This is a genomic window from Billgrantia campisalis (assembly GCF_022341425.1).
GTDB classification, from domain to species: domain Bacteria; phylum Pseudomonadota; class Gammaproteobacteria; order Pseudomonadales; family Halomonadaceae; genus Halomonas; species Halomonas campisalis.
In genome coordinates this window covers 168,335-224,888 of record NZ_JABFUC010000008.1, presented here as the reverse complement: position 1 = coordinate 224,888, position 56,554 = coordinate 168,335, and the positions used below count along the sequence as shown (strand labels likewise).

Genomic DNA, 56,554 nt, shown 5'->3' with positions numbered 1-56,554 from the left:
ACATGGGCCTTGCCGGTCTTGGCGGCGGCGGATTCGATGACGTCGGGGTAGATGGTGCCCTGGGCCAGGAAGTCGACGCCCTCGATCTTGCTCGCTTCCTCGTCGAAGACGTCGATGAAGGTGTTGCCGATGATCTTGCGCTTGGCCTCGGGGTCGGCCTCGCCCTCGAGCTTGCCGAGAAAGCGTTCCTCGGCGTCGACGCGGATCACCTTGACGCCCATGTGCCGCGCGAAGGTCTCCATCACCTGGTCGCCCTCGTTCTTGCGCAGCAGGCCGTTGTCGACGAACACGCAGGTCAGCTGGTCGCCGATGGCCTTGTGCAGCAGGGCCGCCACCACCGAGGAGTCGACGCCGCCGGAGAGGCCCAGCAGCACGTGGCGGTCGCCCACCTGGTCGCGCACCCGGGCGATCTGATCCTCGATGATCTGGGCCGGGGTCCAGAGGCGCTCGGCGCCGCAGATGTCGAGCACGAAGTGCTCGAGGATGCGCTGGCCCTGCAGGGTGTGGGTCACCTCGGGGTGGAACTGCACCCCGTAGAAGCGCTTCTCCTCCCAGGCCATGGCGGCGATGGGGCAGCTCGGCGTGGAGGCGGTCACGGTGAACTCCGCCGGCACCCGGGCGACCTTGTCGCCGTGGCTCATCCACACGTCCAGCAGGCCGCGGCCCGTCTCGTGGTCGACGTGGTCCTTGATGTCCTTGAACAGCGCGGTCTCCTCGTCGACACGCACCTGGGCGTAGCCGAACTCGCGCTTGTTGGAGCCCTCCACGGCGCCGCCGAGCTGCTCGGCCATGGTCTGCATGCCGTAGCAGATGCCCAGCACCGGCAGGCCCAGCTCGAAGACGCACTGCGGCGCCCGGGGCGAGCCGAGCTCGGTGACCGACTCCGGGCCGCCGGCGAGGATGATGCCGTTGGGCTGGTACTCGCGGATCTCGGCCTCGGTGATATCGAAGGCGCGGATCTCGGAGTAGACCCCGATCTCGCGCACGCGACGGGCGATCAGCTGGGTGTACTGGGAGCCAAAATCGAGGATCAGGATCTTGTGGGCGTGAATGTCGGTCATCTGGGCGTCTCTTACTGGCAGCGTTTGGCGGCGGGCCATGGGCAAGGCGTATGAAAGAACGCGCGGCGGAGCCTGGCCCCGCCGCGGTCGATACTCAGCGAGCGGTTATCCCGCCCGATAGTTCGGCGCTTCCTTGGTGATCTGCACGTCGTGCACGTGGGATTCGGCGAAGCCGGCCCCGGTGATCTGCACGAACTGCGGCTTGGTCCGCATCTCCTGGATGTCGGTGCAGCCGGTGTAGCCCATGGAGGCGCGCAGCCCGCCCATCAGCTGGTGGACGATGGCGCTCATCACGCCCTTGTAGGGCACGCGGCCCTCGATGCCTTCCGGCACCAGCTTCTCGGCGCCGGCGTCCTTGTCCTGGAAGTAGCGGTCGGAGGAGCCCTGGCTCTGGGCCATGGCGCCCATGGAGCCCATGCCGCGGTAGGCCTTGTAGGTGCGGCCCTGGTAGAGCTCGATCTCGCCGGGGGCCTCCTCGGTGCCGGCCAGCAGGCCGCCCACCATCACCGTGCTGGCACCGGCGGCCACGGCCTTGGCCAGGTCGCCGGAGAAGCGCACGCCGCCGTCGGCGATCAGCGGGATATCGTAGGCCTTGAGCGCCTCGGCGACGTTGGAGACTGCGCTGATCTGCGGCACGCCAACGCCGGCGACGACGCGGGTGGTGCAGATCGAGCCCGGGCCGATGCCCACCTTCACCGCGTCGGCGCCGGCTTCGGCCAGCGCGCGGGCCGCCTCGGCGGTGGCGATGTTGCCGCCGATCACCTGCACCTGGGGGAAGTGCTCCTTGACCCAGGCGACCCGGTCGATCACGCCGCGGGAGTGGCCGTGGGCGGTGTCGACGATGATCGCATCCACGCCGGCCTCGGCCAGCGCCGCCACCCGGTCCGGCGTCTCGGGGCCGGTGCCCACCGCAGCGCCGACCAGCAGACGGCCGTCGCCGTCCTTGGCGGCGTGGGGGAAGGTGCGCGCCTTCTCGATGTCCTGGAAGGTGACCAGGCCGCGCAGGTGGAAGCTATCGTTCACCACCAGCATCTTCTCGATGCGGTGCTCCTGCATCTTGGCCTTGATCTGCTCCAGCGGGGTGCCTTCCGGCACGGTCACCAACCGCTCGCGGGAGGTCATGATGTCGGAGACGCTGTCGCCGTGGTTGGGCTGGAAGCGCATGTCGCGCTCGGTGACGATGCCCACCAGGGTCTCACCCTCCACCACCGGGAAGCCGGAGAAGCCGTGCTCCTGGGCCATCGCCAGCAGATCTTCCAGCTTGGCCTTGGGCCCCACGGTGACCGGGTCCTTGACGATCACGCTCTCGTGCTTCTTGACCTTGCGCACTTCCGCCGCCTGCTGGGCGATGGTCATGTTCTTGTGGATGATGCCGATGCCGCCTTCCTGGGCCATGGCGATGGCCAGGCGGGCTTCGGTCACGGTATCCATGGCGGAGGAGACGAGCGGGATATTGAGGTAGAGGTCGCGGGTCAGGCGGGTTCTGAGGCTGACGTCCTTGGGCAGGACCTCGGAGTAGCCGGGCACGAGTAATACGTCATCGAACGTAAGAGCTTCTTGGGCCATACGTAGCATAGTCGGCAACACCCAGTGAACTGGTGGGAGGGAGGGGCGCGAAGTTAATCCCCCATTATAACGGCCAAGGGTGGGTGGCGTCACGGGGGTGGGCGCGCCTGGCCGACATGGTAGCCTGGCGGTCTCGCCCAGCCGCGGAAGCCCAGCCATGCCCCCTTCGACCGACCCCACCCTCTCCGTCAGCGACCTGAACCGGCTGGCCCGCCAGGCGCTGGAGCGCGATATCGGCGAGGTGTGGGTGGAAGGCGAGCTCTCCGGGGTGTCGCGGCCGGCCTCGGGGCACGTCTACTTCACCCTCAAGGACGCCTCGGCCCAACTGCGCTGCGCGCTGTTTCGCACCCGGGCCCGCTTCGTGGCCGCGCCGATGCGCGACGGCGACCGGGTCAAGGTACGCGGGCGGGTGTCGCTGTTCGAGCCCCGCGGCGACTACCAGCTGATCGTCGAGGCGTTGCAGGCGGCAGGCGAAGGCGAGCTGCTGGCCGCCCTGGAGCGGCTCAAGCGGCGCCTGGCCGCAGAGGGCGTGTTCGCCAACGCCCGCCCCCTGCCCTACCCGCCGCGCCACCTGCTGGTGCTGAGCTCCGCCACCGGGGCGGCGATCCGCGACGTGCTGGCGGTGCTGGCGGCGCGCTGGCCGCTGGTCGATGTCACCCTGATTCCGGTGCCGGTGCAGGGGCGCGAGGCAGCGCCGGGGCTGATCGCCGCGCTGGGCCTGCTCAACCGCCAGTCGGCGCTGGACCCGCGCCGCGACGCGGTGCTGATCACCCGCGGCGGCGGCAGCCTGGAGGACCTCTGGGCCTTCAACGACGAGCACCTGGCCCGGGCGATCTTCCACTCTCGACTGCCGGTGATGTCGGCGGTGGGCCACGAGGTCGACACCACCCTGGCAGACTTGGCCGCCGACCGGCGCGCCCCCACCCCCTCCGCCGCGGCGGAGCAGCTGGTGCCCGACCGGCGCGACCTGACCCAGCGCCTGGCGGCGCTGGAGGGGCGGCTGCAGCGCGCCGTCCAGGGGCGGCTCGACCGCGAGGCCCAGCGCCTGGACCACCTGCGCGCCCGGCTGCGCCACCCCGGCGAGGTGCTGAGCCGCCAGCGCCACACCCTCGCCGAGCTCGACGCCCGGCTGGTCCGTGCCCTGGGCCAGCGGCTGGCCGCCGAGCGACAGCGCCTGGCCCAGCTGCAGCGGCGGCTGGCGGCGCGCCCGCCCCAGCGCGAAGTGGAGCAGGCCGGCATGCGGCTGGACGCGGCCCGGGCGCGGCTCGACCAGGCCATACAGCACGCCCTGGCCCGGCAGCGCGACCGGCTGGCCGGCCTCGCCCGGGAGCTGCAGGCGGTGAGCCCGCTGGCGGTGCTGGGGCGCGGCTATGCGATCCTGCAGGACGACCAGGGCCAGGTGGTGCGCCGCGCCCAGGACACCCACCCCGGCCAGGCCCTTAGCGCCCGCCTCGGCGAGGGGCGCCTGAGGGTGGAGGTGAAGCGCCGCCTCAAGAAATAGGCTCTTTGCACTTTAGCGTGAACATGTTTGGCAGGTTTTATCGTGGGAGGCCGGCTCTGCCGGGCGAAGGCGCCGCAGGCGCCCCATGGGTAGCGCTGCGCGCTACTTCGTCGAAGCGTCGAACCGGAGCTGAAGTCGAGGCGTCGAACCGTCCCTCCCACAGGGCAAGTTCACGCCAGTCTGCGAAGACCCAAGAAATTGGAGCTCCTAGCGCATTCAAGCCTGCCCGCCGCCGGGCTTGAAGGCGCCGGGTTCGATCTCGTGGCGGTTGAGCAGCTTGTAGAAGTCGGTGCGGTTGCGCCCGGCGATGCGCGCCGCCTGGGTCACGTTGCCCTCGGTGATCTTGAGCACCTTGATCAGGTAGCTGCGCTCGAAGCCGGCGCGGGCGTCGCTGAAGGTGGGCAGGGCGCTCTCCTCGGCGGCCAGGGCCTGGGCCACCAGCGCCTCGGGGATCATCGGCGAGCTGGTCAGCGCCACGCACTGCTCCACCACGTTGACCAGCTGGCGCACGTTGCCGGGCCAGGCGCTGGCGGCCAGCAGGTTGAGCGCCTCGGGGGAGAAGCCCTTGACGAAGGGCTTGTGGCGCGCCGCGGCCTGGGCCACCAGGTGGCGGGCCAGCAGCGGCACGTCCTCGGCACGCTCCTTGAGCGGCGGCAGCCTGAGATTGACCACGTTGAGCCGGTAGTAGAGGTCCTCGCGGAATTCGCCCTGGTGCATGGCCTGGCTGAGGTCCCGGTGGGTGGCCGAGAGGATACGCACGTTGATCGGCACCGAGGCGGTGGAGCCCAGCGGGCGGATCTGGCGCTCCTGCAGCGCGCGCAGCAGCTTGACCTGCAGCGGCAGCGGCATGTCGCCGATCTCGTCGAGAAACAGGGTGCCGCCCTCGGCGGCCCGGAACAGCCCCTGGTGCTCGCTCACCGCCCCGGTGAAGGCGCCTCGGGCGTGGCCGAACAGCTCGCTCTCCAGCAGCTGTTCGGGCAGCGCCCCGCAGTTGATCGCCACGAAGGGCTTGTCGGCCCGCGGGCTCGCCCGGTGGATGGCGCGAGCCAGCAGCTCCTTGCCGGAACCGGAGGCGCCGGTAACCAGCACGCTGACGTCGGAGGCCGCCACCATGCGCGCCTGCTCCAGCACCCGCTCCATTTCCGGGCTGCGGGTAATGATCTCGGCGCGCCAGGCGTCGTCGCCCTCGCCACCGGCCGGGGCCTGGGCCAGCGCCTCGTCGATGGCGGCGAACAGCTCGTCGCGATCCACCGGCTTGGTCAGAAACCCGAACACCCCCTGCTGGGTGGCGCTCACCGCCTCGGGAATCGAGCCGTGGGCGGTGAGGATGATCACCGGCAGCCCCGGCAACTGGCGCTGAATGGCCTGGAACAGCGCCAGGCCGTCCATCTCGTCCATGCGCAGGTCGGAAAGCACCAGGTCGGGGCGCTGGGCGCTCAGGCTGCGCAGCGCCTCCGCGCCGCTCTCGGCAGTGGTCACGCGAAAGCCGCGGCTCTCCAGGCGCATGCCCAGCAGGCGCAGCAGGCTGACGTCGTCGTCCACCAGCAGGATATGCGCGCCGGTCTGAGGCTCGGCGGGCGCCGGGTTGCCGGCACGGCGGGTGCCGGGAGCCGCGGGTCGTGGCGTAGCGTGCAGGCGTGCCGCATCCATCACGTCGTCTCTCCCCTGTCGCTCAGGGCGACTGCTGTCTCAGGTTGATACTGCGCTCGATGGCGGTCAGCGCCTCGAGCTTCTCGGCCAGCTCGGCGTTCTCGGCCTCCAGCTCGGCCAGCTCGTTGGCCGAACGCGCCAGCCGCCCGGCCATGGCGCGCCGCCCTTCCAGCTCGTTGAGCCAGTAGCGCAGCAGCGGCTGCAGCTCGGCCGGCGCGGCGTCCAGGTCGGCCTTGTAGAGCTCCGAGGCCTGATCCCACTGGCGCTCGCTGCCCCAGCCAAGCGCCACGGCGCGGGCCAGGCGGCGCTCGGCTTCGCTGCCTTCCAGGCGCTGCAGCATGGCGCTGCGCCAGTCGCGGTCGCCGCGCTGGGAGGCCAGACCGAAGGCCACCCAGTCGGGCAGCAGGCAGGCGTCGTCGGTAAAGTCGGGCAGCTCGGCCGCACAGACCGGCGACTTGGCCGGCGATGGCGTCTCGGCCTGTGAAAACGTCTGCTCCGGCAGCCACTGACAGCCCGCCAGCCACAGCGCCGTCAGGCAGGCGCAGAGAGGGCGAAAGCTCATGTCATGAATTCCTCGCGTCGATGCGTGCGCGGGCGGCCACCGGGGTGTCGGCTACGGCGCCGAGCGGCTCCGGCCGACGCGGCAGGGTGAGCCGGAAGCACACTGCCAGCGCCGGGTCGTCCACCAGCGCCAGCTCGCCCTGCTGCAGCCGGGCGCAGTCGGCGGCCACCGAGAGGCCGATACCGGAGCCCTTGAGCGGCCCCTTGCGCCGGGTGCGCCCCTGGTAGAACGGCTCGAAGAGCCGCTCGCGGTCCGCCTCGGCGATGGGTTCGCCGCTGTTGGCCACGTCCAGCCACAGCCGATCCTGGCCGGTCTGGACACGGATCTCCAGCGTGCCGCCATCTTCGCCGTAGGCGATGGCGTTGGACACCAGATTGTCGAGAATGCGCCCCACGGCGGTGCGATCGGCGACCCACGCCACGGGACCGTCGAAGGCGGTGACCCGCATGCCCTTGTGCTCCAGCGCCAGCCGGTGCTTGGCCAGGGTGCTCTTGACCAGGGTCGCCAGGTCCAGCCGCTCGAGATTCACCCGACGGTTGTGCTGAAGAAGATTATAGTCGAGCAGCTGCTCGATGAGCCGTTGCAGCTCACCGCCGCTGGCATCGATCAGCGTCAGGATCTCGCGCTGGCGGGGGGTCATCTCACCGGCCACGCCGTCGGCAAGCAGCGCCGAGCCTTCACGCACGCTGGCGAGCGGGGTCTTGAGCTCGTGGGACATATGGCGCAGGAACTGCTGTTTCTGGGCTTCCAGCTCGCCGAGCCGCGACGACAGCCAGTCGAGCCGCTCGCTGAGCCTGACCAGCTCCTTGGGGCCCTGGATAGCGTGGGTCTCGGGGCCCTCGACGCCGCTGCCGATCCCCAGGATGCGACGCTCCAGCTGGCGCACCGGGCGGATGATCAGCCAGCTGAACAGCAGCATCAGCGCAAGACTCGCCGAGACCAGCGCGCCGGTCTGCCACCACAGCCGCGTCTGCACGGCCTCGGCGCGCTCGCGAATCGTCTCGATACGCGCGTCGATCTGACGATTGGTGGCCTGGCGCATGGCCTCGGTGTGCTGGGCGAAGGGGCCGAACAGCGACAGCCACACCTGCAGCGCCTCGCCCTCCAGCTCGCCGAGCCGGCCCAGCAGCACCAGCTGCTCGCCAAGCGCGAGGACGTCGGGGTCGTTGGGCAGCAGCCGGCGGTGCTCGGCCAGCAGGGCGGTGAAGTCGGCGTGGCGCTCGGCGTAGATGTCGAGCAGGCTCTCCTGCTCGACCACCGCATACTGGCGGGCGCTGCGCTCCATCTCCAGCGCCAGGGCGCTGAGGGTGCGGGCCCGGCGGGTCTCCTCCACCGCCTGACGCGCGCTGACATCGGCCAGGCGCGACAGCTCCGTGAGCGCCTGAGCGGCCTGGAACATCAGCACGCCCAGCGGCAGCATCACCACCAGAAAGGCCAGCAGCACCAGCTGCAGCAGGGAGCGAGGGCGCCAGCGACGCGAAACCCGTGAGGTCATGACCAGCGTACTATTCAGGAGTCGAGAGGGGACCGCCATGGTGCATGCCTTGCAGGATACCAGAGTTCACCGCCGCGCTCGGCGTTTTACCGATCGCCAGCGCCGCCCAAAAGAAAAAAAAGGGCCGGCATAGCCGGCCCAAGTACGCAGGGAACTGAAGGGTTCGAAAGCATGGGCATCGTTCGCCTGGTCGAGCCATGTCCCACACTTTCGATGGGCCCGAGGGCCCCGAAGCACTGCACCGTCCGGTTGGCCACCAGGAGCGGGCCGATGCAGGCGGGCGGCGGACCGCCCGGCTTCGTTGCTGCTGCGACATCGCCGTGGCCAGGGCCGGCAGCGCTGCCGCGAAATTCGATCCCCCGCAGGGGATGAGGCGTCCTTGCCGGGCATCCGTGCCCTTTTGGTACCCTTCCTTGCCAAGCCGGCGGTACCCGTCTCATCGCAACCTTAGGTTACACATCGCGGAGCAGACACTGATCACCGTTGGGCCCGAGTGCACAGGGCATGGGGGTGATACCCGAGCTTGCCGGTGATCAAAAGCGGTTCGAGCCGTTTGAACCGCTTTCGTTGCTCACCCAACCTGTTGCCAGTTACGTGCCAAAAATCGATTGATTCTTTATAAATCAACAATTTGAAAAATTCCGCCAGGCCGTAGAAGCGGCCAACTCGGCAAACAGCCGGCCAGCGGCGGGTATTTTGTTGCCATTTGGCGACGCTAAACAGAGAGTCTCTTATAAGGCATTGAAAATCAGCAGGATAGGACGTTGCCAAACAGCGACATCCGCCTGCGGCCTGACGCCTCGAGGCGACAGGTCGCCACTCAGGCAACCCACAACGTCACCGGCGGGGGCTCGACGGCAGGCCCTCAGGGCATCTCGATACCCAATTCATCGATGAAATGGTCGCGCCGGCTGATCGCTGTGGCGGCTACATCCCCGGCTACCGTGGCGCAGGCATTGATCAGACACTCAGCCGCGGCGAAAAAGGCCACCATGCTGTTGGAAATGAAGCTGGTCTCGTGAGGTACCAGAATCGAGACACCGGAGTGGCGCACCAGTGGAGAGCTGGCATAATCGGTGATGACCAGCGTCTTCACGCCATGTTCATGGGCCAGACGACAGACATCGACCACCTGACGCGTGTAGGGCTTGCAGCTGGAGGCGATCAACACATCGCCAGGCGACATGGCAGCAAGGCCCTCGGCGACGCCGTTGCTGTTGTCATTCAGCAGCCCGACATCGGCGCGAATCATCCCCAGGCCATAGGCGGTGAAGCTGCACAGGGCATAGAACTGGCGCACCCCATACAACCGAACCCGGTCCGCTGCCATCACCGCTTCGGCGAAAGCCTCAAGATCCGCTTGGGAGAGCCCTTGGCCGAAGCGCTCGATGTTCTGCTGATTCTCCGTGCAGAGGCGAACGGCCTGGGCTTTCAGGCAATGCCGGTCGGCTTTCAAGGCCGCACTGGCGTGATCACTGTAGAAGGAAGAGGACTGGGACAGCGAAGTGCTGAGCAGCACGCTCTGCAGGTCGCTGAAGCGCTCGTAACCCAGGGAGCGCGCCAGCCGTGAGATAGTGGAGGGATTGACCTGCAGATGGCGAGCGGCCGTGGAGATCGACAGCAGGGCCTGGTCACCGTTGAGCTCGATCAGCCTTGCCAGCACCTCCTGCGCCTTGGGACCAAGACGCAGGTCGGACTCGCCCCGAGAGATGCACAGGGAGAGTTCACGCAGTGCTTCAACCGTCTCGGGGGGACGCGCGTTTCGGGTAGTGTCCGGCATAGACGGGCGCTGCTCCTGGTCGATCATAAACGTGCCATGCTACCCCATCCGAGCCCGGTTGCATTACCACCGTGGCCAAGGTGTTCTCCTGGTCGGGATCGTCCGGGTCCAGGCGCAGGATGGGCAGCCCGCCCCCGTGCCGGTCGTGGAGCAGCGTCAGCGGATCGCATACCCCTTCCGCGATCAATTCATCACCGCGGCGCTGGCGATCCCGGGACGAATCGGTAACGATCTGGTGTGCCAGGCCACGAGAATGGTGAAGGGCATGGTTGGCATGGACCCATGGCATGACGACCTCCCGCACCGAGACCTCGCCCCCGCCGAACTCCACGCTCACGATCGGACCGCCAGCGGCGTCCGCCAGGGTGAAGTGAAAGCCGCCGCTGTGGGGGTGGCGACGCAACAGCGCCAACGCCTGCTCCACGTCCACTAGATCGAGCACGGCACGCCCCAACACCATCCGCGGAACATCCGGCACCAGCCCCGTCAACCGCAGGTTATTGACCGCCTGCACCATGCCGCTGCCGGTAAATGCCAGGGTATGACCCGGCAAGGAGCCCGGGTAGCAGAACGCCATGAAGCCGGCCCCCTTATCCGGCGCGGCCTCGAACATGAAGCAGTGGCCGGCGAAGAACGGCAGGCCGTCCTCGTTATGGGCGACCAGTGGGCTTGCCCCGGGCACGATCAGGGTGGTGCAGCCGTCCGGTACGTTGGCCAGCAGGTCACCGCGACAGTTCCAGGCGAATACCGGCTCAACGGGCAGCGACAGGCCTTCGGCGAGCCCCTCGATCTCGGCCCAGACACGCGGGAAATGATACCGAGTCGCCTCGGCCATGCGGTCCAGGGCGGTGCGATGCTCAGGGTCGTTGACGCGCGCCCAAGCCGGGCTATCCAGCAATAGCTCATGTACCGCACGGCGCCCCGCCCTACCCAGCGCCCGGCCGATGGCCCGAGGGTCACCGCTGGCCCGCTGCCAGCCGATCAGAGGAGTGTGCTCAGACATGGCGCAGAAAGTCCCTCATTCTGTCATTGGGTGGGCTATCGATCACATCGGCCGGCTTGCCATCCACCGCAATCTTGCCGTGCTCCATGAAGATCAGCCGCGTACCGACCTGCTTGGCAAAGGACATTTCATGGGTGACGACCACCATGGTCATGTGCTCGTCGGCCAGCGTCCGCATGACGTTGAGCACCTCCTGCTTGAGCTCCGGATCCAGCGCCGAGGTGGGCTCATCGAACAGCATCACCTTGGGCTTGATCGCCAGTGAACGGGCGATCGCCACCCGCTGCTGCTGGCCGCCGGAAAGCTCATGGGGATAATGCGCCTCCTTGTCGGCCAGCCCCACCTTCTCCAGCAGCTCCCGGGCATGACGCTTGGCCTCAGTGCGGCCGACATGACGCACCTGCCGCTGCCCAAAGGCGACATTCTCCAGGGCGGTCATCTGCGGGAAGAGATTGAACTGCTGAAACACCATGCCCGCCTCCTGGCGGATCTCGCGCAGCACCTTGTTGCCCCCCTTCACGCTCAACTGGTCGACGATCAGGTCACCGCCGCTGATCATCTCGAGACCATTGATACAGCGCAGCAGGGTCGACTTACCGGAGCCAGAGGGGCCGACCAGCACCACCACCTCGCCGCGGTGCACCTCCAGGTCAACTTCATCGATCACCTTGAGTGAGCCGAAGTGCTTGGAGACATTGTGAAATTGAATGATGGCGCTCATAGAATCCTCATCCGCTTCTCGATCATGCGCAGGATCATCGTCAAGGTGCCGGTCATGATCAGGTAGAAGACCGCCACCGCCGTCCAGATCTCCACGGCTCGAAAGTTAGACGCCATGATCTCCTGGCCGGTGCGCGTCAATTCGCTCACCCCGATCACGATGAACAGCGATGTGTCCTTGAGGCTGACAATGCACTGGTTGCCCAGCGGCGGAATCAGCCGGCGAAAGGCCAGCGGACCGACGATATGTACGACCACCTTCCAGCGCGGCAGACCGATGGAGAGCCCGGCCTCGGTAAGACCACGGGAAATGGACAACACGGCTCCGCGCACGATCTCGGCGATATAGGCGCCCGCATTGATCATGATGGCCAGTATCGCCGTGGTCATCGGATCGATGCGGATGCTGGCCAACACGGGAAGCGCAAAATAGAGAAACATCACCTGGACGACAATCGGCGTACCGCGGATCACCTCGACGTAGACGAAGGCGATGCCGTTGATGAGATGCCCACCGTAGGCGCGCATCAGGCCCACAAGGGCGCCAATCAGCATGCCACCCGCCAGCCCTACCACGGTGATATAGAGCGTGACCCTCGCCCCGGCTATCAGCTGGGGCAGAAAACCGGAAATAATGGACCAATCGACATTCATGCTCGCCCCCCAAGTTTCAATGTGGAACGGGCGGAGTCCCCACCCGTTCGGTGCGATCGATCTGACTTGAGGTGGCTTACTGAGCGTTATCTTCGCCGAACCACTTGGCGTAGATTTCGTCGTAACGGCCATCTTCACGCATGGTGGCCAGCACGGCGTTGACCGGCTCGACCAGTTCACTGCCCTTGGGGAAGGCGATGCCGTACTCATGCGCCATCATCTGCTCGCCGACAGCCTTCACTTGGCCATCTCCCGCCGTGGCGATGTAGTAAAGCACATTGGGGGTATCGTGCATGGCCGCATCGACACGCCCGGTACGCAGCTCGAGATAGGCATTGTCGATATTGGGAAACTGGCGCAGCTCGGTGTCCGTGAAATTGTCACGTGCATAATCAGCCGCAGAGGTACCGGTGCGTACGGCAAGGGTCTTGCCGGCCAGATCTTCGGCGCCTGCGATATCACTGTCCGTCGGCACCATGATCCGGAAGCCGCTCTCGTAGTAGCCATCCGAAAAGTCGATGACCTCAGCACGATCGGGGCGGATCGTGATGCCAGCGAGGGCGACATCGATCTGGCCGGTCTGCAGCCCGGGAATGATGCCGTTGAAATCCATCGGCCGCAGCTCATATTCGAGGTCCAGCTCGTCGGAGATGATCTTCCACATGTCGATGTCGAAACCGACATATTCACCATCCTGCATAAACTCGAAAGGGACAAAGGCAGTGTCGGTCGCTACGACCAGGCGGTCGGCCTGAACGGCAGCAGCGACCAGGGAGAGTGCGGCGGTAGCCGTCCAGATAGTCAGCTTTTTCATGGAAGCGTTCCTCATCACTATTGATGTTGTTTGGGCAAAGGAGGAAGAGCGTGGTCGTCCGCGTTTGTTGGACGTGGTCATGCGGCAGCGCCAAGCTCTGCAATTATATTTGCACAGCAATCTAAAATGATCAATTTTTTGCGGACTGAAAACGCGACAGCTTGACGCCGACTACCCCTGTAGCCGGCGGAGCCTCAGCGTGACGCATCGCTCAAACAATTGATTTGATGAGAACTTTGGACTTGCGGGCGTGGTTGTAGGTGTCGCGCCGAAGGGGCGGCAGGGCCTCGATCTCGGCCAGGCGGAAGCCGTGCTCGAAGAACCAGTGGCTGGTATGGGTGGTCAGCGCGAACAGGGCCGTCAGCCCCAGACGCCGCGCGCGCCGCTCGATCTCGTTGAGCAGCAGGGCGCCCCGGTCGCCGCCGCGGTAGCCGACATGCACCGCCACGCAGGCCAGCTCCCCCATGTCGGCCTGGCCGAAGCAGTGCAGCGCCGCACAGGCGATCACCATGCCGTCGCGCTCGATCACCAGGTAGTCGTCGATCTCGTACTCCAGCCGCTCACGGGAGCGCGGCACCAGCATGCCGCGCCGCTCCAGCGGCTCGAGCAGCTCCAGCAGGCCGCCGATGTCGCCGAGCTCGGCGGCGCGCAGCTGCTCGTAGCGGTGCTGGGTGATCATGGTGCCCACGCCGTCGCGGGTGAACAGCTCGCCGAGCAGGGCATCATGGTCATGCCAGGACAGCAGGTGGGTGCGCGCCACCCCGTGGCGGGCGGCGGCGCAGGCGGCGGTGAGGTGGCGGGCCTGCTCGCTGCCCGCCTCGGCGTGGGCCAGCAGCGGCTCGGCGTCGGCCGGGGTCAGCTGGCGCTGCAGGGCGCCGCTGTCGTCGTGCAGGCCGGCGGCCTCGCCGAGCAGGATCAGCTTGTCGGCCCCCAGCGCCATGGCGGCGTGCTGGGCCACCTCGGAGGCGTCCAGATCGAACACCTCGCCGGTGCTGGAGAAGCCCAGCGGCGGCAGCAGCACCAGCGAGCCGCGGTCGAGCAGCCCCTGGACCGCCGAGGCGCGCACCCGGCGCACCTCGCCGCTGTGGCCGAAGTCGACCCCCTCGCGGACCCCCAGCGGCTTGGCCATCACCAGGTTGCCGGACACCGCGGTCAGCTCGACCCCGTGCAGCGGCGTGTTGGGCAGCCCCAGAGAGAGCCGCGCCTCGAGCCACAGCCGCTGCTCGGCGGCGACCCGCTCGACGCAGCCCATGATCGCCTGGTCGGCCACCCAGCGCCCATCGTGACGTTTCGGCGTCAGGCCAAGCTCATCCAGCGCCTGCTGCACCTGGGGACGAATGCCGAACACCACCACCAGACGCACGCCCAGGGTGTGCAGCAGCGCCAGGTCCTGGATCAGCTGCTCGCCTCGCCCGCGGGCCATGGCCTCGCCCTCGATCAGGATCACGAAGGTTCGGCCCCGGTGGGCGTTGATATAGGGCGAGGAGTTGCGAAACCAGTCGACGAAGGGGAAACGAGTATCCAAGGCCGCGCTCCGGCAGCAGGTGAGAGGAAGGGTGCAAGAATCCTCGACTATATCAGAGCCGACAAAACGGCGGCACCACTAGACAGGAACGAGGGGCGAGGGGCGAGGGGCGAGGGGCGAGGGGCAGCGTTCACCCGATGAACCGGAGTCCTGCTCTTCAAACCTCGAACCTCGAACCTCGAACCTCGAACCTCGAACCTCGAACCTCAAATCTCGAACCTCGAACCTCGAACCTCGAACCTCGAACCTCGAACCTCGAATCTCGAACCTCGAACCTCGAACCTCTTATCCAAACACCCACTTGAACAGGAAGAAGAAGACGATCGCCAGGCTCGCCCCGGCGGGCAGAGTGATCAGCCAGGACATCACGATGGTGCCGATCACCCGCAGGTTCAGCGCCGCCATGCCGCGGGCCAGGCCCACACCGAGCACCGCCCCCACCAGGGTGTGGGTGGTGGAGATCGGCAGCCCGGTGCCCGAGGCCAGCACCACGGTAGAGGCCGCGGCCAGGGTCGCCGCAAAGCCGCGGCTGGGGGTCAGCTCGGTGATGCCGGTGCCCACCGTGGCGATCACCTTGTGGCCGTAGGTGACCAGGCCGGCGACGATACCCCCACCGCCCAGCACCAGCACCCACCAGGGCACCAGGGCGGCGCTGTCGATCACCCCGTCGCTGCGCACCACGCTGATCACCGCGGCCAGCGGCCCCACGGCATTGGCCACGTCGTTGGAGCCGTGGGCGAAGGCCATGGCGCAGGCGGTGAAGATCATCAGCACCCCGAACACCCGCTCCACGCTGCCGTAGCCGAAGTGGTCGTCGATGCGCCGCTCGGCCTTGACCCGGCTCTCCAACACGATGCCGATGCCCATGACGCCCAGCCCCAGCAGGATCGACAGCAGGAAGCTCTGGCCGAAGGTGAAGTCGAGCCCCACGTGGGATAGCCCCTTGGTCAGGGTCACCATGGAGATGATGAAACCGACCAGGAAGATGTAGAAGGGCACCGTGCGCTTGGCCGCGGCGAAGGGGTCGCGGGCCTCGAAGATCAGGTGCTGCACCGACTTGAACAGCAAGAAGGCGATGGCGCCGGCCAGCAGCGGCGAGACGACCCAGCTCGAGGCGATGGTACCGACCCGGTGCCAGGCGACGGCTTCCATGCCCAGCCCCACCGCGCCGAAGCCGACGATGGCGCCGACAATGGAGTGGGTGGTGGAGACCGGCCAGCCGCGCATGGAGGCGACCAGCAGCCAGATGCCCGCCGCCAGCAGCGCCGAGAGCATGCCGTAGACCAGCAGCTGCGGGTTGGCTTCGAGCAGCGCCGGGTCGACGATGCCGCCGCGAATGGTCGCGGTCACCTCGCCGCCGGCCAGCCAGGCGCCGAGAAACTCGAAGATGACGGCGATGATGATCGCCTGCTTGATGGTGATGGCCTTGGAGCCTACCGAGGTGCCCATGGCGTTGGCCACGTCGTTGGCCCCCACGCCCCAGGCCATGAAGAAGCCGAAGAGGCAGGCCAGAATGATGAAGATTTCACCGTGCTGGGCAATGATCGACATAGGGGGGGTGGTTTCCTATGTAGCTGTCGGGTTAGGTGTGCCTGGCCCCGGGATCGCCGGGAACGCCGGGAAAGCCGAGGCGCTACCGAGCCGTGAGGATCTGCAGGCGGCTGCCGACCCGCTCGGCCCGATCGGAAAGCTCACCGACCCAGTCGATGATCTTGTAGAGGAAGACCACGTCCACCGGCTTGAGCCGATCTTCCTGTTCGAAGAGGCGGCGCCGAATGGCGATCTGCTGCTCATCGGCCTGCTGCTCGAGGACATGCAGCTCGCGAATCATGTTGTGGATCACGTCGGAGACATGGCGCCCGAAGCCCGACTGCAGCAGGTCCTCGAGCTCTTCCAGGGCCTGGCGGGCCTGGGCCACGCAGGCCACAGAGGTGCGCATGTAGTCGCGCATGGGCTGGGCCAGCTCATCGGGCACCTGCATTTTGCGCCCCAGCATGATGCCGGTGATGTCGCGCACCTTGTTGGCGATCTTGTCCTGGACGGTGATCAGGTCGAGCAGGTCGCTGCGCGATACCGGCAGAAACAGCGTATTGGGCAGGTTGAGGCGCAGCTCGGTCTTGAGGCTGTCGGCCTCGTGCTCGAGCCGGGTGATGGCCTCGCGGATACGGGCGGCCTCCTCCCAGTCGCCCTGGAGCGCGGCCTCGAAGAAGGGCAACAGCTGGTCGGCACACTCATTGGCCTTGACGATATGCGCCAGCAATGGCTGAAACGGTGAGCGACCGAACATCGCCGAGAAGGGGTTGGGCTTGACCATGGCGTATTATGCGCTTGAGAAATGGCGGCGCTAGTATAGAGACTGCCCACTGCCACGTCATTGAAAAAATAGTGTCACACTCGGCCGCAGCGGCCGCGGGAGCCCCCATGAGTCACGAGATCGAGCTGAAACTGGCCCTCGGCCCCGAGGGGCCCGAGCAGTTGCCCCTCCATCCCCGCCTGGCGGCCCGGCCCGCCGAACAGCGCCGGCTGACCAATACCTACTTCGACACCCCCGACGGCGAGTTGGAGCGTGCGCGCATGGCGCTGCGGCTACGCCGCGACGACCAACGCTGGGTGCAGACCCTCAAGACCGAGGGCGACAGCCACGGCGGACTCTCCCGGCGCGGCGAATGGGAGTGGCCGCTGGCCGAAGGGGTCCTCGACCGCGCCGGGCTGGCCGAACTGCCGCCCATGGCCGCGCTGGACCCGGCGCTGATCACGCGCCTGGCCCCCCACTTCACCACCGACTTTACCCGCCGTATCTGGCGACTCGAGGTGGCCGGAGCGGACATCGAGGCGGCCCTGGATATCGGCGAGATCACCGCCGGCGGGCATGGCGTGGCGATTCGCGAGCTGGAGCTGGAACTCAAGACGGGCGAGCCCGAGGCGCTGTGGCAGCTGGCCGGGGAGCTGGCCGAGCGGGTGGCGCTGCGCCCCGCCGATACCAGCAAGGCGGCGCGCGGCAATGCCCTGCTGACCGGGGAGTGGACGCTGCCCGCGGGCGGCAGCGACGCCGCCTGGCTGCACCGCGCCACCGTCGCGCTGGACGCCCAGGCCGACACCGGCGACCCTGACTGGCAGGCGGCGGCCCGCGAGGCCCTGGGCCGACTGGCCGAACGGCAGACGGACGCCGCCGCGCTGGCGAACGCCCTGGCGCAAGACGCCTGGCTGACCCCGGCCTTCGGCCAGGCCGCGCTCAGGCTGGCGCAGCGCCTGGCGGCAACCGCCTGACGATCACCGGCAGGGAGCCCCCATGCGCCACAGGGACTAGCCGCTACTCGCGGAAGGGTGAAACGTCGCCCCGCCCCTCGCGGAGGATGGTCGGCGGCAGGTCGCGCAGATCCACCACGCTGGTGGGCTCCAGATGGCAGGCCCCGCCGTCGATGATCAGGTCCAGGTGCGCACCGAAGCGCTCGCGAATCTCCTCGGCGTCGGTCATCGGCAGCTCTTCATCCACCGGAATCAGGGTCACGCTCATCAGCGGCTCGCCCAGCGCTTCGAGCAGGGCGTGGGTGATGGGGTGGTCGGGCACCCGCACGCCGATGGAGCGCCGCTTGGGGTGCAGCAGCAGGCGCGGCACCTCGGTGGTGGCGTTGAGGATGAAGGTGTAGGCCCCCGGGGTGTGGGCCTTGAGCAGGCGGAAGACGGCGTTGTTGACCTTGGCGTAGGTGCCGATCTCGGAAAGATCGGAGCACACCAGGGTGAAGTTGTGCTTGTCGTCCAGCGAGCGCAGCCACTTGATCTTGTCGATGGCCTTCTTCTCGCCCAGGTGGCAGCCCAGGGCATAGCCCGAGTCGGTCGGATAGGCGACGACGCCGCCGTCGCGAATGATCTGGATCGCCTGGTCGATCAGACGCTTCTGGGGATTCTCGGGATGCAGCTGGAAGAACTGACTCATGTTAAAGCTCCTTGTCGATAACCAGCGCCGCTCAGAGCTCATCCGGCGGCAGGCCTGCAAGGAGGCGCTGTGAACCCATCCCTGGGCGCTACCGACGCCATCCCTGGCGTAGGACCTCCTCTTCGGCCTGCCCCCGGCACTCTTCGCTCGACGTCACGATGGGCTGCCTGATGGCACGCCCCTACTATAGCGCCAACGCGGCGGTCAGCCGCGGGTGGGTCCACACCGGGGCCACGGCGGTGCGCGGCACCGGGCTCATGCTGCCCGGCGCCAGGTGGCCGCCGGGGAAGTGAAAGTCGCTGCCAATCGATGCCAGCAGCCCGCGCTCATCCAGCTGGCGGGCCAGGTCGCGGGTGACATCGGCATTCTGAAAGCCGCTGACCAGTTCGGCGGCCTGCCCGCCGGCGTCGCCAAAGGCGTCCAGCAGCAGGCCGCGCTTGCGCCGGGTCAGGCCATGGTGCAGCGGGTGGGCCAGCACCGCCACCCCGCCGGCGTCGAGTATCCAGCCCACCGCCTCGGTCAGGGGCGGCCAGTGGGCCTTGACGTCACCCGCCTTGCCGCTGCCCAGGTGCTTGCGAAAGGCCGTGGCCACGTCGGGCACCACCCCGGCAGCCACCAGGGCGCGAGCGAAGTCCGGCCGGCCCAGGGGGCGCTCCGAGCCGGCCTGCTCGCGGGCGCGGCTCAGGGCATCGGCCAGGCCTACCTTCTCCAGGCGCTGGGCGATCACCGCCGCACGCGCCTCGCGAGCCTCGGCCTGGGCCTCGAGTCCCGCCACCAGGGCGCCTCTCGCGCCCTGGGGCAACAGCCCCACCACGTGGATATTGATCCCCGACCAGCGGGTCGACAGCTCGGTGCCCGGCAGCAGCCGAACGCCCAGGCGGTCGGCCGCCGCGGCGGCCTCGGCTACCCCCGCCACGGTGTCGTGGTCGGTCAGCGCCACCAGCCCCAGGCCTCGCTCGGCGCACAGGGCAAGCAGCTCGGCGGGGGCCAGGGCGCCGTCCGAGGCGGTGGAATGCATATGCAGATCGACCCGCGCAGGCGCAGGGTCACCGTCGAAACGGGAGGGAAACAGGGGCATTGGCATGACGCCGGGAAGCGACTTTGTCAGAATAATGGTCCCCATGGTGCGCGCCCGGCGATGGCCGGTCAACGTCAGCGCCCCGTTCGAGTCCCGCGGCCCGCGCCGCTCACACCCCGAGGAAGCACCGCGATGCTGTATGCGATCATCAGCGAAGACGTCAAGAACAGCCTGGAGCGCCGTCTGGCCGCCCGCCCCGACCACTTGGCGCGGCTGGAAAAACTGCGCGACGAGGGCCGCCTGGTACTGGCCGGCCCGCACCCCGCCATCGACGCCGATAATCCCGGCGAGGCCGGCTTCACCGGCAGCCTGGTGGTGGCCGAGTTCGAGAGCCTGCACGACGCCCAGGCCTGGGCCGATGCCGATCCCTACATGATCGCCGGCGTCTACGCCGAAGTCAGCGTCAAGCCGTTCAAGAAAGTGCTGCCCTGACCCGCGGCCGACACGGCACCCAGCTGCGCTCCCCTGACGACGGCAGCGCGGTTTTCCACAAGGTCTTGCCCACAGCTCCTGTGGATAACGCTGTTGATACGCCGCGGATGCCTGCCGCCACCCCCCATGACAGGTCGCCGCGTCCCGATCGATCAATTCTTGAGCGCTCGCCGCTGAGCGCCCATGCACCCCGTGGAGATCTCCGTGTCCGATCCGCATGTCGCCCTGCCGCCCCTGGCCGGGCTGGAAACCGCCCGCCTCGACTGGTCCGCCGACGCCGGCAACGCCCCCGCCCCGCTCTCGACCCGCTTCGCCGATGTCTACTTCTCGCAGCACGACGGCCGGGCGGAAACCGAGCATGTGTTCCTCGACGGCAATGACCTGCCGCGGCGCTTCGCCGCCTGGCAGACACAGCGCCCCTTCGTGATCGGCGAGACCGGCTTCGGCACCGGGCTCAACATGCTCTGCGCCTGGGCCTGCTTCGACGCCAGCGCCCCCTCGGACGCGCGTCTGCACCTGGTCTCCACCGAGAAATTCCCCCTCACCCGGGAGGACCTGGCCCGGTCGCTGGCCGCCTGGCCCGACCTGGCCCGGCGTGCCCAGGCACTGGTGGCGCAGTGGCCCGAGCCGGTGGCCGGCGTGCACCGGCTGTGGCTCGACGAGCGGGTGACCCTGGACCTGCACTTCGGCGACGCCGCCGAGCGGCTCGCCCTGCTCGAGGGCCAGGTGGACGCCTGGTTCCTCGACGGCTTCGCCCCGGCCAAGAATCCCGAGATGTGGCACCCGGCGCTGTTCAGGGCCCTGGCGGCGCGCTCACGCCCCGGCGCCACCTTCGCCACCTTCACCTGCGCCGGCGTGGTCAAGCGCGGCCTGGCCGCGGCCGGCTTCCACTGGCGCAAGGCCCCCGGACACGGGCGCAAGCGCGAGATGCTGATCGGCGAGATCGCGGCACCGCCCGCCGAGGCCCGCCGCCAGCGCACGCCCTGGTTCACCCCGCCGGCGACGCAACCGGCCCGTCACGTGGCGGTGATCGGCGCCGGCATCGCCGGGGCCAGCGCCGCCGCCGCCCTCGCCCGGCGCGGCGTCGCGGTCACGCTCATCGACCGCTTCGACCGGGCGGAGCTGGGCGCCACCCACCTGCAGGGGGCGCTCTACGTGAAGCTCGCCGCCGACACCAACCTGCAGAGCCGCGCCTATCTGGCCGGCCTGCTCTATACGCGGCGCTGGCTGGAACGGCTGGACCCGACCCAGCGGCTGTGGCACCCCAGCGGGGTGCTGCAGCTGGCGCTCGGCGAGAAGGCGCAGGCGCGCCAGGCGCGGTTCCTGGCCAACCATCCCCTGCCGGAAGGGGTGGTGCGAGGCCTCGACGCCGACGCGGCCAGTGCCGTCGCCGGCGTCAGGGTGGAGGGCCCGGCGCTGGACTACCCGAATGCCGGCTGGGTCAGACCAATGGAGCTGTGCGTCCACCTGGCCGCCACCCCGGGGATCCGCTTCCGCCAGGGCGAGGTCACCGCGCTTCAGCCAGGCGCGGCGGGCTGGACGCTGGCGCTGGCCGACGGCGAGCGCCTCGAGGCCGATCAGGTGGTGATCGCCGCCGCCGGGGAGGCGGGGCGCTTCGCCCAGAGCTCAGCGCTGCCGCTGCAGCCGGTCCGCGGGCAGATCAGCCAGATCAGGGTGCCCGAGGGGGCGCCAGCGCTGGGGCGGGTGGTCTGTGCGGGGGGCTATGTGCCGCCGGCGGCCGACGGCGTGCTCAACGTCGGCGCCACCTTCGGCCCCAACGAGACCGACATGGACGAGCGCGATGCCGACCACCTCGCCAACCTGGCGGAGCTGGAGCGCGACCTCCCCGACTTCGTCGCCGGGCTGCGCGCCGCCGGCGCCGAGCTCTCGCCCGAGCGGCTCACGGCACGGGTGGGCGTGCGGGCGGCCAGTCCCGACAAGTCGCCCTATTGCGGGCCGGTGCCCGACGCCGAGGCGTGGCGAGACGCCTACGCCGCGCTGGCCAAGGACGCCACCCGAGTGCCCGACACGCCCGGCCGCCACCATGCGGGGCTATGGATCAGCGCCGCCCACGGCTCCCGGGGGCTGGCCAGCGCCCCGCTCTGCGCGGAGCTGCTGGCCTCACGCATCTGTGACGAGCCGCTGCCGCTGGAACAACCGCTGGTGGACCACCTGCATCCGGGCCGGCGCATCATCCGCGAGTTGATTCGCGGCCGCTAGCCAGGGCCAACTCACCCCCTTCGGTGCGCCGCGGCTCGATGACGAACTGCGGCCCCGGGCGTCCCAGGTGATAGCCCTGGCCGAAGTCGATGCCCAGTTCGCGCACCTTCTCGAGCACCGCCTCGTCTTCGATGAACTCGGCGATGGTGCTGATTTCCAGGCTCTGGGCCAGGGTCACGATGCTCTTGACGAAGGCCATGTACTTGTCGTCGCTGAGCATGTTGCGGATGAACTCGCCCTCGATCTTGATCACGTCGATGGGGAACTGCTTGAGGTAGCGGAACGACGAGAAGCCCGAGCCGAAGTCGTCGATGGCGAAGTTGAAGCCCTCGAGCTTCAGGTCGAGCACGAACTTCTCCAGCAGCTTGAGGTTGCTGACGGTCTCGCGCTCGGTCAGTTCGAAGACGATACGCTCGGGACGAATTCCATAGTCGATGGCCAGCTGGTGGATGCGCCCGATGAACTCGCCAATGATCAGCGACTTGGGAGACAGATTGATAAACAGCATGCCGTCATAGCCCTGCTCGCTGACCTGGGCGAAGGCCTTTTCGATCAGCTGGTAGTCCATCTTGTGGATGACCCCGATACTCTCGGCGATATCGATGAAGTCGCCGGCCGCCACGATACGATCGTCGACCTGGATGCGCATCAAGAGCTCATGGATATGCACCTCGCCGGTCCTGGCATCGGCAATGGGCTGGAAGTAGGGCACGATGCGCCGCTCCTCCAGGGCGCTGAGCACCATCTGGTTCTTCTCGCCGACCTGGCGGAAGATCGCCGCCACCTCGTCGTCATCCGGCAGCGCCACGCAGTTCTTCCCCTTGCGCTTGGCCTTGTACATCATGTTGTCGGCCATCAGGAAGAGGTCGTGGGCATCGCCGGCATGGCGCGGATAAGCGGCAATGCCGATGGACGTCGTGGCGCGCACCGTGGAGCCGTCAGGCGCTACCAACGTTTGCCGGGACAGGTTGTGGGCGATGCGCTGGGCCACCGAGTAGGCCTGTCCCTCGCCGGTCTCGGGCAGGATGATGGAGAACTCGTCGCCGCCGTAGCGGGCCAGGAAGTCGCCCGGGCGCACCGATTCGCAGAGGGTCTCGGCGAAGGCCTGCAGGAACTGATCGCCGAAGGCGTGACCATAGCGGTCGTTGACCGTCTTGAAGTTGTCCAGGTCCATCATCAGCAGGCTGAAGGAGTCTCCATGGCGCTGGGCGCGCCCCACCTCGTAGCCGAGCAGGTCCTTGAACATGCGCTGGTTGTGCAGCGAGGTGAGCGGGTCACGGGTGGCATAGAACTCCAGGTCCTGGGTGTACTTGTAGATCGCCTTGACCGAGCCCACCAGGTTGAGCAGCGTGGAGAGGATGCCGTCGATGACGATATGGCGCAGCGGGTCCTGGGCCAGGTCCGACTGCACGCCGATGCCGACGATACCGCCGATCTTCGGCGCCTCGAGCAGCAGCGACTTGGTCTGCAGGCGAATGTCCTCCGCGGCGAGCTCGGGGGCCACCTCGCTGCCCGGCACATAGGGGTAAACGGCATGGTGGGCCACCTTCAGCACCCGCACGTCGGTTTGGCCGCTGTGCTTGGCCTCGAGCATCTGGGTCAGCAGTGATTCGAAGGTCTCGCGGGTCTGCGGCGACACGTCCCGGTGCCAGAACACCTCCAGCTCGTAGCCCTCCTCCTCGACCTGAAAGATCGTCACCAGGGTATGGGCGGTAATGATGGTGTTGATCTCGCCCAGCAGCTCCTTGATGAACTCGCGCCAGTCGCGTACCACGTCGGAGGTGATGATGAACTTGCTGAGCAGGCGGATCTCGAATTCCAGGATGTCCTTGTCGACGGCCACGTTCTTCAGCCGGCCGGCCAGGGCATTGACGTTCAGGAAGGCCTCGTTGAGCTCCTGGAAGTGCACGTCGACATCGTTGACGTCGAGCTGGCGGAAGTCCTCCACCGAGTTCACCGCGGCCAGCCGCGCCCGAAAGCCGTCCATGGATTCGCGAATGCGGTTGGAGAACACCGTGGAGATGGCCAGCGCCAGCAGCAGCAGCATCATGGAGGCAACGATGAACAGCGCCACGTAGTTGCCGCGCATCTCAGCGCTGATCGGCGACATGTCGTGGCGGATATCGATGACGCCAAGGACATCGCCGGAGGCGACGTTCTGGTGGCAGCTCAGGCAGTCGGGGCCGGCCACCAACGGCATCACCCGGCGCAGCTGGCCATCCTCGCGCAGCACCCGGGTCTCTCCAGAGGCGAAGGCCGCGCCGATGGCGGCGTCGGGGGCCGGCTGGTCGACTTCGCCGAAGCGCTCGACGACGCGCTCCCCACGATACAGCTCGAAGCGGTAGGCGCTGTCGGCGTGGGCGCGCTTCATGCCCGCCATGAAGGCTTCCATCTCCTCGCGGCTCCAGCCCTGGCGCATGACGTGCAGCATGGCGCTGTAGCTCTGCTCGGCCAGGGTCTCCGAGGCCTCCTCGGCCTGGCGGGCGATGATGTCCTCGTAGAGCAGTGTCGCGACCAGAGTGACACTGAAAAATACCGCCAGGGATACCGACAGGATGGCTACCAGCACGAACCCCTTGAGGGTCCGCAGGTAGGCCAGAAGCGTCTTGGCCATGGTCAACACTGGATATTCGTGGCAGAAAGGTCAGCAACGCTGACCGCTAATCTGCCACCCTAATGCACCATTCACCTCAGCTGAATTGGTCATTGGTCACGCTCATACCCTAATACCGACAATCATGATGTGGATCAAACCCTAAAACGTTAGCCCTCCTCGTCGTCGGCCAGGTCGCGACCGAAGGCGCGCCACTGGGCCAGCGTCATCACCTCGGTGGTCTCGGTCTGCAGGTCGTGGGCGATGATCAGCTCGCTGCGCTCCAGCTGGCGCTTGAGCTCGGCCACCCAGCCGCGCATGCCGTCACCGGTGTCGGTGGTGTCGTAGCCCTGGCGGGTGACGAAGGCCTCGAGCAGCGCATCCAGGGTCTCGCCGGGCAGCATGCGATAGGGAATTTCAACGAAACGTCCGTTCATGACTCCTCCTCCGCGTCGCCGATCTCGCCGGCCTCCCAGCGCGTCAGGCGCTCGAGGAAGGCTGCCTCGTCCAGCACCGGCACGCCGAGCTGCATGGCCTTCTCGAGCTTGCTGCCGGCGGCCTCGCCCGCCACCACGCCGGCGGTCTTCTTCGACACGCTGCCGGTCACCTTGGCGCCCAGCGCCTGCAGGCGTGCCTTGCCCTGGTCGCGGGTCATGCTCTCCAGGGTGCCGGTGAGCACCCAGCTCTGGCCCGCCAGCGGCTGGGGGCGCTCGGCGACGGCCGCCTCCTCCCAGGTCACGCCCTGGGCACGCAGGTCGGCGATGGTCTCGCGGTTGTGGGGCTGGCGGAAAAACGTATGCACATGGGTTGCCACCACCGGCCCCACGTCGTCGACGGCTTCGAGCGCTTCACGGGGCGCTTCCATCAGCGCCTCCAGGGTGCCGAAGTGACTCGCCAGGTTGGCGGCGGTGGCCTCGCCCACCTCGCGGATGCCCAGCGCGTAGATGAACCGGGCCAGGGTGGTGGCCTTGGCCTTCTCCAGCGCCGCCACCAGGTTTTCCGAGGATTTCTGGGCCATGCGTGGTAGCTCGGCCAGGTCTTCGGCCTTGAGCCGGAACAGATCGGCCGGCGTGGTGACCCAGTCGCGCTCGACCAACTGATCGATCAGCTTGACCCCCAGCCCCTCGATATCCAGGGCACGCCGCGAGGCGAAGTGCTTGAGCGCCTCCTTGCGCTGGGCGGCGCAGTAGAGGCCGCCTGAGCAGCGTGCCACTACCTCGCCCTCCAGCCGCTCGATCTGCGAGTCACACACCGGGCAGCGCGCCGGGAAGACGATCTCGCGGGCGTCCGCCGGGCGCTCCTCTTCGATGACCCGCACCACCTGGGGGATGACGTCGCCGGCGCGGCGGATCGCCACGCTATCGCCGATCATCACCCCGAGCCGACTGATCTCGTCGGCATTGTGCAGGGTGGCGTTGGAGACGGTGACGCCGGCCACCGTCACCGGCTCGAGACGTGCCACCGGGGTAATGGCGCCGGTGCGCCCCACCTGGAACTCCACGTCGTTGAGCCGGGTGACGGCCTCCTGGGCGGGGAACTTGAAGGCGATGGCCCAGCGCGGCGCCCGGGCCACGAAGCCCAACTCGCGCTGCAGGCGCAGGTCGTCGACCTTGATCACCACCCCGTCGATGTCATAGCCGAGCGAATCGCGTTTCTCGCCCAGCCGGCGGCAGTAGTCGATCACCCCACTGGCGCCCTCGACCACCTCCAGCTCGGCGCTGGTGCGCAGGCCGAATTCCGCCAGGTGGGCCATCAGGGCGCTATGGGTCGCATCGCCACCGTCCGGCTCCAGGCGCGCCACCTGATAGGCGCTGAACTCCAGGGGCCGGGTGGCGGTGACCCGGGGGTCGAGCTGACGCAGACTGCCGGCGGCGGCGTTGCGGGGGTTGGCGAAGACCTTGTCGCCCGCTTCCCGGGCACGCGCGTTCAGCGCCTCGAAGCGGGCGTGGCTGATGATCACCTCGCCGCGCACCTCGAGCAGCTCGGGCGGGGCGTCGCCGCGCAGCCGCAGCGGCACCGAGCGCAGGGTGCGCAGGTTGGAGGTGATGCCCTCACCGGTGTAGCCGTCGCCGCGGGTGGCGCCGCTGACCAGCACCCCCTGCTCGTAGACCAGCGACACGGCGGCGCCGTCGAGCTTGGGCTCGCAGCAGAAGGCCAGGGTGTCGCCATCCCTCTCCAGCCGGTCGCCGACGCGCTTGACGAAGGCCTCGAGTTCGGCTTCGTCGAAGGCGTTATCCAGGGAGAGCATGGGCAGCGCGTGCCGCACCTCGGGAAATCCCTCTGCCGGGGGGGCGCCGACGCGCTGGGTGGGCGAATCCGGGGTCTCCAGCTCAGGATACTCGGACTCGAGCTGCTGCAGCCGGCGCAGCCGCCGGTCGTAGTCCGCATCGGTCAGCGTCGGGTCGTCGAGCACATAGTAGCGGTAGTTGGCGTCATCGAGCTCGGCGCGAAGGCGCGCGGCCTCGTCGCGGGTCTGCTGGTCGGGCTGGGTCATTGCGTCAGGGTTCTCATCCATGGCAAAGGCTTCGAAGCGTCCACTTCGAAGCCGATCAGTGTGGCCTAGCTTACCAAAGCAACGACCCCCGACGGGATACCATCGGGGGTCGATCAAGCTGCTGGTCGGGGGCTGTTCCGGTGATAGCTCTACGCTCACCGCTTTAGTATTGGTTTTAGTTCACCTGATAGCGATTGAGGCGATTGCGCCGCTCGAACTCCTGGACCCGTTGGCGGGCGAACTCCACGGTCTGGGCGGTCATCACGCTGTGGTTCTCGTCCTTCAGCTCGCCGCCCAGGTGGCGCACGATCACCATGGCGGTTTCTACCATGGCCTCGAAGGCCGCGGCGGTGTCCAGGGGCCCGGGAAGCGGCATCAGCAGGGTGATGCCGGGCGTGGTGAAGTCGTCCATCGCCTCGATGGGGAAGGTGCCCGGCTTGAGCACGTTGACCATGGAGAACTGCAGTTCGCTGTCCGGATCTTCGGTCTCGAAACGGTGGAAGATGCCCATCTCGCGGCTGTAGCGCAGGCCACAGGCCAGCATCAGGTCCAGCAGCGCCGTGCCCGAGAAGCCCGCCTCGTCGCGGGAGATGACGCTGATCACGATCACCTCCTCGGCATGGCTCAGGGTATCGCGGGCGCGCTCGGCGTTGACGTCATGACGCAGCGCCTTCTCCAGGGTCGGGTGGGTACGCACCACGTCGTCTTCCCGTGACAGCGCTACCGGGTCGGCACCTTCGGCGTAGGCCGGCGTCGCGTCGCCGTGGCTCGGTTCGGCGTATTGCGCCCGGTGTGAACGCGCGGGGGTGAACAGCGGGTCGTCGTCATCGGCCTGGGCAATCGCCTCGGCTTCCCGCCGACGCCGCTCGGCCTCACGCGCGGCCTGCTCGGCGGCCGCCTGCTCCTGGGCCAGGCGACGACGCTCGGCGTCCCGGGCTGCCTTCTCGGCGCGGGCCTGGTCGCGGCGCGCTTTCTCCTGGCGCTTTTTCTCACGCCGCTTGGCCATGCGCTGCTGCACGGACGCACCGAAGCGCTGCACCGACTGTCCCATGCGCCGGGAGCCGCTCTTCAGCGAATTCCCCATGCCCTCCAGGTCTACCAGCCGATAGCGCTCGTCGTCGTCATGCAGTTCGTCATGATCCTCGGGGTCGGCGACCAGCGGTTCGTCGGCGACGGCCGCCGGGGGGGCGTCGTCATCCAGCGCCGAGAGGGTCGGCTCGCGGCGTACCTCGGTGGGCGCCGGCTGATCGGCGCCGGCCTGGGCGTGGGTCTTGGCTTTGGTCTGGCCGCGCTTTTCTGTGGTCTCGGTGTCCGCGGTCGCCCGCTTTTCGCTGCTCGCCCCTTCGGCTCGAGCGTTGGGCTCGGCGACGGGCGGGGCCTCATCGGTTGTCGCGGGGGCCCGGGCGGCTGACGACGCCTCGGCGGCCCCTGACTGAGCCTTGCCGGGCTCACCCTGGGCGGCCTCTCGGCCAGGGCCGCTCGGCGACGACGCGGCGACGCTATCGCCTCGTTCGGGCCCGGTTTCCCGTTGAGGCGCGCTTTCTGGCACGGCTTGGGCTTTTGGAGGCACGCTGCTTTCGGGCACGCGTTGGGCAGGCTTGCGCGCGGCGTCTGGCGCCGGGGCAGCGGGCCCAGGGGGCGCCGTATCGCTCGCCCGGCCTGCCGCGCCGGATGCCGCCCTGGCGCCCTGCTTCCAGCCGGCGAACACCCGAGAGGGACCGGGGTGCTCCTGGCGCTGCAGCTTGGGCTTGGGCTGCACCTGCGAATAGCTCGCCGGACTGACGACGCGTGCGCCGCCGTTGGGCAGTTCCCAATTGGCGTCGGCTTCGGCGTCAACCCCCGCCGCAGAGCCGCCGCCTTCAAGCCCGGGCTCGCCTCCCGCCTGATCGAGGCGTGGGACACGACGCTGGCGCTTCAGGCGACGTATCCCATCGATAACGATGAGCGTCACCAGCGCCAGCCCCAGAATGATCAGCCATTCTCTAAGTTCCATGGGTCGTCTTGCCTATCGCTAGGGCACCATGCCGGATGGATGTTCGTCACCAGCATAGCGCGATTGCCAAAAAAAGGGCCACTTTTTTTGTTTGTCAAGCCCCGGCATTCTCGCCTGAGAGTCCAATCGACCCTGCGTCTTTCCCTGTACCATCGACTCGTCATGAGTGCGATGCGACCATGATGCGCTTTCTGATATCGCGTTTGTCACCGGCTTGCAAGCCCTTCAGGCCTCGGCCAGGGCGGCGGCCTCCTCGACCCCGACCGCCACCAGCCGGGATACCCCGGGTTCCTGCATGGTCACCCCCATCAGCCTTTCCGAGGCCTCCATGGCAATCTTGTTGTGGGTAATATAGATGAACTGAACGGAATCGGACATGTCCTTCACCAGCTTGGCATAGCGTCCCACGTTGGCATCATCCAGCGGCGCATCCACCTCGTCGAGCATGCAGAACGGCGCCGGATTGAGCTGGAAGATGGCAAACACCAGCGACAGGGCAGTGAGGGCCTTTTCGCCGCCGGAGAGCAGGTGAATGGTGCTGTTCTTCTTGCCGGGCGGGCGTGCCATGATGGCCACCCCGGTATCCAGCAAATCCTCCCCGGTCAGCGTCAACCATGCGGTTCCCCCACCGAAGACTCGCGGGAAAAGCGTCTGCAGACCCTGATTGACCCGCTCGAAGGTGTCGCGAAAGCGGGTGCGGGTTTCCTGATCGATGCGCCGGATCGCCTTGTCGAGCGTCTCCAGCGCTTCGCAGAGCTCTGCATGCTGGGCTTCCAGGTAGTTGCGCCGCTCGGCCTGCTGGTCGTACTCCTCGATGGCCGCCAGGTTGATCGCGCCCAGCCGGCGGATGCGCTCGCCGACCGATTCCAGGCGGGTCTGCCAGGCGGATTCGGTGGCGTCAGGGTCGAGCGCTTCGGCCAGGACGGCAGCGTCGTGGCCCAGCTCGGCGAGCTGCTCGTCCTGGGCCTCGGCCTTGAGCGCCAGGGCCTGGACCTGCATGCGCGCCTCCTGCAGGCGCTCGCGGGTGCCTTCCAGGCGACGCTCATGGCCCTGGCGGGCCTGTTCGTCCTCGCGCAGGCGCTCGACCAGCTCGGCGGCGCGGGCGCGGGCCGCGTTGAGCTCGCGTTCGTCACGCTCGCGGCGATGCAGCAGCTCGTCGAGCCGCTCGCGCTGCTCCTCGTCGGGTTCGCGCAGGGCCTCGAGGGACTCGGCCAGCTCGGCGCAGCGCGCTTCCAGGCGCTGGCGAGCCTCGCCGGCCCGGCTCTGCTGCTCGGCTAGCCCGGCCTGCTCGGTGGTCAGGCGCTGGTGCTCCAGGGCCAGCCGCTGGGCCTGCTCGCTGAGCGGCCGCTGGCGGGCGCGCAGCGAGGCGAGGCGCTCGCGGGCATCGCTGCGCGCGCGCTCCAGCCGCTCGCGACGCTCGGCGCCCTCTTCCAGGCCGGCCATGGCCAGCTGCCAGCGCTCGCGGGCCTCCTCGATGGCCAGGCGCGCCGCCTCGCCGGCCTCGTCGAGCCCCTCCAGCTCTTCGGCCAGCTCGGCGGCACGCCCTTCCAGGTGATCAAGCCGGCTCGCCAGGCCGCTGTCCTGAACCGCCAGCTGCTGGTGCTCGTCGGTCAGGCGGCGCTCGTCCTGGCGCAGGCGCTCCAGCTCGCTTTCGGCCCGCTCGGCCTCCTCACGCGCGGCGGCCAGGCGACGCTCCAGGGCGACCAGCCCGGTTTCCACCTCGTCGAGTTCGGCGCGAACGCCGTCCCGGCGCCGACGGCTGACCAGCAGGGCATCCGGGCCTTCGCCCTGGCCGCGGTGGCGCACCCAATCGGGCCCCAGCCACAGCCCTCCGGGCGTGATCAGGCTCTCGCCGGGCGCCAGGGTGGGGCGTTCGTCCCAGGCCTGGGTATCGCTGTCCACGCAGCGGATGGGGGCCAGCCAGGCGGCGGCCGCCCCGGCGCCCTGCACCCGGGCGGCCAGGCTCTGGGAGCCGGCCTCGACGCTGGCCTCGGGCGCCAGCGCGCCGAGTTCGGCGGGCGGCGCCGCGCTGGCCTCGCGGAAGGCGCCGGGCGCGGCCAGGCGGGCCTTCAGCCAGGGCGCCAGCACCCAGGAGACGCAAGCCTCCCAGCCCGGCTCCACCACCAGGGTCTCCCCCAGGCGCGGCGACTCACCCAGCTCATGCTCGGCCAGGTGGTGAGTCAGCGCCTCGTCGGGATCATTCAGCGAGGCCTGAATCAGCGCCTCCAGCGAGGCCAGTTCGCCCTGCAGGGTGCTGCGCCGGCTGCGCTGCGCCTCGCGGTCCTGCTCGAGGGCCGTGGCGGCTTCCCGGGCCGCATCGCGCGCCGCCTGGAGCGCCTCGCGGCGGTCCTCCGCGCGCTGCTGTTCCAGCGCCAGGTCGTCAAGCCGTTCGCCAAGCTCGGCGCGCCGCGCCTGCAGCTCGGCCAGGTCGGGAAGCTCCTGGCGCTGCTGGCGGCGGCGCTGGGCATCGCTCTCGATCTGCGCCAGGCGGTGCTCGAGCTCGCGCAGCCGGTCCTGGGCGCGCTCGGCCTCGTGGCTGGCCTGTCGCCAGCCCTCGTTGAAGTGCTCCCAGGCCTGCTCGGCGTCCTCGGCAGCGGGCTCGGCCTCCTCCAGCATCGCCTCCAGCTCGGCCAGTTGCTCGGCGACCTCCTCCTGCTCGGGGCCCAGGCTCTCGAGACGCTCGGCGAGGCGTGAGCGGCGCTCGCCGTCGTCCTCGCCCAGGCGTGCCAGCTCGGCCAGTTCGCGCCGGGCAGCATCGAGGTCGCCGGCCAGCTGGGTTTCACGGCTGCGGGCGTGTTCGAGATTCTGCTCGAGGCGGGCAATGGCGGCGGTAGTCTCGAAGAAGCGCCGCTGGCAGGCGTCGAGCTCCTCGGCCAGGCGGTCGTGGGCGGCGCGGGCCTCCTCGAGGCGGGTCTCGCACTGGCGCATTCCCAGGATATCGCGCTCCACCGCCGTCTCCAGCTCGCGAACCCGGCTCTCCTCCTCGTCCTGGTGGGCGCGCAGCGCCCGGCCACGCAGCAGCGCCAGCTCGCCCTTGAGGCGATGCTCCTCCTGCTTGAGGGTCTGATAGCGGCGAGCGGCTTCGGCCTGACGCTTGAGGCGTTCGAGCTGCTTGTCGAGCTCCTCGCAAATGTCTTCGAGGCGTTCGAGATTCTCCCGGGTGCGCCGCATGCGGTTCTCGGTCTCGCGGCGACGCTCCTTGTACTTGGAGATGCCGGCGGCCTCCTCCAGGGTCCCGCGCAGCTCCTCGGGGCGCGCCTCGATGAGCCGCGAGATCATGCCCTGGCCGATGATCGCATAGGAGCGGGGTCCCAGGCCGGTGCCCAGGAAGAGGTCGGCGATGTCGCGGCGGCGACACTTCTGGCCGTTGAAGAAGTAGCTGGACTGGCCGTCGCGGGTCACCTGGCGCTTGACGGCGATCTCGGCGTACTGGGCATAGGGGCCGCCCATGGTGCCGTCGGCGTTGTCGAAGCGCAGTTCAATGGCGGCCAGCCCCACCGGCTTGCGCGCGGTGGAGCCGTTGAAGATGACGTCGGTCATCGATTCGCCGCGCAGGGTCTTGGCCGAGGATTCGCCCATGACCCAGCGCACGGCGTCGATGATGTTCGACTTGCCGCAGCCGTTGGGCCCGACGATGGCCGTCATGTTGCCATCGAAGGGCACCGTGACCGGGTCGACGAAGGACTTGAAGCCGACCAGGCGAATCGAGGTGAGGCGCATCCGACTACTCGAGAACGCGGTCGATCACGAGCTCCACGGGGTCGCCGTCGACGCTGCCCACGGCCACGCCATCGCGGTCGCCGAACATGTCCCCCGAAGACGGGGCGGGATCGCCGCTCTGGCTGACCCGCACCAGCAGCCGCGCCTCGCGCACCTGGGAGAGGCTGGCCTCGTCGGACATGGCGTGACGGTCGTCGAGCACCAGCGTGGTCGGCAGGTCGCCCAGGGTCACCCGGGTCGCGGCCAGGGGCGGCAGCTCCCCCTCCATGTCGCGGGCGACGATGAACACCCGGGTGTCCGCGTCCAGGCGGTTCTCGAGGGACTCATCGAGGCTCACCCGCACCCGGATGCCGGGCCCTTCGGCCAGCGGCTCCTGCGCTTCCGGGGCCACGCCCAGGCGCTGCTGGGCCACCCGGATGCCTTCGCGCAGGGCACCGGCCGAGCCGCTGTCGCCCATGCCGGCGATGGCGCGCCGCCAGCGGTCGATGGCCAGCTCGTAGTCGCCGCCCTCGAAGGCCTGAACGCCGAGCATCCCGAGCATGGTCGGCTCGCGGGAATCCTCTTCCATCACCTCATCGACCAGCGCCTGCACCTCGTCGGTGATGCTGCGATTGGCCATGAAGAACTTGACCTGGGCCTTCTGGGCCAGCAGCGACGGCTGGCGACCTTCCAGGTCGATCAGGTTGTTCAGGGCGTTCAGGGCCGCCTCGCCCTGGCCCGCATCGCGATAGATGGGGTAGAGCGCGGCCCAGACCTTGGGGTTGTCGGGCTGGCTGGCCGCCTCGCCCTCCAGGCGCTCGATCAGGGTGGGCAGGGAGTCGCTCTCCTGGTAGGCGGCGTAGAGCGCCAGGTCGCCCTCGGCACCGTGCTGCTGATACCACAGCACCGAGCCGATCACCACCACCACCGCCACCAGCGGCACCAGGAAGCGACCGGACGCCGGCGAATGCAGCGGCCCGCGCTTGAGGTCCTCGGTATCCTCGAGCAGGCTGCGATCGAGGTCCAGGCGGTCCTCCTCGAAGCGGGCCTGGTCGATGTCGCCGCGCTCCAGCGCCGCCTCCAACGATGCCAGGCGGCGCTTGTAGATGGCCACGTTCTGCTCGTTGGACTTGTCGTTGGCCTCGAAGTCACGCTGGGCCTGGTAGACCCGCTGCGCGCGGCGCAGCGGCGACACCAGCAGCCACATGGCGGGCAGCAGCAGGATGGCAAAGGCAAGCCATAACAGGGTCATTCGGTCCTCCCGCGATTGATCAGGGCCTCGAGGCGCGCACGCTCCTCATCGGTCAGGCGACGGGCCGAGGCGTTGCGCCGGGCGCGCACCACCAACACCACCAGCAGGGCGCCGAGAACCACCAGGCCCGCCGGCAGCCCCCACAGCAGGTAGGTGCGACCTTCCAGACGCGGGTTGTAGAGCACGTAGTCGCCGAAGCGCTCGACCATGTGATCGCGGATCTCCATGTCCGACACGCCCTCGTTGAGCAGCAGGTAGACACGGTCGCGCATGTCACCGGAGACCGGCGCATCGGAATCATTGATCGCCTGGTTCTCGCAGGTGGGGCAGCGCAGCGAGGCGGTCAGGCTGCGGTAGCGCTGCTCCATCACGGGGTCGTCGAACTCACGTACCTCGATCGCCCCGGCCTGCAGGTTGCCGGCCACCAGCAGCAGCGCCAGGCCGGTCAGCATCCAACGGATCACTGCCATTTCTCCACCTCCGGCAGGATGTGTTCACGAACGTCACCCGGCGAGATATAGCCGGTGTGGTGATAGCGGATGATACCCTCGCGGTCGACCAGGAAGGTCTCCGGCGCGCCGAACACCCCCAGCTCGAAGCCCAGCTCATTGTCCGGGTCGAAGATGTTCACCTCGAAGGGGTTGCCGAACTCCTCCAGGAAACCGAGCCCCTTCTCGCGGGTGTCCTTCCAGCTGATGCCCACCATGCGGATCCCGCGGTCGGACAGATCCAGCAGCTGGGGCATCTCGCGCTTGCACTCCGGGCACCACTCACCCCAGACATTGACCAGGGTGAGTTCGCCGGTGGCCAGCAGGGAGCGGTCCACGCGACGCTCGGGGTCTTCCAGGGTCGCCAGGTCGAAGGCCGGGAAGTCCCGCGCCATCAGCGCGGAATCCCGGTGGAAGGGGTTGAGCGAGAGCCCTTGGTAGAGAAACAGCGACAGCACCAGGAATCCCGCCAGGGGCAGCAGCAGCAGCAGGCGTCGGGTCATGCGGTGGCCTCCTGCGGTTTGCCGGCTGGCGCGGCCGCCTCGGGATCACGCGAGGTGGCCAGGCGGCGATAGCGGCGGTCGGTCACGGCCAGCACGCCACCGGCGGCCATCAGCAGGCCGCCCAGCCACAGCCAGCGCACGAAGGGCTTGTACTGCACGCGCATCGCCCAGCTGTTGTCGCCGAGGTCCTCGCCCATGGCCACGTAGAGGTCGCGGAAGAAGCCGGGCCGCAGCGCCACCTGGGTCATCGGCATGCCGCGGGCGATGTACAGGCGCTTCTCGGGGTTCATGGTGAAGCTGCGACGACTGCCATCGCGCTGCACCTCGATCACCGCGCGGTCGGCCAGGAAGTTGGGGCCCTGGCGGCTGGTCAGCTCGGTCATGGTGAAGGTGTAGCCGGCGACCTGGACGCTGTCGCCCGGGCCCATGCGCACGTTGCGCTCGATGTTGTAGTTGGAGACCACCGCCACGCCGACGATGGTCACCGCCACCCCGAGATGGCCCAGCTGCATGCCCCAGTAGGCCAGCGAGACCTTCTTCAGGCCAGCCAGCCGTGTCGGCGCATGGCGGGTCTTGTCATAGAGGTCACGCAGCATCGGGAAGACGATCCACATGGCGGTGACCAGGCCGATGGCGACCCAGGCGTTCCACTCCTGGCCGAAGATGAACGGCATGATCATGCCGATCACCAGCGCCGCCGCCCCGGCCAGCCACAGGCGCTTGACCAGCATGCGCACATCGGTCTGTTTCCAGCGCGCCACCGGCCCCAGGCCCATGAAGATGCACATGATCACCGTAAGCGGCACGAACAGGGCGTTGAAGTACGGGGGGCCCACGCTGATCTTGCCGAGGTCGAGCGCATCGAGCAGCAGCGGGTAGACAGTGCCCATCAGCACGGTGACGGTGATAATCACCAGCATGATGTTGTTGATCAGCAGCAGGGCATCCCGGGAGAGCCAGTTGAAGCTCACCGTGTGGCTCACCCGCGGCGCGCGCAGGGCGAAGATCAGCAGCGACAGGCCTACGGTGATCCCCAGCAGCACCAGGATGAAGAAGCCGCGGGAGGGGTCGTTGGCGAAGGCATGCACCGAGGTGAGCACCCCGGAACGCACCAGGAAGGTGCCCAGCAGCGACAGCGAGAAGGTCGAGATCGCCAGCAGCAGGGTCCAGCTCTTGAAGGAGCCGCGCTTCTCGGTCACCGCCAAGGAGTGCATCAGCGCCGTGCCGGTCAGCCAGGGCAGCAGCGAGGCGTTCTCCACCGGGTCCCAGAACCACCAGCCGCCCCAGCCCAGCTCGTAGTAGGCCCACCAGCTGCCGAGCGCGATGCCCACGGTGAGAAAGGCCCAGGCCAGGTTGGTCCAGGGCCGTGCCCAGCGCGCCCAGGCGGCATCCAGCCGGCCGCCGAGCAGCGCGGCGATGGCGAAGGCGAAGACCACCGAGAAGCCCACGTAGCCCATGTAGAGCGCCGGCGGATGCAGGATCAGGCCGATGTCCTGAAGCAGCGGGTTAAGATCGGCGCCATCCTGGGGCACATTGGGCAGGATGCGCTCGAAGGGGTTGGAGGTGACCAGGATGAACAGCAGGAAGCCGACGCAGACCATGCCCAGCACGCTAACCACCCGCGCCACCACGTCACGCGGCAGCTCGCGGGAGTAGCGCGCGGCGAAATAGCCCCAGCCGGCCAGCATCAGGCTCCACAGCAGCACCGAGCCTTCATGGTTGCCCCATACCGCGCTGAACTTGTAGTACCAGGGCAGCATGGAGTTGGAGTTGTTGGCCACATTGAGCACGCTGAAGTCGTCCAGCATGTAGCTGGCCGTGAGGCAGGCGTAGGCAATGGCCACGAACAGCAGCTGCCCGGCCGCCATGGGCCGGGCATAGGCCATCAGCAGCGGCCGGCGCAGCGAGGCGCCAACCAGCGGCAGTACCGACTGGGTCACTGCGAAAAGCAGGGCAATGACCAGGGCAAAGTGGCCGATTTCGGGAATCATCAGGATCTGCATGGGCACTCCGGGTCAGTACTGGCTTGCGCCGTTACCTTCCTCTTGCTTTTCGATACGCTCGGCCACCTTGGCCGCCTTCTGCTGGAAGTCGGCGGGCGAATAGCCGGCGGCTTCCAGAGCGTCGGCGACCTCGGGCGGCATGTAGTTCTCGTCGTGGCGCGCCAGCACCTGGTCGGCACGGAACATGCCATCCTGGTACAGCTGGCCGACCACCACCACGCCCTGCCCTTCGCGGAACAGGTCGGGCAGGATACCACTATAGGAGACGCGCAGGTCCTCCACATAGTCGGTGACGGTGAACTCCACATCGAGGCTGTCGGGGTTACGGTAGACCGAGCCTTCGCGCACCATGCCGCCGGCGCGGATCTGACGTTCAAAGGGCGCATCGCCGGCGGCGATCTCGATGGGGCTGAAGAACAGGTTGATGTTGGCCCGCAGGGCATAGAGCGTCAGCCCCACGGCCACTGCCGCGAGGGAGACCAGCCCGAGGATCACGAACAGTTTTTGCTTGCGTTTAGGCGTCATTGGTATATCCACCACTGTCATGTTGAATCGGTGTCGCCCTGGCGGGGTCTGCCGCCAGCCGGCCTTCGCGCCTGACGCGGCGCTCGAGTTGGCGCAGCAGCTGGCGGCGTTCGGCGCGGGCATGCAGCACGCAGCCCAGCAGCAGGGCCGCGGTCAGACCCCAGGCCGACCAGACATAGGGGGCATGGCCGCCCATGGCGAAAAATTCCTGGAGGGTATCGAAGGCCATCAGCGTGTCTCCCCGGCCAGTTCACGGACCCAGTGCTTGTTGGACTCGCGGCGCAGGATCTCGCTGCGTACGCGGGTCAGGGTCAGGGCGATGAAGAAACTGTAGAACCCCAGCACCATGATCAGCAGCGGCGCCCACATCTCCATGGGCATGGCGGCGCGGCCGGTGATGGTGAAGGTGGCCGGCTGGTGCAGGGTGTACCACCAGTCGACGGAATACTTGATGATCGGGATGTTGATGACCCCCACCATGGCCAGCACCGAGGCGGCCCGGGAGGCGCTGTCGCGGCTGGTGAAGGCGCCGCGCAGGGCGATCACGCCCAGGTAGAGGAACAGCAGGATCAGCATCGAGGTCAGGCGCGCGTCCCACATCCACCAGGTGCCCCAGGTGGGGACGCCCCAGACCGCCCCGGAGAACAGTGCGATAAAGGTCATGGCGGCGCCCAGCGGCGCCATCATCGCCGCCGCCATATCGCAGATCTTGATCTTCCAGACCATGAACACCAGGCCCGTGATCGCCATGGAAACGAAGATCGACTGCGCCAGGAAGGCCGCCGGCACGTGGACATAGATGATGCGGAAGCTGTTGCCCTGCTGGTAATCGGCCGGCGCGAAGGCCAGCCCCCAGATCGTACCGGTCCCGATAAGGAGCAGCGCCGCGGCCCAGAACCAGGGCTGCAGGCGGGCGCTGATGGCATAGAACCACTTGGGGGATCGCAACTTATTTATGAAGGCCCACATGCCTCGTCAACCTCTCAACCGTTGATACTGATGCGCAGCGAAGCTGCAATCGCCCAGGGCGCCAGGCAGAGTGCCAGCGACAGCAGGGCGCCGAGAATCGCCAGATGCGCCATGATACCGTCACCCAGGATGGCGGCTTGCACGGCACCGGCGCCGAAGATCAGCACCGGGATGTAAAGCGGCAGCACCAGCAGCGAGAGCAGCACCCCGCCCCGCGACAGGCCTACCGTCAGCGCCGCTCCGATGGCACCGATCAGGCTCAGGCTGGCCGTACCCAGCGCCAGCGACAGCGCCAGCACCAGGTAGCTGCCCGCGGGCAGTGCCAGCATGATACCCAGCAGCGGCGCCATCAGCGCCAGGGGCAGGCCGGTCAGCAGCCAGTGCACCGCCACCTTGGCCAGGGTCAGCAGCGCCAGGGGCTGCGGCGTCAGCAGCAGCTGCTCCAGGGAGCCGTCGTCATAGTCGGCGCGAAACAGACTGTCCAGCGACAGCAGCGCCGCCAGCAGCGCCGCCACCCACAGCAGCCCCGGGGCAATCGCCGCCAGCAGCTGCGGGTCGGGCGAGATGCCGATCGGAAAGAGCGTGATCACGATGGCGAAGAACACCAGCGGATTCATCACCTCGCTGCGACGGCGCAGCATCAGCACCAGGTCGCGCTTCAGGGTGGCGCAGAATGCGACCGTGAGGCCGCCCTGAGGTTCCACGTGCCCGACACTCATATCGCCACCGCTCAAGGAGCCGTCAGTTGCCGACATCGACACCTCCCCCGCCCAGGCGGATACGGCGCAGCTCGGCGCAGGGCGTCAGTTCATGGTGGGTGGTCACCAGCACGCAGCCGCCCCGGCGGGCATGCTCGACCAGGCGCTGCTCCAGCGCGCCCACGCCGTCGCGGTCGATGGCGGTGAAGGGCTCGTCGAGCACCCACAGCGGGCGGGGGGTGAGCACCAGGCGTGCCAGGGCCACGCGGCGCTGCTGGCCGGCGGAGAGCTGCCCTGCCGGCAGGTCCTCGAAGCCGGCCAGCCCCACGTCTTCCAGGGCAGCGAAGCGCGCCGCCTCGTCCCGCGGCTGTCCGGCCATGGCCTGGTACCAGGCGAGATTTTCCAGCGGTGTCAGCGCCGCCTTGACCCCGGGGGCATGCCCCATGTAAAGAAGGTTGGACAGGAAAGACTCGCGCGCCTGGCGCATCGGACGCTCGTCCCAGTAGAGCTCACCCTCGTAGTCGGCCAGCTGCCCGGACAGGATCTTCAGCAGGGTGGTCTTGCCGCTGCCGTTGGGTCCTTCGACGCGAACGATCTCGCCGGCGCGGATGTCCAGATCCAGGCCCCGAAACAGCCAGCGATCGTCGCGCTCGCAGGCCAGGTTTTGCGCTTGTAGACGCAGGCTCAAGGCACTCTCCAGGAATGGCGATTTTCGCCCGGACTCTACACGCAATGGGCCTTTCCCGCTAGTCATGCGGCCGGCTCCCGGCGCCACCCTTGCCGCAGGTCAAGGCTTGCTTCGCGCCATGGAACTTGCCAGCAGCGCGACCGGTGCTATGATGCAAAACACCTGTACATTTCAACAGGTCTTGCGACAGGGGAGACACCACATGCCTGAGGTTTCCACACGATTTCTGCAGCGACGCCCCAACCTGCCACTGGCCGAGTCCTGGGCCAGCGTCGACGCCACCGAGCTGATCGAGGTCCCGCTGCTCGGCGAGGTCTCGGCCGGCCTGCCCATCGAGGCCTGCCCCAGCGGCGGCAGCGTTCGCGCACCGGCGAGCATGGTGCGACGCAACACCTACGCCCTGCGCGTGCGCGGCGACTCGATGGTCGACTGCCACATCTATGATGGCGACGTGATCATCATCGAGCGCCAGGAGAGCGCCGAGAACGGCGAAACCGCGGTGGTGCTGATCAACCAGCAGGAGGTCACCCTGAAGAAGCTCTATATCGAGAAGAGCGGCGTGCGCCTGCAGCCCGCCAACGAGAGCATGGCGCCGATCTACCTGAAGAACAGCGACATCCAGGTGCTCGGCATGGTGATGGGCGTGGTGCGCCAGCGCGAGCTGACCCACTGATGCGCTATCCGGTTCCCGACATCCCGCCCGGTGAGTGGCGCGAGAGCGAACTGGAGGTGGAGAAGAGCCGCTTCATCGCCTGGCTCTGCCATGCGCCGGACACTGCGGCCTTCGAGACCCTGCTGGCCGCTGCGCGCCGCACCCACCCCAACGCTAGCCACCACTGCAGCGCCTTTATCGCCGGGCCACCCGGCGAGCAGGCCGCCATCGGCTTTGCCGACGACGGCGAACCCGGCGGCACCGCCGGGCGCCCCATGTTCCAGGTACTGGAGGGCAGCGGGCTCGGCCAGGTAGGCTGCGTGGTGATCCGCTACTTCGGCGGCACCAAGCTCGGCACCGGCGGGCTGGCCCGGGCCTACGCCCAGGCGGTCGGCCAGGGCCTGGAGACGCTCCCGCGCCGCGAGGTCGTGGAGCGCACCGCGCTGCGCCTGAGGGTCGACTTCGCCGGCGAGGCCGAGGCCCGCGCCTGGCTCGATGGCCAGGCGGTGCCCGTGGAGGCCGCCGAGTACGGTGCCGACGGGGTCGTCCTCACCGCCGGCTGGCCCCGCGATATCCCGGTGGACCTCGGCCCGCTCGAAGCCCGGCTGCGTGGGCGCGTAGAGCGCCTTAGACCGCCAACGACGCAGAGTAACACCGCCGGCTAGGTCGGCGAACGGAGGGCAAGGCGCATCGCTTAGCCACCGGGTCGCCCCGATGCTTATCGACATGAACAGCTTGCCTGATGGCGACAGCGTGTCCTTAGCCGAGTTCGGCAAAGCCCTGCAGCGCCACCTCGTAAGAGCGCTGCACGTGATCCTCCATCACTGCCCGCGCAGCCCGGGTGTTGCGTTTCAGCGCCAGCTCCACCAGCTCCTCGTGCTGAGCATCCAGAATCCGACGCACATCGGGCGCTTCAGGCGCCAGTCGACGGTAGCGGTCAAACTGGTCATGCAGCTGCTCGATGAAGCGCAGTAGCCATACCGAGCCACAGGGAGCTACCAGGGTCCGGTGGAAGCGCGCATGCAGCTGCTCCCACTCGTCAACCTGCCCTGCTGCCAGATCGGTACGCTTGAGGCGGTGGGCTGCCGCCAACAGCTCCGACTCCCACTCCGCATCACCCCGACCAATCGCCCACTCAAGGGCCATCCCCTCGAGCTCCCGGCGCATGCCGGCAATATCCTCGAGCTCCTCTCGCGCCATGGTCGGCACACGAAACCCCCGCTGATTCTCCTGAATCAGCAACCCGTAGGCCGCCAGACGGTTGAGCGCCTCGCGCAGCGGGCTGAGCCCTACCCCATAGTGGTCCTTCAGCGCACTGATCGCCAACTTCTCCCCGGCCTCGAAACGACCGTTGAGCAGGTCCTGGCGCAGGATGTCGTAGACACGGCTGGACGTCGTCTCTCGTCTTGTCCGCTCGGATGTCGCCATCTCACCTCCTCCCCCTGGCTGAAATTCAGTCTGATGCAAGCTTGACCCATCTTCGCCGGGCAATCTATATTTCGTTCTCAATAATCGATTTTATCATTCAAATAAGATCACTCATGAACAAATCAATTTCTAATACTTTCGTCGACCTACCCGGGAGCCAGCCTTGAGCGCCGCCACTCCGCCTCAGCTATGGCCCCTGTTTTGGGCCTTCACCCGCGTTGGCCTGCTCGGTTTCGGTGGAGGCCCCGCCATGATCCCGCTGGTCCGCCAGGAAGTGGTCGAGCGCTATCGCTGGTTGAGCGATGACGACTTTGCCGACGTGCTGGCCATCGGCAACACCCTGCCAGGCCCCATCGCCACCAAGATGCCCGGCTATATCGGCTACCGGGTGGCGGGCGTGCGCGGCTGTGTCGTCGCTGTCGCCGCGGTGATCCTGCCCATGATCCTGGCGATGATTCTGCTCCTCGGTCTTTTCAGCCGCTACCGCCATATCAGTTGGATACAGGGAATGGGCCAGGCGGTGGTGCCGGTGGTCATGGTGATGATGGCGCAACTGACCTGGGACTTTTTCAACAAGTCACGCCTTGCCCTCGGCTGGGGAGTCAGCCTGGCCATGTCGGCGGCGGCCGCGGTGCTGATCTACGCTGTGGGCCTGCACCCCGGCTGGGTAATAGGCAGCCTGCTGGCCGCAGCGCTACTGCGTCCGGCCGCTTCGCCAAGCAGGGCCGCCCAATGATTTACTGGGAGCTGTTTCTCGCCTTCTTCATTCCCAACATCATCGGCTACGGTGGCGGCCCGGCCATCATTCCGCTGATCGAAGCGGAAGTGGTCGGCCACTACGGCTGGATGAGCGCCCACCAGTTCGCCGAGACCCTGGCGCTGGGCAATGCCCTACCCAGCCCCATCGCGACCAAGATGGCCGGCCACGTGGGCTATGACGTCGCCGGGGCCGGCGGTGCCGCAGTGGCGGTACTGGCTACCGTAGCGCCCTCGTTGCTGCTGATGCTCGGCGCGCTGGGACTGCTCTATCGCCATCGCCACTCCCCCCGCGTCCAGCGCATGAGCCAATGGGTCCGCCCTGTCATCGCCCTGATGATGGCCGCGCTGGCCCTGGGATTCCTGCTCGAGGGGGTCCGCGGCGCGGGGGCATTCCACACTGGGCTGATCGCCGCGTTTTCCGCCATCGCCCTGCTGCGATTCAAGACCCACCCGGCCTTCGTGATCATGGCCGCACTGATCTATGGAGGGCTATTCATCACCTAGCAAGACTCCATCACTCGACTTCACCTTTTTGCACAACAAAGACAAACCGAGGTATTTCATGAAGCTACACACCTTCATCGCCGCATCCACAGCCGCCGCCGCCCTGGCCACGTCCCCCTTTACCATGGCCACCGACAGCTATCCCGAAAAGCCCATCGAGTTCATCGTTCCCTGGGGGCCGGGGGGTGGTAGCGACCTTTTGATGCGTATCGTCGGACAGCACCTCGAGGAAGCCCTGGGTGAGGCTGTCCCCATTATCAACATGCCAGGAGCGAGCGGCACCATCGGGCTGCGTGAGGCCACCCGCCGCGACAACGACGGTTACACCATCACCCAGATCCACGAAGGCCTGCTGATCGCGCACCATTCCGGCGTCACCGACCTGAACTGGGATGACTTCGACGTGATCTCCATGATGACCAGCATCAATTCCGTCATCGCCGTCAACGCCGATACCGGCTGGGAAACGCTTGACGACCTCCTCGAGGATGTCACGGCCAGCCCGGGAGAATACCGCATGGGCGTGACCATGGGCGGCATTCCCCACCTGTGGGCCGTCCAGTTCGAGGAGGCAACCGGCACCGAATTCGGCTACGTCGGCTATGAAGGCACGGGAGAGCGGCTGCGCGCCCTGGCGGGTGGTCACATCAGCGTCGCCATCGAGGACTACTCGTCCACCAGCTCCTTCGTGGAAAATGGCGACATGAACATCCTTGCGGTGGCCACGACCGAACGCATTGATGAGCTGCCGGGCACACCGACTCTTCAAGAACTGGGCTACGACCTGGAGTTCCTCGTGACACGTGGCCTGGTGGCGCCCAAGGGCACCCCTGAAGCGATTCTCGATACGCTCGAAAGCGCGCTGGCGACGATCGCCGAGAGCGAATCCTTCCGAACCCAGGTTGCCAATGTTGGTGGCACCGTTCGCTATATGGGCCGAGCCGACTATAACGACTACCTGCACGACATGAACCAGGCCATCGAGGCCAACGCCCACCTCCTCGACTGAGGCAAGGTGTCTTCAGGAGGCCCGCATGGAAAGAAGAACCAGAGAGGAGAGCTTGCTGCCCACGCTGCAGCTTCTCTCCTATGCCATCATTGCCTCTCTCGCGCTGCTCATGTCCCTCAAGGCCGGCTCGCTGCCGGCCTCCCGCTGGGAGCCCATGAGCGCAGGGGCCTTTCCTCGCATCATTTTTCTGTCCATTGCCGTACTCTGCACCATCGCCTTCGTCACGGAGCTCTTCAAGCAGGGCCTGCCCAGGACGACCTGGGCAACCTGCCTGCAGAGCATCGTCAAGCTGAAGACGGTGATCGTTAACCTGGTGCTGTTCATCGCCTACATGGCCTTCCTGCCATGGCTCGGGTTCATGACCAGTACCTTCCTGTACCTGTCGGCTGCCCAGATTCTGATGGCGCCGAAACGGCTGACCGCTATCGTTATCGCCTTGTTAGTCGCTGCTGTTTTTTCAGCCGGTCCCTACTACCTCTTTTCCGAGGTATTCAGCATCTACCTACCCAGAGCAAGATGGTAATCAGGTGAAATCATGACAGACGCTTTCCTGTTGGCGCTGGGTGGGGTCATGACGCCCTATACCCTGGCGCTGATGGCAGTCGCTACCCTGGCCGGTATCGTGTCCGCCGCCATCCCCGGCTTCACGATCACCATGGCCATCGTACTCACCCTGCCCCTGACCTTCGCCATGCCGCCGATGCAGGGGGTCGCGGTCATGCTCTCGGTTTACGTCGGCGGGCTGAGCGGCGGGCTGTTCAGCGCCGCCTTGCTCGGCATTCCGGGGACCCCTTCTGCCGTTGCAACAACCTTCGATGCTTTTCCCATGGCGCGTAAGGGCCAACCTGGCAAGGCGCTCTCCCTCGGCCTGCTCGCCTCCTTCGTGGGGTCTCTCATCTCCATTGTCGTGCTGATCATGGCGGCTCCGCCATTGGCGCTGATGGCGGTGAAGCTGGGGCCTTGGGAGTACTTCGCCTTGATCGTGTTCGCCCTGACCATCATCGCGAGTCTAGTCGGAGACTCGCTCCTCAGAGGGTTGATCGCCGGACTGATCGGCATTGGCCTGGCAACCGTCGGCCCCGATCCCATCATGGGGCGCGAGCGATTCACATTCGGTTACGAACTGCTGGCGGCCGGTATCCCCTTCCTGGTCGTGCTGATTGGCATGTATGCCATGAGCCAGCTGCTCTCGGAGCTGGAGCCTGCCCGGGGCGGGAAACCGCAGCCCGGATCGCTAATCAGCGGCGACATGCGCCCCCATCTGCTCGACACGGTGAAGCAGGTGATTCTCAAACCCGTCAATGTGGTGCGCTCATCGTTGATCGGCGTCTTCATCGGCGCGGTGCCCGGGGCAGGCAGTTCGATTTCCAATCTGCTGGCCTACGATCAGGCCAAGCGCGCCTCCAAGCACCCGGAGACGTTCGGTAACGGTGAGCCTGAAGGTGTCGTGGCGTCAGAGTCGGGCAACTCCTCCACGGTTGGTGGCAGCTTGATTCCGCTCATTGCCCTGGGGATTCCCGGCTCCCCTGCCGACGCCGTGCTGATGGCCGCCATCATGGTGCACGGCATCAGCGTCGGTCCGCGACTCATTCTCGACAACCCGGACCTGGTCTATGGCATGTTCATCTCCATGGCGGTGGCATCCGTGTTCATGCTGTTTATTGGCCTGATCCTGATGCGCGCTTTCCTGCGACTGCTCAACGTTCCCAAGTACATCGTGGTGCCCGTGGTACTGGCCTGCTGCGCCATCGGGACCTATACCCTGAACAATCGCATTTCCGACCTGTACCTGCTCGCCTGCGTTGGCGTTGCCGGCTATGTGCTCAGAAAACTCGACTATCCGCTGGCCCCACTGGTACTTGGGGTCGTGCTAGGCCCGATTGCCGAAACCAACCTGAGGCGCGCCTTCCAGACCAGCGATGAGTGGACACTTTTCTTTACCCGTCCGATATCCGCCATCCTGTTGACCCTGGCTGCCGTCTCCATCGTGTACAGCATCATCAGCTACCTGAGACGGCGCAAAGCCTTTTCCTCTCGAACCAACGCCTCACTCGAATAGGAAGCACCATGAACTTCGATCCCCACTACTTCCCTAGCCCCTCGCGACGCATGCTGACCTACGGCCAACGCGGCATGGTGGCCACTTCTCAGCCGCTGGCCGCCCAGGCCGGCGTCGACATGCTCAAGCGCGGCGGCAATGCCGTGGATGCGGCGATTGCCACGGCGGCGGCGCTGACCGTGGTCGAGCCGACCTCCAACGGCATCGGTGGCGACGCCTTCGCCATCGTGTGGATAAACGGCGAGCTCCATGGCCTCAATGCCAGCGGCCCTGCCCCGCGCGGTATCTCGGTTGAGGCCGTCAAGGCGCTCGGCCACGACGAGATGCCGGCCCACGGCCTGGTGCCGGTGACCGTTCCCGGCGCCCCCGCCGCCTGGGCGGCGCTCTCCGAGCGCTTCGGCAAGCTGCCGTTTGCCGAGCTGCTCGCCCCGGCCATCGAGTTCGCCACCCAGGGCTATGCCGTGACCCCAGTGGCCAGCCAGCTGTGGCAAGCCGCCGTCAAACGCTACGGCCAGTACACCGGGGAAGAGTTCGCCCCCTGGTTCGCGCATTTCGCCCCCGCCGGCCGGGCGCCCGCGCCCGGCGAGGCGTGGCGCTCCCCCGAGATGGCCACCACCCTCCAGGCGATTGCCGCCACCCGGGGACGCGACTTCTATGAGGGCGAGCTAGCGGATCGCCTGGATGCCTTTTCACGCCAGCACGGGGGCTTCTTGCGCCGGGACGATCTTGCCGCCTACCAGCCCGAGTGGGTCACCCCGATCAGTACCCGCTATCGCGGCCACGATATCTGGGAGATCCCGCCCAACGGCAGCGGCCTGATCGCCCTGCAGGCGCTGGGCATGCTGGAAGCCCTCGGCGATGAGCCCCGCGATCCCGTGGAGCGACTGCACCGGCGCATCGAGGCCACCAAGCTGGCCTATGTCGATGGCCTGCACTACATCACCGAAGGGGACGCCATGCAGGCCAGCGTGGCGCAGCTGCTGGCCGCCGACTACCTTGAGCGGCGTGCCGCCCAGATCGGCCCGCAGGCCCTGGAGCCGGTTCACGGCAACCCGCTCAGCGGCGGCACCGTCTACCTGGCCACCGCCGATGGCGACGGCAATATGGTCTCCTTCATCCAGAGCAACTACGAGGGCTTCGGCTCGGGGATGGTGGTCCCCGGGACCGGCATCAGCCTGCAGAATCGCGGCTGGTCCTTCTCCCTGGCGCCGGATCATGCCAATGTCCTGGCAGCGGGCAAGCGCAGCTACCACACCATCATTCCTGGCTTCATCACCCGAGACGACCGGGCCGTGGGCCCCTTCGGCGTGATGGGCGGCTACATGCAGCCTCAGGGCCACGTGCAGGTGGTGGCCAGCATGCTCGAGGATCGCCTCAACCCCCAGGCGGCGCTGGACCTGCCGCGCTGGAAGTGGACCGGCGGGCGCACCGTGGAGGTGGAGCCCGAGTTTCCCGACCCCCTGGCCCAGGCGCTATCGCGCCGCGGCCACCGCATCGTCAAGTGCCACGACGGCCTGACCTTCGGTCGCGGGCAGATCATCCTGCGCCACCCCGATACCGGCGTGCTGTACGGCGGCACCGAGCCGCGCACCGACGGTGCCGTGCTGCCCTGGTAGGGCGATTGCTGCAGCCGTAGAAACGCCGACGGCGCCCCGAGGGGCGCCGTCGGCGTTGCCAATCCTTCCCGGCGCTTCAGGTCAGGTACTTGATCATCACCCCGGCGGCCACCGCCGAGCCGATCACCCCGGCCACGTTGGGCCCCATGGCGTGCATCAGCAGGAAGTTGTGGGGGTTGGACTCCAGCCCCACCTTGTTGGCCACCCTGGCAGCCATGGGCACCGCCGAGACGCCGGCCGCACCGATCAGCGGGTTGATGGGCATCTTGCTCATTACGTTCATCAGCTTGGCCATGAGCACCCCCGCGGCGGTACCGATGGCAAACGCCACCATGCCCAGCCCCATGATGCCCAGGGTCTCCAGGGCCAGGAAGCTCTCGGCCATCAGCCGCGAGCCCACGGCGAGCCCCAGCACGATGGTGACGATGTTGATCAGGGCGTTCTGGGCGGTGTCGGTGAGCCGCTCCACCACGCCACACTCGCGCATCAGGTTGCCGAAGCAGAACATGCCCAGCAGCGGCGCGGCGTCCGGCAGGAACACCGCCACCAGCATCAGCAGCAGCAGCGGGAAGACGATCTTCTCGAGCTTGGAGACCGGCCGCAGCTGGGTCATGGTGATCTCCCGCTCCTTCTTGCTGGTCAACAGCTTCATGATCGGCGGCTGGATCATCGGCACCAGCGCCATGTAGGCGTAGGCGGCCACGGCGATGGGGCCCAGCAGCTCCGGGGCCAGCACGCTGGAGACATAGATCGAGGTGGGACCGTCGGCGCCGCCGATGATACCGATGGCGGCGGCCTGCTCCAGGGAGAAGTCCATCCAGCCCATGGCCGACATGCCCACCGCGCCGAACACCGTGGCGAAGATGCCGAACTGCGCCGCCGCCCCCAGGAAGAGGGTGCGCGGGTTGGCCAGCAGCGGGCCGAAGTCGGTCATCGCCCCCACGCCCATGAAGATCAGCAGCGGCGCGATCCCCGAGGCCACGGCCGCGGCATAGAAGGTGTAGAGCAGGCCGTCGCCGTAGCCGACATTCATCGCCACGTCCTTGGCGGCGCGCAGCTGGTCGGGCGAGGCGCCGTTGTCGACCAGCGCCTTGAGGGTGGCCCGCCAGGCCTCGTCGGAGGCCAGCGGATCCAGGGTCGCGCCCAGCGCCGAGGCGATCTGGTGGAGCACCGCGGGGCGCGCCACCTCGATCGCCTGATCCAGCGCCGAGATGGCCAGGCCGGCTTCGGGAATATTGGCGAGGATGCCGCCGAAGCCGATCGGCACCAGCAGCAGCGGCTCGAATTTCTTGGCGATGGCCAGGTAGAGGAGGATCAGACCCACCACGATCATCACCGCCTGGCCGAGGGTCAGGTTGTAGAGGCCCGAGCCCTCCCACAGAGTCAGTAGCTGTTCCATGACGGAGGGCCCTTAAAGCACGATCAACGTATCGCCGACGGACACGCTGTCGCCTTCGCTGACCTTGACCGCGGAGACGGTGCCGGCGCTCGACGCGCGCACCTCGGTTTCCATCTTCATGGCCTCGAGGATGATCACCACATCGCCCTCCTTGACCGCATCGCCCGGGCGCACGTTGACCTTGAAGATGTTGCCGGCCAGCGGCGCATCGATGGTCGCGCCGCTGGAGGCCGGCGCGGCCTCGGCGGGGGCCGCCGGGGCGGCGCCACCCTGGGCCTGGACGTCGGCGATCTCACCGCCCTCGGCGACCTCTACCACATAGGCCTTACCGTTGACCTTGATGGTGTAGGTCTCGGGGCCGGCCGGGGCGCCACCCTGGACGGCCGGCGCCTTGGCCTCGGCCTTCGCCGGCAGCTTGGCGCCGCCGTCAGCGGCCTCTTTCCCAGGGGCCTGGGGCGCCGGCTCGAAGGCGTCGGGGTTGTCGCGGTTCTTGAGGAACTTCAGGCCGATCTGCGGGAAGAGCGCATAGGTGAGCACGTCGTCGACCTCACGCTCGCCCTCGGCCAGGCGGATGCCCTCGGCCTTGGCCTTCTCCTTGAGCTCGGCGGCGAGCTTGTCCATTTCGGCCTCGAGGAGGTCGGCCGGCCGGCAGGTGATCGGCTCACCGCCCTCCAGCACACGCTGCTGCAGCTCCTTGTTGAAAGGGGCCGGGGCGGCGCCGTATTCACCCTTGAGCAGCGCCTGGACCTCCTTGGAGATCGACTTGTAGCGCTCGCCCATCATCACGTTCATCACCGCCTGGGTGCCGACGATCTGGGAGGTGGGGGTGACCAGCGGGATGAAACCCAGGTCTTCGCGCACCTTGGGGATCTCCTGGAGAACGTCGTCGAGCTTGTCGCCGGCGCCCTGCTCCTTGAGCTGGCCCTCCATGTTGGTGAGCATGCCGCCCGGCACCTGAGCGATGAGGATGCGCGAGTCGATGCCCTTGAGCGACCCTTCGAAGGCGGCGTACTTCTTGCGCACCTCGCGGAAGTAGGCGGCGATCTCCTCGAGTAGCTCGAGGTCGAGGTTGGTGTCGCGCTCGGTGCCCTTGAGGATGGCCACCACCGACTCGGTGGGGCTGTGGCCGTAGGTCATGGACATCGAGGAGATAGCGGTGTCGACGTTGTCGATGCCCGCCTCGGCCGCCTTGACGATAGTCGCGGTGGAGAGCCCGGTGGTGGCATGACACTGCATGTGGATGGGAATCTCCACGGCCTGCTTGAGGCGCGAGACCAGCTCAAAGGCGGTATAGGGAGTGAGCAGCCCCGCCATGTCCTTGATGCACAGCGAGTCGGCGCCCATGCCGGCGATGGTCTGGCCGAGCTCCACCCAGCCATCGAGGGTATGCACCGGACTTACCGTATAGGAGAGCGTGCCCTGGGCATGGCCTTCGACCTGGCGCACCGCCTGGATGGCGCGTTCCAGGTTGCGCGGGTCGTTCATCGCATCGAAGACGCGGAAGACGTCGACGCCGTTGGTCTTCGCGCGCTCGACGAACTTGTCCACCACGTCGTCGCCGTAGTGGCGGTAGCCGAGCAGGTTCTGGCCGCGCAGCAGCATCTGCTGGGGCGTGTTGGGCATGGCCGCCTTCAACGCCCGTATCCGCTCCCACGGGTCCTCGCCGAGGTAGCGAATACAGGCGTCGAAGGTGGCCCCGCCCCAGGACTCCAGCGACCAGAAGCCGACGCGGTCGAGCTTCTCGGCGATCGGCAGCATGTCGTCCAGGCGCAGGCGGGTGGCGAACAGCGACTGATGGGCGTCGCGCAGCACCACATCGGTGATGCCCAGCGGGCGGTTGGTATCACTCATGAAATGACCCCGTTGAGATGGCGTATTGTGTAGTAGTATTCGGTATTCGGGCGTCGCCGGGGCGCTCAGCGGCGGTGGCGGCGCCGATAGCGATGCACGGCGGCGCTGAGGACGGCCATCAGTTCGGCATCCCCGCCGTCATCGCGCGCCGGCTCGACGCTGCGGCCGGCGGCAGGCGAGGCAGCGGCAGGCGCCGGCGAGAAGCGGCGCACCAGCAGCGACATCAGGGTGGTACCGGCCACCAGCACGGTAAGAAAAACAAAAACGAACCCCATGCCGACCCCCATCAGGGTCAAGCCATCGTGCAAAAGCTGAAAATCCTGCATGCGGTTTCTCCCGTGTAGCTAGCCGACCTTGCCGCGATCAAGCGCGATTGAGGCGGGTAGCTCGAAAATTCGACCATCTAAACTGCCACACTGACGAAAGATTGCAAGCGCCCTATGGTGGAAGTCCCCGTTGTTGGTTTACTACAAAGCGGCCGAATCGGTCTGGCGCCCATGGAAGGCGTGATCGATGCGGTGACCCGCGACCTGCTGACCCGCACGCCCGGTTTCGACTGGACGGTCACCGAGTTCGTCCGCGTGGTCGATGCTCGACTGCCCCCGCGCGTCTATTACAAGCACTGTCCCGAGCTGCTCGAGCGCCCGGTGGCAACGCCCTCGGGCATACCGGTGCAGCTGCAGCTGCTGGGCAGCGACCCGGCGACCCTGGCAGCCAATGCCCGTCAGGCACTCTGTCTCGGCGCCATCGGCATCGACCTCAATTTCGGCTGTCCGGCCAAGCTGGTCAACCGCCATGACGGCGGCGCCTCGCTGCTGCGCACCCCGCACCGGGTCGAAGCCGCCGTTGCCGCGGTTCATGACGCCGTGGGCGACGCGATCCCGGTGACCGCCAAGATTCGCCTGGGCTTCGCCGACCGCCGCCAGGCGGTTGCCTGTGCCCGAGCCGCCGAGGCGGGCGGTGCCGCACAGCTGGTGGTTCACGGCCGCACCCGCGACGAGGGCTACCGCCCCCCTGCCCACTGGGAGTGGATCGGACGGATCCGCCGCCAGCTGCGCATCCCGGTGGTCGCCAACGGCGATATCTGGACCCTGGAAGACTACTGGAAGGCGCGCACCCTCTCCGGCTGCCGGGACGTGATGCTCGGCCGCGGCGCCCTGGCCGACCCTTGGCTCGCGCCGCGCATCCGCCACTGGCTGAGCACCGGGGAGCGTCTGCCCGACACCACCTGGCAGGCCAGGGCCGCGACGCTCACCGCCTATGCTGCAACGCAGCGAGAAAAACTGCAAGACAGGGTCGTGGTCTCGCTGATCAAGCAATGGCTCAACCAGATGCGCAACCGCGACGCCGAGGCACAGCGGCGCTTTCAGCGCCTCAAGCGCATTACCGACCTGGATCGCCTGCTCGCCGAGCTGCACGACGACCGCGAGACCCCGCAGGCGCGCCAGGCCCAGGGCGAACCGGCCTGATCGACAAACCCGTAGCATGGCCCACAAAAAAGGGGTGCTCGTCACTAGGCGACGGCACCCCAAACGATCGCGCGGCCGACGACCCAATCGGGCCAGCGGCAGGGCTAGCACTGCACATAGCGGCGGCGAGGCCACAAAGCAGAAGACCCGCCCTCCAAAGGAGGACGGGTCGTAATCTGGCGCGCCCGGGAGGATTCGAACCTCCGACCACCTGATTCGTAGTCAGGTACTCTATCCAGCTGAGCTACGGGCGCTGACGGCAAAGCCGTTAACAGCGTGTTGCATGAAGCTAGCGCCGGGAAATGCTTACCCGCCGAAGATGGCGCGCCCGGGAGGATTCGAACCTCCGACCACCTGATTCGTAGTCAGGTACTCTATCCAGCTGAGCTACGGGCGCTCGCACATCGCGTCGTGAATATGGCTCGACAACTACCACGCCACGACCCGCTTCATCGATGTCGACATGGCGGAGAGGGAGGGATTCGAACCCTCGATGGGGCTATAAACCCCATACTCCCTTAGCAGGGGAGCGCCTTCAGCCACTCGGCCACCTCTCCCTCATCGACACGGCGCATATCCTATCGTCTGCGCGACCTTTTGTCCAGCGTATTCAGGAATTTGTTTCCTTCACGTTCGCCACGAAGCCAACCCCGGCGTTCAGGGCGTGGAGGAACCACCACCCTCCTCGTCGGACTTCTCGCGCTGAATGCGCTGATAGATTTCCTCGCGATGTACGGCGACATCCTTGGGCGCATTGACGCCGATGCGGACCTGATTGCCCTTGACGCCAAGGACGGTAACGGTGATGTCATCACCGATCATCAGGGTTTCTCCGACACGGCGGGTCAGGATGAGCATGACTGATCTCCTTCTCAGACGACTGGCAACGGGATGGCGCCGAGCTCGACGACGCTCTGCTTATTATGTGTCACGACACCACTGTGCACCAACGGCGCCGCCATGACACCCCATGGCGGCGTTGAAGGGAAGGCCCCTTGGCACCACGGCCTTCGGGGGCTCTTCCCACAAGCGTAGAAGCTACAGGCCCGTACGTTGCCCTTATTCGCTCTCGACGTCGCTCTTGTCCAGACCGAAGGCCTTGTGCAGGGCGCGGACGGCGAGTTCCATATGCTTCTCGTCGACCACCACCGAGATCTTGATCTCCGAGGTGGAGACCATGCGAATATTGACGTTCTCCTCGGCCAGCACGCGGAACATCTTGGAGGCCACGCCGGCGTGGGAGCGCATGCCCACGCCCACCAGCGAGACCTTGGCGATGTTGTCGTCGCCCTTCACTTCGCCCTCGCCCAGGTCAGGCAGCACCTGCTCCTGAAGGATCTTGAGGGTCTTCTTGTAGTCGCCCTTGGCCACGGTAAAGGTGAAGTCGGTGTAGTCGCCGGCCGGCGCCACGTTCTGCACGATCATGTCGACTTCGATGTTGGCATCGGCGATCGGCCCGAGGATGCGCCAGGCCACGCCCGGCACGTCCGGGGTGTTGAGCAGGGTCAGCTTGGCCTCGTTGGCGGTGAAGGCGATACCGGAGATCAGCGGTTCTTCCATGGAGTCCTCGTCTTTGTCGGAGTCTGCAACGATAAGGGTGCCGGGGCCGTCCTGGAAACTGGACAGCACGCGCAGCGGAACATTGTATTTGCCGGCGAACTCGACGGCACGGATCTGCAGGACCTTGGAGCCCAGGCTCGCCAGCTCGAGCATCTCCTCGACGGTGATGCTGTCCAGCCGCTGAGCCTTGGAGCAGACGCGGGGATCGGTGGTGTAGACGCCGTCGACGTCGGTATAGATCTGGCACTCGTCGGCCTTCAGCGCCGCCGCCAGGGCCACCCCGGTGGTGTCGGAACCGCCGCGACCCAGGGTGGTGATGTTGCCCTCCTCATCCACGCCCTGGAAGCCGGCCACCACGACCACCTGGCCGTCGTCCAGGTCCGCCCGCAGGTCATCGGTCTCGATGCGCTGGATGCGCGCCTTGGTGTGGGCGCTGTCGGTCTGGATACCCACCTGAGAGCCGGTATAGGAAGTGGCGGCCACGCCCAGCTTGTGCAGCGCCATGGCCAGCAGCGAGATGGTCACCTGCTCGCCGGTGGAAACCAGCATGTCCAGTTCGCGCGGGGTCGGCTCGTCGTTGATCTCGTTGGCCATGCCGATCAGGCGATTGGTTTCGCCGCTCATGGCGGAGACCACGACGACGACCTGATGGCCGTTGTCGCGGAAGCCCTTGACCTTCTCGGCCACGGCCTTGATGCGCTCCACGGAGCCCACCGAGGTGCCGCCGAACTTCTGTACGTATAGTGCCATATGCCGTTTTTCCCTCGTGTGTCGAGAGCCAGAGGCGCTCGGATGAGTGAAAGGTGAATTCTTATAGACAGGGCCGGGACCTTGCGGTCACCGGCCCTGCCGATCGTTACTGGAGGCGCGCCTCGACCCAGGCCGGGACGCTCTCCAGCGCCCCCGGCAGGGCGGCGACGTCGCTGCCGCCGGCCTGGGCCATGTCCGCACGGCCGCCGCCTTTGCCGCCCACCTGGGAGGCCACGTGATTGACCAGCTCCCCGGCCTTGACCCGGCCGGTGAGATCATCGGTGACGCCGGCGATCAGGCTGACCTTGCCGGCCGCCTGGTCGGCCACACCGAGCACCACGATACCGGAGCCAAGCTTGTTCTTGAGCTGGTCGAGCACGCCGCGCAGCTCCTTGCCGGAGACCCCCTCCAGGCGGGTGGCCAGCACCTTGACCCCGGCGATCTCGCGGGCCTGGCTCAGCATGTCGCTGCCGGCGGCGCTGGCCAGCTTGGCCTTGAGACGCTCGAGCTCCTTCTCCAGGCTGCGGTTGCGCTCGGCCAGCGCCTCGACGCGCTCCTCGACCTGCTCCGGCTTGGCCTTGAGACGCTCACCGATGCGGGTGAGCCGCGCCTCCTGCTCGCGGAACCAGGCCAGCGCGCCCTCCCCGGTGATCGCTTCGATGCGACGCACCCCCGAGGCGATCCCCTGCTCGCTGACGATATGGAAGCAGCCGATATCGCCGCTGCGCGCCACATGGGTGCCGCCGCACAGTTCGATGGAGAAGTCGTCGGCGCCGATGGTCAGCACCCGCACGCTGTCGGCGTACTTGGCCTCGAACAGTGCCGCCGCGCCTTTGGCCTTGGCCTGGTCGAGGGTCATGTTCTCGATGTGCGTGGGCGCGTTGGCCATAATCTGCTCGTTGACCAGGCGCTCCACCTCGGCCAGCTGCTCGGGGGTCATCGGCTCGAAGTGGCTGAAGTCGAAGCGCAGGCGCTCGGGCGTCACCAGCGAGCCCTTCTGGGCCACGTGCTCGCCCAGCACCAGGCGCAGCGCCTGGTGCATCAGGTGGGTGGCGGAGTGATTGCGCACGGTGGCGGCGCGCAGCTTCGCATTGACCTCGGGGCGCACGGCGGCCCCCACGGCCAGCTCACCCTCCAGCAGTACGCCGTGATGCAGGTGGTGGCCGCCCTGCTTCTGGGTATCGGTGACCAGAAAGCGGCTGCCGTCCTCCAGATGCAGATAGCCGGTATCGCCCACCTGGCCGCCGGACTCGGCGTAGAAGGGGGTGCGGTCAAGCACCACCAGGCCGCGCTGCTCGGGGCGCAGTGCGGCCAGCTCGTTGCCGGCACTGTCGACGATGGCGGTCACGGTGGCGCGATCCTCGAGCCGGTCGTAGCCGGTGAACTCGGTCTCGCCCTCGAGCTCTAGCGCGGTGCCATAGTCGGCGCCGAACTGACTGGCCGCCCGGGCCCGCTCGCGCTGGGCCTCCAGCGCGCGCTCGAAGCCGATTTCGTCGAGGGTCACGCCCCGCTCGCGGCAGACGTCGGCGGTCAGGTCATAGGGGAAGCCGTAGGTGTCGTAGAGCTTGAACACCGTCTCGCCGGGCAGGACCTCGCCG

49 protein-coding genes and 3 tRNA genes (2 of these 52 cut by a window edge) are annotated in these 56,554 nt (G+C 67.4%); 13 read left to right on the top strand and 39 right to left on the bottom strand.

Going from position 1 to position 56,554, the window contains the following annotated elements:
• Together guaA and guaB are read right to left on the bottom strand one after the other, a co-directional pair.
• Positions 1-1,061 carry the 5' portion of a glutamine-hydrolyzing GMP synthase gene (gene guaA / locus HOP52_RS11815; RefSeq protein WP_238977584.1) on the bottom strand. It extends 517 nt beyond the left edge of the window, so 1,061 of the gene's 1,578 nt are visible here — the first part of the coding sequence; it begins with the start codon at positions 1,059-1,061; its stop codon lies off the left edge, out of view.
• Positions 1,062-1,166: 105 nt separating this feature from the next.
• Positions 1,167-2,636 (bottom strand): IMP dehydrogenase, encoded by a 1,470-nt coding sequence (gene guaB, locus HOP52_RS11810; protein WP_238977583.1) that lies wholly within the window; start codon positions 2,634-2,636, stop codon positions 1,167-1,169.
• A gap of 148 nt (positions 2,637-2,784) precedes the next feature.
• Here guaB and xseA point away from each other — a divergent pair, with 148 nt between their 5' ends.
• Entirely contained in the window at positions 2,785-4,128 is a 1,344-nt protein-coding gene (gene xseA / locus HOP52_RS11805) for an exodeoxyribonuclease VII large subunit (protein WP_238977582.1), read from the top strand.
• A 216-nt stretch (positions 4,129-4,344) separates the two neighbouring features.
• On the opposite strand, the gene glrR is transcribed toward xseA, so the two are convergent.
• The 11 genes from glrR to HOP52_RS11750 form a co-directional block, all read right to left on the bottom strand.
• Positions 4,345-5,778: a two-component system response regulator GlrR gene (glrR, locus tag HOP52_RS11800; RefSeq protein ID WP_275298176.1), complete on the bottom strand. Its 1,434-nt coding sequence runs from the start codon at positions 5,776-5,778 to the stop codon at positions 4,345-4,347.
• A gap of 22 nt (positions 5,779-5,800) precedes the next feature.
• Complete coding sequence (locus HOP52_RS11795) at positions 5,801-6,340, bottom strand: hypothetical protein (RefSeq protein ID WP_238977581.1); 540 nt, start codon at positions 6,338-6,340, stop codon at positions 5,801-5,803.
• A gap of 1 nt (position 6,341) precedes the next feature.
• Positions 6,342-7,835 carry a sensor histidine kinase gene (locus HOP52_RS11790; RefSeq protein ID WP_238977580.1) on the bottom strand — a complete coding sequence of 498 codons (1,494 nt, stop codon included), beginning with the start codon at positions 7,833-7,835 and terminating at the stop codon, positions 6,342-6,344.
• An 865-nt stretch (positions 7,836-8,700) separates the two neighbouring features.
• On the bottom strand, positions 8,701-9,615 hold the full coding sequence (locus tag HOP52_RS11785; protein WP_238977579.1) for a MurR/RpiR family transcriptional regulator: 915 nt from the start codon (positions 9,613-9,615) through the stop codon (positions 8,701-8,703).
• Positions 9,572-10,618, bottom strand: a complete 1,047-nt coding sequence (locus HOP52_RS11780; RefSeq protein WP_238977578.1) for a C45 family autoproteolytic acyltransferase/hydrolase — start codon at positions 10,616-10,618, stop codon at positions 9,572-9,574. Before HOP52_RS11780 ends, HOP52_RS11785 begins: the two co-directional genes overlap by 44 nt.
• Positions 10,611-11,339 (bottom strand): glutamine ABC transporter ATP-binding protein GlnQ, encoded by a 729-nt coding sequence (gene glnQ, locus HOP52_RS11775; protein WP_238977577.1) that lies wholly within the window; start codon positions 11,337-11,339, stop codon positions 10,611-10,613. Before glnQ ends, HOP52_RS11780 begins: the two co-directional genes overlap by 8 nt.
• The gene (glnP, locus tag HOP52_RS11770) at positions 11,336-11,992 is read right to left on the bottom strand and encodes a glutamine ABC transporter permease GlnP (RefSeq protein WP_238977576.1); all 657 of its coding nucleotides are present in this window, start codon (positions 11,990-11,992) and stop codon (positions 11,336-11,338) included. Before glnP ends, glnQ begins: the two co-directional genes overlap by 4 nt.
• 76 nt (positions 11,993-12,068) lie before the next feature.
• The gene (gene glnH / locus HOP52_RS11765) at positions 12,069-12,806 is read right to left on the bottom strand and encodes a glutamine ABC transporter substrate-binding protein GlnH (protein WP_238977575.1); all 738 of its coding nucleotides are present in this window, start codon (positions 12,804-12,806) and stop codon (positions 12,069-12,071) included.
• A 211-nt stretch (positions 12,807-13,017) separates the two neighbouring features.
• Positions 13,018-14,331: an amino-acid N-acetyltransferase gene (argA, locus tag HOP52_RS11760; RefSeq protein ID WP_238977574.1), complete on the bottom strand. Its 1,314-nt coding sequence runs from the start codon at positions 14,329-14,331 to the stop codon at positions 13,018-13,020.
• Positions 14,332-14,616: 285 nt separating this feature from the next.
• On the bottom strand, positions 14,617-15,882 hold the full coding sequence (locus tag HOP52_RS11755; RefSeq protein WP_238977573.1) for an inorganic phosphate transporter: 1,266 nt from the start codon (positions 15,880-15,882) through the stop codon (positions 14,617-14,619).
• Positions 15,883-15,964: 82 nt separating this feature from the next.
• Positions 15,965-16,645, bottom strand: a complete 681-nt coding sequence (locus HOP52_RS11750; RefSeq protein WP_238977572.1) for a TIGR00153 family protein — start codon at positions 16,643-16,645, stop codon at positions 15,965-15,967.
• A 107-nt stretch (positions 16,646-16,752) separates the two neighbouring features.
• Here HOP52_RS11750 and HOP52_RS11745 point away from each other — a divergent pair, with 107 nt between their 5' ends.
• A complete protein-coding gene (locus HOP52_RS11745; protein WP_238977571.1) occupies positions 16,753-17,598 on the top strand; it encodes a CYTH domain-containing protein in 846 nt (281 codons plus the stop codon).
• 43 nt (positions 17,599-17,641) lie between these two features.
• On the opposite strand, the gene HOP52_RS11740 is transcribed toward HOP52_RS11745, so the two are convergent.
• A complete protein-coding gene (locus HOP52_RS11740) occupies positions 17,642-18,265 on the bottom strand; it encodes an L-threonylcarbamoyladenylate synthase (protein ID WP_238977570.1) in 624 nt (207 codons plus the stop codon).
• 184 nt (positions 18,266-18,449) lie between these two features.
• Positions 18,450-19,349, bottom strand: a complete 900-nt coding sequence (locus tag HOP52_RS11735) for a PHP domain-containing protein (protein WP_238977569.1) — start codon at positions 19,347-19,349, stop codon at positions 18,450-18,452.
• Between the two features lie 126 nt (positions 19,350-19,475).
• Here HOP52_RS11735 and HOP52_RS11730 point away from each other — a divergent pair, with 126 nt between their 5' ends.
• Both HOP52_RS11730 and mnmC read left to right on the top strand, forming a co-directional pair.
• Complete coding sequence (locus tag HOP52_RS11730) at positions 19,476-19,775, top strand: YciI family protein (RefSeq protein ID WP_238977568.1); 300 nt, start codon at positions 19,476-19,478, stop codon at positions 19,773-19,775.
• A gap of 183 nt (positions 19,776-19,958) precedes the next feature.
• A complete protein-coding gene (gene mnmC, locus HOP52_RS11725) occupies positions 19,959-21,995 on the top strand; it encodes a bifunctional tRNA (5-methylaminomethyl-2-thiouridine)(34)-methyltransferase MnmC2/FAD-dependent 5-carboxymethylaminomethyl-2-thiouridine(34) oxidoreductase MnmC1 (RefSeq protein WP_422677707.1) in 2,037 nt (678 codons plus the stop codon).
• On the opposite strand, the gene HOP52_RS11720 is transcribed toward mnmC, so the two are convergent.
• The 14 genes from HOP52_RS11720 to ccmA form a co-directional block, all read right to left on the bottom strand.
• The gene (locus HOP52_RS11720) at positions 21,967-24,609 is read right to left on the bottom strand and encodes a putative bifunctional diguanylate cyclase/phosphodiesterase (RefSeq protein ID WP_238977566.1); all 2,643 of its coding nucleotides are present in this window, start codon (positions 24,607-24,609) and stop codon (positions 21,967-21,969) included. The two genes, mnmC and HOP52_RS11720, sit on opposite strands and share 29 nt — an antisense overlap.
• Positions 24,610-24,758: 149 nt before the next feature.
• Positions 24,759-25,025, bottom strand: a complete 267-nt coding sequence (locus HOP52_RS11715; RefSeq protein WP_238977565.1) for a YheU family protein — start codon at positions 25,023-25,025, stop codon at positions 24,759-24,761.
• On the bottom strand, positions 25,022-27,082 hold the full coding sequence (gene ligA, locus HOP52_RS11710) for an NAD-dependent DNA ligase LigA (protein WP_238977564.1): 2,061 nt from the start codon (positions 27,080-27,082) through the stop codon (positions 25,022-25,024). Before ligA ends, HOP52_RS11715 begins: the two co-directional genes overlap by 4 nt.
• 175 nt (positions 27,083-27,257) lie before the next feature.
• Positions 27,258-29,075 (bottom strand): cell division protein ZipA, encoded by a 1,818-nt coding sequence (gene zipA / locus HOP52_RS11705; RefSeq protein WP_238977563.1) that lies wholly within the window; start codon positions 29,073-29,075, stop codon positions 27,258-27,260.
• A 225-nt stretch (positions 29,076-29,300) separates the two neighbouring features.
• Positions 29,301-32,795 carry a chromosome segregation protein SMC gene (gene smc, locus HOP52_RS11700; protein ID WP_238977562.1) on the bottom strand — a complete coding sequence of 1,165 codons (3,495 nt, stop codon included), beginning with the start codon at positions 32,793-32,795 and terminating at the stop codon, positions 29,301-29,303.
• Positions 32,796-32,799: 4 nt separating this feature from the next.
• Positions 32,800-34,026, bottom strand: a complete 1,227-nt coding sequence (gene ccmI / locus HOP52_RS11695) for a c-type cytochrome biogenesis protein CcmI (protein WP_238977561.1) — start codon at positions 34,024-34,026, stop codon at positions 32,800-32,802.
• On the bottom strand, positions 34,023-34,496 hold the full coding sequence (locus HOP52_RS11690) for a cytochrome c-type biogenesis protein (RefSeq protein WP_238977560.1): 474 nt from the start codon (positions 34,494-34,496) through the stop codon (positions 34,023-34,025). The genes ccmI and HOP52_RS11690 overlap by 4 nt, the downstream gene beginning before the upstream one ends.
• Entirely contained in the window at positions 34,487-35,017 is a 531-nt protein-coding gene (locus HOP52_RS11685) for a DsbE family thiol:disulfide interchange protein (RefSeq protein WP_238977559.1), read from the bottom strand. The genes HOP52_RS11690 and HOP52_RS11685 overlap by 10 nt, the downstream gene beginning before the upstream one ends.
• On the bottom strand, positions 35,014-37,020 hold the full coding sequence (locus HOP52_RS11680) for a heme lyase CcmF/NrfE family subunit (RefSeq protein WP_275298175.1): 2,007 nt from the start codon (positions 37,018-37,020) through the stop codon (positions 35,014-35,016). The genes HOP52_RS11685 and HOP52_RS11680 overlap by 4 nt, the downstream gene beginning before the upstream one ends.
• A gap of 12 nt (positions 37,021-37,032) precedes the next feature.
• The gene (gene ccmE, locus HOP52_RS11675; protein ID WP_238977558.1) at positions 37,033-37,545 is read right to left on the bottom strand and encodes a cytochrome c maturation protein CcmE; all 513 of its coding nucleotides are present in this window, start codon (positions 37,543-37,545) and stop codon (positions 37,033-37,035) included.
• Positions 37,535-37,774 (bottom strand): heme exporter protein CcmD, encoded by a 240-nt coding sequence (gene ccmD, locus HOP52_RS11670; protein ID WP_238977557.1) that lies wholly within the window; start codon positions 37,772-37,774, stop codon positions 37,535-37,537. The genes ccmE and ccmD overlap by 11 nt, the downstream gene beginning before the upstream one ends.
• Positions 37,774-38,514 carry a heme ABC transporter permease gene (locus HOP52_RS11665; protein WP_238977556.1) on the bottom strand — a complete coding sequence of 247 codons (741 nt, stop codon included), beginning with the start codon at positions 38,512-38,514 and terminating at the stop codon, positions 37,774-37,776. The genes ccmD and HOP52_RS11665 overlap by 1 nt, the downstream gene beginning before the upstream one ends.
• 14 nt (positions 38,515-38,528) lie before the next feature.
• Positions 38,529-39,269: a heme exporter protein CcmB gene (gene ccmB, locus HOP52_RS11660; protein WP_238977555.1), complete on the bottom strand. Its 741-nt coding sequence runs from the start codon at positions 39,267-39,269 to the stop codon at positions 38,529-38,531.
• Positions 39,256-39,900 carry a cytochrome c biogenesis heme-transporting ATPase CcmA gene (gene ccmA / locus HOP52_RS11655; protein ID WP_238977554.1) on the bottom strand — a complete coding sequence of 215 codons (645 nt, stop codon included), beginning with the start codon at positions 39,898-39,900 and terminating at the stop codon, positions 39,256-39,258. Before ccmA ends, ccmB begins: the two co-directional genes overlap by 14 nt.
• Before the next feature lie 202 nt (positions 39,901-40,102).
• Here ccmA and HOP52_RS11650 point away from each other — a divergent pair, with 202 nt between their 5' ends.
• Positions 40,103-40,573, top strand: coding sequence for a LexA family protein (locus tag HOP52_RS11650; RefSeq protein ID WP_238977553.1), 471 nt, complete (start codon positions 40,103-40,105; stop codon positions 40,571-40,573).
• The gene (locus HOP52_RS11645; protein WP_238977552.1) at positions 40,573-41,217 is read left to right on the top strand and encodes an IMPACT family protein; all 645 of its coding nucleotides are present in this window, start codon (positions 40,573-40,575) and stop codon (positions 41,215-41,217) included. Before HOP52_RS11650 ends, HOP52_RS11645 begins: the two co-directional genes overlap by 1 nt.
• A 94-nt stretch (positions 41,218-41,311) precedes the next feature.
• Here the strand turns inward: HOP52_RS11645 and HOP52_RS11640 are convergent, their stop codons facing one another.
• Positions 41,312-41,980: a GntR family transcriptional regulator gene (locus HOP52_RS11640; RefSeq protein ID WP_238977551.1), complete on the bottom strand. Its 669-nt coding sequence runs from the start codon at positions 41,978-41,980 to the stop codon at positions 41,312-41,314.
• Between the two features lie 163 nt (positions 41,981-42,143).
• Between HOP52_RS11640 and HOP52_RS11635 the strand changes: the two genes are divergently transcribed.
• The 6 genes from HOP52_RS11635 to HOP52_RS11610 are packed head-to-tail and all read left to right on the top strand — an operon-like array spanning position 42,144 to position 47,927.
• Positions 42,144-42,716: a chromate transporter gene (locus HOP52_RS11635; RefSeq protein ID WP_422677706.1), complete on the top strand. Its 573-nt coding sequence runs from the start codon at positions 42,144-42,146 to the stop codon at positions 42,714-42,716.
• Positions 42,713-43,243 carry a chromate transporter gene (locus HOP52_RS11630; RefSeq protein WP_238977550.1) on the top strand — a complete coding sequence of 177 codons (531 nt, stop codon included), beginning with the start codon at positions 42,713-42,715 and terminating at the stop codon, positions 43,241-43,243. Before HOP52_RS11635 ends, HOP52_RS11630 begins: the two co-directional genes overlap by 4 nt.
• Before the next feature lie 58 nt (positions 43,244-43,301).
• Positions 43,302-44,252, top strand: coding sequence for a tripartite tricarboxylate transporter substrate binding protein (locus tag HOP52_RS11625; RefSeq protein WP_238977549.1), 951 nt, complete (start codon positions 43,302-43,304; stop codon positions 44,250-44,252).
• Positions 44,253-44,277: 25 nt separating this feature from the next.
• Complete coding sequence (locus HOP52_RS11620; RefSeq protein ID WP_238977548.1) at positions 44,278-44,775, top strand: tripartite tricarboxylate transporter TctB family protein; 498 nt, start codon at positions 44,278-44,280, stop codon at positions 44,773-44,775.
• Between the two features lie 12 nt (positions 44,776-44,787).
• A complete protein-coding gene (locus HOP52_RS11615) occupies positions 44,788-46,311 on the top strand; it encodes a tripartite tricarboxylate transporter permease (protein WP_275298174.1) in 1,524 nt (507 codons plus the stop codon).
• Positions 46,312-46,319: 8 nt separating this feature from the next.
• On the top strand, positions 46,320-47,927 hold the full coding sequence (locus HOP52_RS11610) for a gamma-glutamyltransferase family protein (RefSeq protein WP_238977546.1): 1,608 nt from the start codon (positions 46,320-46,322) through the stop codon (positions 47,925-47,927).
• 76 nt (positions 47,928-48,003) lie between these two features.
• On the opposite strand, the gene HOP52_RS11605 is transcribed toward HOP52_RS11610, so the two are convergent.
• The 3 genes from HOP52_RS11605 to HOP52_RS11595 form a co-directional block, all read right to left on the bottom strand.
• Positions 48,004-49,326, bottom strand: a complete 1,323-nt coding sequence (locus tag HOP52_RS11605; protein WP_238977545.1) for a sodium ion-translocating decarboxylase subunit beta — start codon at positions 49,324-49,326, stop codon at positions 48,004-48,006.
• A gap of 12 nt (positions 49,327-49,338) precedes the next feature.
• Positions 49,339-51,177 (bottom strand): sodium-extruding oxaloacetate decarboxylase subunit alpha, encoded by a 1,839-nt coding sequence (oadA, locus tag HOP52_RS11600; protein WP_238977544.1) that lies wholly within the window; start codon positions 51,175-51,177, stop codon positions 49,339-49,341.
• Positions 51,178-51,242: 65 nt separating this feature from the next.
• On the bottom strand, positions 51,243-51,503 hold the full coding sequence (locus HOP52_RS11595; protein ID WP_238977543.1) for an OadG family protein: 261 nt from the start codon (positions 51,501-51,503) through the stop codon (positions 51,243-51,245).
• Between the two features lie 171 nt (positions 51,504-51,674).
• Between HOP52_RS11595 and HOP52_RS11590 the strand changes: the two genes are divergently transcribed.
• Positions 51,675-52,646, top strand: coding sequence for a tRNA dihydrouridine synthase (locus tag HOP52_RS11590; RefSeq protein WP_238977542.1), 972 nt, complete (start codon positions 51,675-51,677; stop codon positions 52,644-52,646).
• Between the two features lie 177 nt (positions 52,647-52,823).
• Here HOP52_RS11590 and HOP52_RS11585 read toward each other — a convergent pair.
• The 6 genes from HOP52_RS11585 to alaS form a co-directional block, all read right to left on the bottom strand.
• Positions 52,824-52,900: transfer RNA gene (locus HOP52_RS11585), tRNA-Arg, on the bottom strand.
• A 66-nt stretch (positions 52,901-52,966) separates the two neighbouring features.
• Positions 52,967-53,043 (bottom strand) — tRNA-Arg (locus HOP52_RS11580).
• Positions 53,044-53,110: 67 nt separating this feature from the next.
• Positions 53,111-53,203, bottom strand: a tRNA-Ser gene (locus tag HOP52_RS11575).
• Positions 53,204-53,303: 100 nt separating this feature from the next.
• Complete coding sequence (gene csrA / locus HOP52_RS11570) at positions 53,304-53,504, bottom strand: carbon storage regulator CsrA (RefSeq protein ID WP_238977541.1); 201 nt, start codon at positions 53,502-53,504, stop codon at positions 53,304-53,306.
• Positions 53,505-53,705: 201 nt separating this feature from the next.
• Positions 53,706-54,956, bottom strand: a complete 1,251-nt coding sequence (locus HOP52_RS11565; RefSeq protein ID WP_238977540.1) for an aspartate kinase — start codon at positions 54,954-54,956, stop codon at positions 53,706-53,708.
• Between the two features lie 106 nt (positions 54,957-55,062).
• Positions 55,063-56,554: the 3' portion of an alanine--tRNA ligase gene (alaS, locus tag HOP52_RS11560; protein ID WP_238977539.1), read on the bottom strand. Its footprint extends 1,121 nt past the window's final position; 1,492 of the gene's 2,613 nt are visible here — the last part of the coding sequence; its start codon lies off the right edge, out of view; its stop codon occupies positions 55,063-55,065.

Coding starts and splice junctions, on each gene's coding strand:
- HOP52_RS11720 (WP_238977566.1), bottom strand. CDS start 24,609: ATGGCCAAGACGCTTCTGGCCTACCTGCGGACCCTCAAGGGGTTCGTG.
- HOP52_RS11610 (WP_238977546.1), top strand. CDS start 46,320: ATGAACTTCGATCCCCACTACTTCCCTAGCCCCTCGCGACGCATGCTG.
- HOP52_RS11605 (WP_238977545.1), bottom strand. CDS start 49,326: ATGGAACAGCTACTGACTCTGTGGGAGGGCTCGGGCCTCTACAACCTG.
- ccmE (WP_238977558.1), bottom strand. CDS start 37,545: ATGACGCCTAAACGCAAGCAAAAACTGTTCGTGATCCTCGGGCTGGTC.
- HOP52_RS11650 (WP_238977553.1), top strand. CDS start 40,103: ATGCCTGAGGTTTCCACACGATTTCTGCAGCGACGCCCCAACCTGCCA.
- HOP52_RS11680 (WP_275298175.1), bottom strand. CDS start 37,020: ATGCAGATCCTGATGATTCCCGAAATCGGCCACTTTGCCCTGGTCATT.
- HOP52_RS11790 (WP_238977580.1), bottom strand. CDS start 7,835: ATGACCTCACGGGTTTCGCGTCGCTGGCGCCCTCGCTCCCTGCTGCAG.
- HOP52_RS11590 (WP_238977542.1), top strand. CDS start 51,675: ATGGAAGGCGTGATCGATGCGGTGACCCGCGACCTGCTGACCCGCACG.
- HOP52_RS11595 (WP_238977543.1), bottom strand. CDS start 51,503: ATGCAGGATTTTCAGCTTTTGCACGATGGCTTGACCCTGATGGGGGTC.
- HOP52_RS11630 (WP_238977550.1), top strand. CDS start 42,713: ATGATTTACTGGGAGCTGTTTCTCGCCTTCTTCATTCCCAACATCATC.
- HOP52_RS11645 (WP_238977552.1), top strand. CDS start 40,573: ATGCGCTATCCGGTTCCCGACATCCCGCCCGGTGAGTGGCGCGAGAGC.
- HOP52_RS11665 (WP_238977556.1), bottom strand. CDS start 38,514: ATGTGGGCCTTCATAAATAAGTTGCGATCCCCCAAGTGGTTCTATGCC.
- HOP52_RS11735 (WP_238977569.1), bottom strand. CDS start 19,349: ATGCCAATGCCCCTGTTTCCCTCCCGTTTCGACGGTGACCCTGCGCCT.
- HOP52_RS11780 (WP_238977578.1), bottom strand. CDS start 10,618: ATGTCTGAGCACACTCCTCTGATCGGCTGGCAGCGGGCCAGCGGTGAC.
- HOP52_RS11795 (WP_238977581.1), bottom strand. CDS start 6,340: ATGAGCTTTCGCCCTCTCTGCGCCTGCCTGACGGCGCTGTGGCTGGCG.
- ccmB (WP_238977555.1), bottom strand. CDS start 39,269: ATGTCGGCAACTGACGGCTCCTTGAGCGGTGGCGATATGAGTGTCGGG.
- HOP52_RS11615 (WP_275298174.1), top strand. CDS start 44,788: ATGACAGACGCTTTCCTGTTGGCGCTGGGTGGGGTCATGACGCCCTAT.
- csrA (WP_238977541.1), bottom strand. CDS start 53,504: ATGCTCATCCTGACCCGCCGTGTCGGAGAAACCCTGATGATCGGTGAT.
- HOP52_RS11690 (WP_238977560.1), bottom strand. CDS start 34,496: ATGGCAGTGATCCGTTGGATGCTGACCGGCCTGGCGCTGCTGCTGGTG.
- HOP52_RS11685 (WP_238977559.1), bottom strand. CDS start 35,017: ATGACCCGACGCCTGCTGCTGCTGCTGCCCCTGGCGGGATTCCTGGTG.
- HOP52_RS11715 (WP_238977565.1), bottom strand. CDS start 25,025: ATGAACGGACGTTTCGTTGAAATTCCCTATCGCATGCTGCCCGGCGAG.
- ccmD (WP_238977557.1), bottom strand. CDS start 37,774: ATGGCCTTCGATACCCTCCAGGAATTTTTCGCCATGGGCGGCCATGCC.
- glnQ (WP_238977577.1), bottom strand. CDS start 11,339: ATGAGCGCCATCATTCAATTTCACAATGTCTCCAAGCACTTCGGCTCA.
- HOP52_RS11785 (WP_238977579.1), bottom strand. CDS start 9,615: ATGCCGGACACTACCCGAAACGCGCGTCCCCCCGAGACGGTTGAAGCA.
- guaB (WP_238977583.1), bottom strand. CDS start 2,636: ATGCTACGTATGGCCCAAGAAGCTCTTACGTTCGATGACGTATTACTC.
- glnP (WP_238977576.1), bottom strand. CDS start 11,992: ATGAATGTCGATTGGTCCATTATTTCCGGTTTTCTGCCCCAGCTGATA.
- ligA (WP_238977564.1), bottom strand. CDS start 27,082: ATGACCCAGCCCGACCAGCAGACCCGCGACGAGGCCGCGCGCCTTCGC.
- oadA (WP_238977544.1), bottom strand. CDS start 51,177: ATGAGTGATACCAACCGCCCGCTGGGCATCACCGATGTGGTGCTGCGC.
- glnH (WP_238977575.1), bottom strand. CDS start 12,806: ATGAAAAAGCTGACTATCTGGACGGCTACCGCCGCACTCTCCCTGGTC.
- HOP52_RS11730 (WP_238977568.1), top strand. CDS start 19,476: ATGCTGTATGCGATCATCAGCGAAGACGTCAAGAACAGCCTGGAGCGC.
- HOP52_RS11755 (WP_238977573.1), bottom strand. CDS start 15,882: ATGTCGATCATTGCCCAGCACGGTGAAATCTTCATCATTCTGGCCTGC.
- HOP52_RS11740 (WP_238977570.1), bottom strand. CDS start 18,265: ATGAGTCAGTTCTTCCAGCTGCATCCCGAGAATCCCCAGAAGCGTCTG.
- HOP52_RS11565 (WP_238977540.1), bottom strand. CDS start 54,956: ATGGCACTATACGTACAGAAGTTCGGCGGCACCTCGGTGGGCTCCGTG.
- xseA (WP_238977582.1), top strand. CDS start 2,785: ATGCCCCCTTCGACCGACCCCACCCTCTCCGTCAGCGACCTGAACCGG.
- ccmI (WP_238977561.1), bottom strand. CDS start 34,026: ATGACCCTGTTATGGCTTGCCTTTGCCATCCTGCTGCTGCCCGCCATG.
- HOP52_RS11625 (WP_238977549.1), top strand. CDS start 43,302: ATGAAGCTACACACCTTCATCGCCGCATCCACAGCCGCCGCCGCCCTG.
- smc (WP_238977562.1), bottom strand. CDS start 32,795: ATGCGCCTCACCTCGATTCGCCTGGTCGGCTTCAAGTCCTTCGTCGAC.
- HOP52_RS11620 (WP_238977548.1), top strand. CDS start 44,278: ATGGAAAGAAGAACCAGAGAGGAGAGCTTGCTGCCCACGCTGCAGCTT.
- HOP52_RS11640 (WP_238977551.1), bottom strand. CDS start 41,980: ATGGCGACATCCGAGCGGACAAGACGAGAGACGACGTCCAGCCGTGTC.
- HOP52_RS11745 (WP_238977571.1), top strand. CDS start 16,753: ATGAGTCACGAGATCGAGCTGAAACTGGCCCTCGGCCCCGAGGGGCCC.
- glrR (WP_275298176.1), bottom strand. CDS start 5,778: ATGGATGCGGCACGCCTGCACGCTACGCCACGACCCGCGGCTCCCGGC.
- mnmC (WP_422677707.1), top strand. CDS start 19,959: ATGCACCCCGTGGAGATCTCCGTGTCCGATCCGCATGTCGCCCTGCCG.
- HOP52_RS11750 (WP_238977572.1), bottom strand. CDS start 16,645: ATGGTCAAGCCCAACCCCTTCTCGGCGATGTTCGGTCGCTCACCGTTT.
- zipA (WP_238977563.1), bottom strand. CDS start 29,075: ATGGAACTTAGAGAATGGCTGATCATTCTGGGGCTGGCGCTGGTGACG.